The sequence below is a fragment of the Streptomyces sp. NPDC037288 genome, from assembly GCF_055603265.1.
On record NZ_JBVJVY010000027.1, the window covers coordinates 47,125 to 104,795 of the forward strand.

The window sequence follows — 57,671 nt, forward strand, 5'->3', positions numbered from 1 at the left end:
CGGGTGTGGGGGGAGAGATGACAAAAACGGGAAAAAAAAGCGACCCACCCGGAATCGGGGCGGATGCCGGGCTGGGCACTAAGGGGGCCCGCATCCCCGGTACCGGGGATGCGGCCCTCGACTGTCCTGCGCCGGCGCTTACTTGCGGATCAGGTTGCGCAGTACGTACTGCATGATGCCGCCGTTGCGGTAGTAGTCGGCCTCACCGGGGGTGTCGATGCGGACGACCGCGTCGAACTGGACACCGGTGTCGGTGGTGACCTTGACCGTGCGCGGCGTGGTGCCGTCGTTCAGCTCGGTGACGCCGGAGATGGAGAAGGTCTCCTCGCCGGTCAGGCCGAGGGAGGAGGCGGAGGCGCCCTCCGGGAACTGCAGCGGCAGGACGCCCATGCCGATGAGGTTCGAGCGGTGGATGCGCTCGTAGGACTCGGCGATGACGGCCTTGACGCCGAGGAGGGCGGTGCCCTTGGCGGCCCAGTCGCGGGACGAGCCGGAGCCGTACTCCTTGCCGGCCAGGACGACCAGCGGGATGCCGGCGGCCTGGTAGTTCTGCGAGGCGTCGTAGATGAACGACACCGGGCCGCCGTCCTGGGTGAAGTCGCGGGTGTAGCCGCCCTCGGTGCCCGGCGCGATCTGGTTGCGCAGGCGGATGTTGGCGAACGTGCCGCGGATCATGACCTCGTGGTTGCCTCGGCGGGAGCCGTAGGAGTTGAAGTCACGACGCTCCACACCGTGCTCGGTGAGGTACTGGCCGGCCGGGGTGTCGGCCTTGATGGCACCGGCCGGGGAGATGTGGTCGGTGGTGACCGAGTCGCCGAGCTTGGCGAGGACCCGGGCGCCGGCGATGTCCTCGACCGGGGCCGGCTCCATGCCCATGCCCTCGAAGTACGGGGGCTTGCGGACGTAGGTGGACTCGGTGTCCCACTCGAAGGTGTTGCCGGTCGGGACCGGGAGGGACTGCCACTGGGCGTCGCCCGCGAAGACGTCCTGGTAGGACTTCGAGAACATGTCCTCGCCGATGGCGTTGGCGACGACGTCGTTGACCTCGGCCTCGGAGGGCCAGATGTCCTTCAGGTAGACCGGGTTGCCGTCCTGGTCGGTGCCCAGGGCGTCGCGGGTGATGTCCACCTTCATGGAGCCCGCGATGGCGTACGCGACGACCAGCGGCGGGGACGCCAGGTAGTTCATCTTGACGTCCGGGTTGATCCGGCCCTCGAAGTTCCGGTTGCCGGACAGGACCGAGGTGACCGCGAGGTCGTGGTCGTTGACGGCCTTGGAGACCTCCTCCGGCAGCGGGCCGGAGTTGCCGATGCAGGTGGTGCAGCCGTAGCCGACGAGGTTGAAGCCGACCTTGTCCAGGTACGGGGTGAGGTTGGCCTTGTCGAAGTAGTCGGTGACGACCTTCGAGCCCGGGGCGAGGGTGGTCTTGACCCACGGCTTGCGGGTCAGGCCCTTCTCCACCGCCTTCTTGGCCACCAGGGCGGCGGCGACCATGACGTACGGGTTGGAGGTGTTGGTGCAGGAGGTGATGGCCGCGACCGTCACCGCACCGTGGTCCAGCTCGTAGGTCGTGCCGTCGGGGGCGGTGACCTGGCACGGGTTGGACGGGAAGCCGTTGGGGTGGACGGCCGGGGCGTCGGAGGCCGGGAAGGACTCCTTGCCCGCCTCGTCGACGTCGTCGACGTAGTTGCGGACGTCCTGCTTGAACTGCTCGGCGGCGTTGGCGAGGACGATGCGGTCCTGCGGGCGCTTCGGGCCGGCGATGGACGGGACGACCGTGGACAGGTCCAGTTCGAGCTTCTCGGAGAAGTCCGGCTCGGCCTTCGGGTCCAGCCAGAGGCCCTGCTGCTTGGCGTAGGCCTCGACGAGGGCGACCTGCTGGTCGCTGCGGCCGGTCAGGCGCAGGTAGTTCAGGGTCTCGTCGTCGATCGGGAAGATCGCGGCGGTGGAGCCGAACTCCGGGGACATGTTGCCGATGGTGGCGCGGTTGGCGAGGCTCGTGGCCGCCACACCCTCGCCGTAGAACTCGACGAACTTGCCGACCACGCCGTGCTTGCGGAGCATCTCGGTGATGGTGAGCACGAGGTCGGTGGCGGTGGTGCCGGTGGGCAGCTGGCCGGTGAGCTTGAAGCCGACGACGCGCGGGATGAGCATGGAGACCGGCTGGCCGAGCATGGCGGCCTCGGCCTCGATGCCGCCGACGCCCCAGCCGAGGACGCCGAGGCCGTTGACCATCGTGGTGTGGGAGTCGGTGCCGACCAGGGTGTCCGGGTAGGCCTTGCCGTCGCGGACCATGACCACGCGGGCGAGGTGCTCGATGTTCACCTGGTGGACGATGCCGGTGCCCGGCGGGACGACCTTGAACTCGTCGAAGGCGGTCTGGCCCCAGCGCAGGAACTGGTAACGCTCCTTGTTGCGGCCGTACTCCAGCTCGACGTTCTGCTTGAAGGCGTCGCTGGTGCCGAACTTGTCGGCGATGACCGAGTGGTCGATGACCAGCTCGGCCGGGGCCAGGGGGTTGATCTTGGCGGGGTCGCCGCCGAGCTCCTTGACGGCCTCACGCATGGTCGCGAGGTCCACGACGCAGGGCACGCCGGTGAAGTCCTGCATGATCACGCGGGCCGGCGTGAACTGGATCTCCTGGCTGGGCTGGGCCTGCGAGTCCCAGGTGCCGAGCGCGCGGATGTGGTCGGCGGTGATATTCGCGCCGTCCTCCGTGCGGAGCAGGTTCTCCAGCAGGACCTTGAGGCTGTACGGCAGGCGGGCCGAGCCCTCCACCTTGTCCAGCCGGAAGATCTCGTACGACTCGTCGCCCACCTGCAGCGTGCTGCGGGCGTCGAAGCTGTTCGCCGACACGACAGTCTCCTTCATTGATGTGCGCGTACCACCGTCAATCGTGCCGCCACGCCAGGTTGGCCGATCCGGTAAGGTCAGGCTAAGTTAGGCAAGCCTTACTGGAGTGGCGGCTACGGTGCGCCTCGGCAGATATCTCGATGTCGAGATAACTCTAGTACATGGGCGCTGGATGGTCATGCCCAACCCGGCTGTCCGCTCTCATCCCATCGAGGACCCCGGCGCAGCGTGAGCGAGCCAAGGCCGCCGAGCTGACGGCGGCGGGACACCGGGTGACGGCCAGCGGCATCAGGCGGAGGCATCCGCGGCCTTCGTGGCGGGCCGCAGCACCGCTGCGGTGATCGGCCTCGTCCCCGCAGCGTCACCCCAGAGGCAATGCGTCCAGGCTGGTCGGATGCCCTCCGGATGTCCCGATCGGTACTGCCGCACCGGCGGCTGCTGAGCATCTACGAACGCCTGGAGCACGCAGCCGCCCACCTGGTGATCGTTCCGGAGACGATCGTCTGCGACCACGGCAAAGTGTTCGTCTCACACAGCTTCCGGGCGTCCTGCCGCTACCTGGGCATCAAGAGGCGCCTGCCTGACCGCCGGTCAGTCGGTGCCTTCGATGATGCGGAAGTCGCGCTCGACGCCGTCGGGGAGGGCCACCAGCGCCTTCCGGTATGCCTCGCTCTCGTATGCCGCGACGGCCTGTTCAAAGCTGTCGAACTCGATCAGAACGACGCGTTGCGTGATTCCGGCCTCATGGGCGACGACTCGACCGCCACGGGACAGGACGCGCCCGCCCCCAGCCTGGACAGCCGGACGGGCCAGATCGCCGTAGGCAGTCAGCCTCTCAGGGTCGGAAATGTCGGGGTAGACACTGACCCAGTAGCCCTTAGCCATGGAAACCTCCCGCGTTCGGCCGGACACGTCCGACTTCGAATTGACCCTCAGATCGATCGATCCCGGCGACGGGTACTGCGGTCAGTTGAATCGTCATATCCGCAGGTTAGGGCTTGATGTGCGGGCGAGGGAAAGACCGGTACGGGATAGACTCAGAACGGATCGTTATCAGTCGGCGGGGAGGGCACGTGGCGCCGGATACGGTGAGCCTGCGGTACTTCCTGGTGCTGGCGCAGGAGTTGAACTTCACCCGCGCGGCCGCACGGATCGGTATCGCACAGCCCGCACTCAGCGCCCGGATGCGCCGATTGGAGGCGGAACTCGGTACGGCCCTGCTGGTCCGCAACACGCGTAGCGTCGTATTGACCACGGCCGGTGCGGCTTTGGCGGAGTCCGCGCCGCCCGCGCTGGCGGCGCTGGACCGGGCATGGGACACCGCCCGGAGCGCGGCGGCCGGTGAACTGGGCACGGTGCGCATCGGATACAGCCTCAGCGCCGGGGCCGAGACGGCACCGGCCCTGGTGGACAGGCTGATTCGCGGCAACAGCGGACTCGAGGTCGGCGCGGTCCCGATGGCGACACCGGAGATCTCCCCCGCGGTCGCCGACGGCCGCATCGATGCCGGGATCACCCGCGGTGAACAGCCGGGCCGTGGCGTGCGCCGGTTCCTGCTGCGGCGTGCGCGCATCGGGGTCCAGCTGGCGCAGCACCATCCGCTGGCCGAACACCCGGAGATCGAGATCGCCGACGCGGCCGCGTATCCGCTGCGACTCCCGGACCGTGCGGCCAACCCCGTGGTCCACGATCAGCTGTCCGCACTGTTCCGAGACACCCGACCACACCCCCGATTCCACACGCCCGCAGTCTCTTTCGACATGTCTCAGCGCGACCTGCGCGACGGGGTCACCCTCGCCCCGGCCGGAGAAGCCGCGGTCACGGCACAACCGGCCGGTCTCACCTGGCGACCGCTGCGGGGCGCGCCCAGCCTGACGATCCACCTGGTCCTCCCACGCGAGCAGTCGCCGCTACACCGCCGCATCCGTGCCGTCGCCAAAACCCTGGCGCACGAGCTGCACTGGCTGCCGGACTGACGCGCAAGAGGTCAAGCGAGACGGACGCCTGCGGTGGCGAGGCCGAAGACCCTGCGCCCGGCGGACTTCGCGGTGATGACGACGGCGGTCTTGCCGAACGTCCGACACGACCTCGCTACGCCGGCGGATCAGCATCCGATGATGGCCCCGGGTCCGTTCCGAGTCGTACACCGCGGCGACGTCCTCGCCCAGCCCGAGATCTCGGCGGATACCGCGCCTTCGCCGACGCCGAACCGGACAAGCACGGGTAACCGGCGGGAACGCCCGCCGTCAACGGCGTCCATGACGTCGGTCCATGCTCAACGCCAACCACTGTTCCATCGCTCCCCGAGGCCGCATTCGGCCGGAAGGGCCTGGCGCCGAGGGCAGAGCGATTCCAAGCCGGCGGTCGGGCCCAGCTGGACCCCTCCAAACACCATGACGGCCGTCTCACCCCATCCAGTCCACGCAGGTCAACGCGATCGGGTCGACTAGCTTCGTTGAGACCGGACACCGGCCCGGCACGCACTCCGGACCGGCCCGAACGGCGGCTACCAGCTCAGATCGGCGTCCATCTTGGCGGGGGCCAGGACGGTCACGTGGCCGTGGTCGCCGTACACGGACCGCCGCCAGTGGGCGAACGCCGTGGCGGCGCGGTGCAGCTCGTCGTCCTGCCACACGCCGTAGTCGACCCACACCTTCGCCTCCGTGCGACCGCTGTCATCGGGCGTGCGGACGCAGACCCTTGTGACATGGGCGGCGACGGCGGCGTCCCCCTTCGGCGCGCTCGCCGTCAGGTACGCGCGGAATTCGCGGGCCATCGAGAACCAGCGGTGCGGACCGTCCCCCGGCACGCCCGCGCCGTCCTCCGTGGTGTCGCCCACGGACGGCCCCTGGTCGTCGGTGGTGGTGTCGGGGAGCTCCTGGCCGCCCTGATCGTCGGTGGTGGTGTCCGGGAGCTCCTGATCGTCGGACGTCGTGTCCGGAAGCTCCTGGTCGTCGTCCGTGGTGTCCGGGAGCCCCTGGTCGTCGGTGGTGGTGTCCGGGAGCTCCTGATCGTCGGACGTCGTGTCCGGAAGCTCCTGGTCGTCGTCCGTGGTGTCCGGAACCCCCCGCTCGATGTCGCAAATGCCGTCGGTCACGGTCGCTCGCGGCGCCGGCGAGCCGTCCCGCGCCGCGTCCGCGTGCCGCGTACCGCAGGAGACGAGCGCGCAACAGCCGACGAGCAGCACGGCGACGAGGTGGCGGCGCATCCCGGTCCTCATGTGGATCCCCATGTGTATCCCCCTTCGGGGACTGAGAGGGGCACGCGTGGACCGGGGTTGCCCGGGTAACCGAGTGTCATGCGACATCGGCTGATTTGCCCGGATCTTTCCGGGTCGCGGGCTGCCGCCGCACCAGGCGGCACTGACGGTCCGTCACCCGTGTCACCCGAATGGACCCCCCAACAGGCGCCATCTCATATCTGAGATAACCTGAACCTCATGGCAGACGACTACCTCGTACGCATCGGCAAGCTCATCCGTGACGCCCGGCAACACCGAGGCTGGACACAGACGCAGCTGGCGGAGGCGCTCGGCACCAGCCAGAGCGCGGTCAACCGCATCGAGCGCGGGAACCAGAACATCAGCCTTGAGATGATCGCCCGAATCGGTGAAGCCCTGGACAGCGAGATCGTGTCGCTGGGATACGCGGGTCCGATGCATCTGCGCGTCGTCGGCGGCCGCCGGCTGTCCGGTGCCATCGACGTGAAGACCAGCAAGAACGCCTGTGTGGCGCTGCTGTGCGCCTCGCTGCTCAACAAGGGGCGCACGGTGCTGCGCCGGGTCGCGCGGATCGAGGAGGTGTACCGCCTTCTGGAGGTCCTGAACTCCATCGGTGTGCGCACCCGCTGGATCAACGACGGCGTCGACCTGGAGCTGGTGCCGCCCGCCGAGCTGGAGATGGCGGCGATCGACGCGGACGCCGCCGTGCGCACCCGCTCCATCATCATGTTCCTCGGCCCGCTGCTGCACCGCATGGACCACTTCAAACTGCCCTACGCCGGCGGCTGCGACCTGGGCACGCGGACCATCGAACCGCACATGATCGCGCTGCGCCGGTTCGGTCTGGACATCGCCGCCACCGAGGGCCAGTACCACGCGCGGGTCGACCGCACGGTCCGCCCCGACCGCCCGATCGTGCTGACCGAGCGCGGCGACACCGTGACCGAGAACGCGCTGCTGGCCGCCGCCCGGCACGACGGCGTGACGGTCATCCGCAACGCCTCCTCCAACTACATGGTCCAGGACCTCTGCTTCTTCCTGGAGGCCCTCGGTGTCAAGGTCGAAGGCATCGGCACCACCACGCTCACCGTGCACGGCGTGCCGAACATCGACGTCGACGTCGACTACTCCCCATCCGAGGACCCGGTCGAGGCGATGAGCCTGCTGGCCGCCGCCGTGGTGACCGAGTCCGAGCTGACGGTGCGCCGGGTGCCGATCGAGTTCCTGGAGATCGAGCTGGCGGTCCTGGAGGAGATGGGCCTCGACCACGACCGCAGCCCCGAGTACTTCGCGGACAACGGCCGTACGCGGCTGGTGGACCTGACCGTCCGGCCCTCCAAGCTGGAGGCGCCGATCGACAAGATCCACCCGATGCCGTTCCCGGGCCTGAACATCGACAACGTCCCGTTCTTCGCGGCCATCGCGGCGGTCGCCCAGGGCCAGACCCTCATCCACGACTGGGTCTACGACAACCGGGCGATCTACCTCACCGACCTCAACCGCCTCGGCGGCCGGCTGCAACTCCTCGACCCGCACCGGGTGCTGGTCGAGGGGCCGACCCGCTGGCGCGCCGCCGAGATGATGTGCCCGCCCGCCCTGCGCCCCGCCGTGGTCGTCCTGCTGGCGATGATGGCGGCGGAGGGCACCTCGGTCCTGCGCAACGTGTACGTCATCAACCGGGGTTACGAGGATCTCGCCGAGCGGCTGAACTCGGTCGGGGCGCAGATCGAGATCTTCCGGGACATCTGACCACCGGATGCCGCCGCCCCCTGCCCGGCCTGAGTGGATGCGGGTCGGAACGGGGGTGCGGCGGCATCCGGTCCGGTGCGGGAGTGCAGACGACTGATGATGTGGTGCATGTCCAGCAGCAGGACGTGCTCCCGCTCGGACAGGCGCACCAGCACCACCCGCAGCAGCGGCCCGCGCCGCAGGTCGAAGGGACGGGCCGCGTACTCGCGCAGCAGCCGGTCCAGATCCCGGTCGCGCTCGGACACCGGGCGCGCGGAGAGGTTCAGGCACCGCACCGGCACCGGGGCGGCGTCGTGCACCCGTTGCCTTCCCTGGCCGTCGGCGACGTCGAAGGTGGTGCGCAGCACCTCATGGCGGGCGACCAGCGCCCGCAGCGCGTCCTCGGCGGTCCCGGGGTCCAGTGCGCCCGTCAGCCGCAGCGCGAGCGGCGAGTTGTACTCGATGCCCCCGGGCTCGTACTCGTGCAGGAACCACAGCCGTTGCTGTCCGTACGACAGCGGCAGCGGCCCGCCGCGTCCGGTCCGCCGCGGGCCGGGTCCGGCGTGGGAGCCGCCGAGGCGCTGAGCGAGCGCGGCCACCGTCGGGGCCTCGAACAGGGTGCGGACGGATACCTCGCTGTCCAGCTCGGCCCGGATACGGCTGACCAACCGGGTGGCGAGCAGGGAGTGCCCGCCCAGGTCGAAGAAGCCGTCGTCGATGCCGATCGCGTCGACGCCCAGCACCTCGCAGAACAGGGTGTGCAGCTGTTCCTCGCGGGCGACGCGGGGCGCGCGCCGGGTGGCGGCCGGTTCCAGGACGGGCGCCGGGAGTGCGGCGCGGTCGGCTTTGCCGTTGGGGGTCAGCGGCAGCTCTGCCAGGGGTATGACCGCGGCCGGTGTCATGTAGTCGGGCAGCGCCGACGCTACGTGCTCCCGCAGCCGGGCGGGATCCGGGTGACGGCCGGAACGGTGTAGGCCAGCAGCCGCACGTCGCCCGGACGCAGTTCCCTGACGACGACGACCGCCTTGGACACGTCGGCGTGCCGCTCCAGTACCGCTTTGATCTCGCCGAGTTCGATACGGAAAGCCGCGGACCTTGACCTGGTGGTCGCTGCGGCCGAGGAACTCCAGGTTGCCGTCGGCGGCCCAGCGGGCCGCGTCGCCCGTGCGGTACAGCCGCGCGCCCGGCTCATCGCAGAAGGGGTCGGCCACGAAGCGCTCCGCGGTGAGGCCGGGCCGCCCCTGGTAGCCGTGGGCGACGCCGGTCCCGCCGATGTACAGGTCGCCGGCCACTCTGGTGGGCACCGGCCGCAGCGTGGCGTCCAGAACGTAGACGCGGGTGTTGGCGATGGGCCGGCCGATGGCCGGGGCGCCGGGGCGGTCGTCGAGCCGGGCGGCGGTGGACCAGATCGTGGTCTCCGTCGGACCGTAGAGGTTGACGGCCTCGGCACCGCATGGTCCGCGTGAGGTCGGCGGGCAGCGCCTCGCCGCCGACGGCCATCCGAAGCCCCCGCACGGCCTGGGGCTGCTGCTCGCACAGCGCCTGCCACAGACTGGGGGTGGCCTGCATGACCGTGGTGCCGGTGGCGGTGATCAGGCCCGCCAGGGCCTGCGGGTCGAGGACGGCCTCGCGGTCGGCCAGCACCAGCGTGGCCCCGCTGGTCAGCGGCAGGTACAGCTCCAGGGCCGCGATGTCGAAGGCGACGGTGGTGACCGCCGTCCACACGTCGGCGGGGGTCAGGGGCAGCAGTTCGGCCATCGAGGACAGGAAGTTGGCCAGCGCCCGCCGACCGACGACCACGCCCTTGGGCCTGCCGGTCGAGCCGGAGGTGTAGATGACGTACGCGGCCGCGGGAACAGCAGGTCCGGCTTGCCGGCGGCGGCCACGAAACCGCGCGTGGTCCGGTCATCGCCGTCCAGGTCGCAGACCAGGCCGCTGGTGTGGCTCAGCAGGTGCCGCAGGGTCACCGTCGCCCCCAGGCCGTTGGGGGCGGTCGCGAACTCGTCGCCGTACTGCCCCACAGCCGTGTCCAGTGCGAGGTCACCGTCGCGGACGAGTTGCAGCGCCACCGTGGCGGTGAACAGCTTGGTGACGGAGGCGAAGGGAAAGCGCAGTGCCGCCGCCTCCGGCCCGCCGGCGTGGGCCACCTCCACCGCGGTGCCGTCGAGCAGTGCGAGCTGGGCGCGTGGAACCCCGAACTCCGCAGTCATTCGGCGGAATTGGGCCACAAGTTCTTGTGACACCAGTGAACCCCCCTCTACTCTGCTTTCTGTGACGGGCAGCAGACAGCCTGGAACGGCCGCGAATTCCTTACGTACTGTGGACCGCGGCTCGGGAAGATCGACTTGTTTCCTGAAGGCTAACACCGACGTTTTCCGCCGGTCAGCGTCCTTAAGTCAACTGTGAAAAACGCTGGTTGACATCCGCCTGCGCCGGGAAGAGGAGATTCACCGTGGGCTGCGCGGCCGGCGCACGCGAAAAGCCCGTGGTGCGTCCGGGAGACGCACCACGGGCCCGCGCCGTGCCGGCGGGCGGCTATTCGCGCAAACCGATGCCCTCCACCGGGCGGGTGCGCAGAGCGAGCCGGGTGGGCAGGAGGATCGCGGTCAGCCCGATGAGGGCGGTCACGGCGACGATGCCCAGATACATCAGCACAGGGATGCGGGGCAGCGGCGACCCCGTGAGCCCCAGGCTCACCGTGACCAGCGGCAGCAACGGCACCACCGTTCCCACCACCACCGCGATGGCCACCACCATCCCCGCTTCCACCCGCATCATCCGCACCACTTGACTCGTCGGCGCCCCCACCAGCCGCAGCAGGGAGAACTCCCGTACGCGGCCCAGAGTCGCCAGCACCAGGGTGTTGGCCACCGAGATGGCGAGGTAGCCGAAGACCAGCGCCAGCGGGAGAGCACTGGTCAGCACCGACGAGGTGGCCTGTTCCTGCTGCGCCGCCGACAGGCCGCCCTTGTCCAGCACCTCCAGGCCCGGGTACCGATCGGCCAGGCCGCGCAGCGCCTTGGCCACTTTCCCCTTGTCGGCGCCCGCGACGGTCCTGACGAACACCGCGTCCTCCACCTGGCGGACGCTGTGGGCCAGCAACGTGTCCTGGGGCAGGGTCACATCGCCGAAGCCCAGGCCCCGTTCGTAGACCGCGACGACCACGGGCCTGGCCTCGGAACCGTCCGGGAGGTTCAACCGGACGCGGTCGCCCACGTGCGCGCCGAGGGTGCTGGCCGCGCCGCCGCTGACGGCCACCACGTCACCGCGCAGCTTCGTCAGGCTGCCCTCGGTGACGCCCAGGTCCATGGTCTTGTCCACTCCGCCGGGAGTGACACCCTGGGCCTGGTACTTGAAGATCTCCGGTGAGCCCAGCACCTTCCGGGAGGCGTGCAGTTCGACCCGTACGACACCCGTGGTCGCGGCGACCCCCGGCACCGACGCGGCGTCCTGGACCACGCCCAGTGGCGGCCCGCCGGGCCCGCCCTGCAGCGTGAAGTCGGCCACGATGCCCGCCTTGGCCTGGTCCTGGGCCGCTGCCGCGGTCGTCGTCGGAATGCACAGCTGGACCAGCGCGAAGCCGATCGCCAGGGTCAGCGGCCCGATACCGGCCGCCAGCCGCCGAGCGTTGGCCCGGGTGTTGGCCACCGCCAGATAGCCGTGCGGCCCCGTGCGCCTGCGGACCGGACCGGCCATCAGCCGGCTCGCCAGGCTCACCACCGGCGGGGCCAGCAGCAGAAGGGCGATGATCATGACGAGCCCGCCGGTGCCCGCGCCGGCCACCGCGAAGACGCTGCCGAAGAACAGGGGCAGCAGCGACGCCGCGACACCGAGCAGGAACAGCAGCACACCGAAGAAGGCGCGGCCGCGCCCCAGCTTCGCCTGTTCGATCTGGGCCTCGCCCATGGCCTCCACCGGCCGGATCGCCACCGCCTTGCGGGCGACCCCGACCGCGGCCACCTCGGCGGCGAGCACGGACGCGAAGACGGCGACCAGCATAGGAAGCGGACCGTAGGAGAACGCGAAGTCCTTCGGCACCATGCCGATCAGACTGAGCGCGCTCCGCATGATCTTGGCCACCACGATGCCCGGCAGACACCCGATCACCGACGCCACGAGGGACACCAGCAGGACCTCGGCCGCCATCATCTTGTACACCTGACGCGGGGTGGCCGCGACGGCCCGCAACAGGGCCAGCTCACGGCGTCGCTGGTGCACGTTGAGGGCGAGGGTGCTGGCCACCACGATCATCGCGATCAGTACGACCGTCGCGCCGAGCGAGGCCGCCAGCTCCGTCAGGTCGGAGCGGGCCGAGGCCACGTCGTGGAACTCCACCTGACTGCGGTCGTCGCCCAGGTACAACTGGGCGCCGGAATCGGCCAGCCGGTCGTCGAGCCGGTCCGCCAGCTCATCCGGGTCGGTACCCGGCGCGGCCAGCACCCCGACCGCGTCGATCCGGCCGGGGTGGCCGTAGAGAGCCGTGGCCTCGGCGTCGCTGAAGAACACCGCCGCCGAGCGCAACGGCCCGTCCGCGCCCGGCAGCGACGCCACACCGGTGACCAGGAACTCCCGCGCGTTCTGGGTGGTCGCCAGCTTCACCCGCTGTCCCGGGGACACCTTCACACGCTCGGCCAGCCCCGCGTCCAGCACCACTTCGCCGGCCTGCCGCGGCGCCCGCCCCCGCTCCAGCGTGAAGGGGCCCAGCACGGCGCTGGACCAGCTGTGGCCGGCCGACGGCTGCTCACCGCCACCGGAGTCCAGCCCGCCGTCCTCGTTCACCACCCGGGCGGGGAAGCTGACGTCCGGCACCGCCCGCCTGACGCCCTTGACCGCGGCCACCTCGTCGGCCACCTTGCTGTTCAGCGGCGCGGGCTGGGACAGCGGCTTCTTCTTGGTCTTGCCCTCGGTGACCTTGAACGACTGCTTGCCGCCGACCACCACCTGGGCCCCGGCGTAGCGCTGGGTGGGGACCCCCGAGCCGAGGCCCGACTGCAGCAGGATGCCGAACGCGGTGATCAGCATCGATGCCCCGACCAGAGCCACGAACGCCCCGACGAGTCCCGCCTTGCGTTCCCGCAAGGTCATGCGGACGAGCTTGAACACCATCGGTTCACCACTCCTCGAGGCGAGTCATCCGCGCGGCCACCCGCTCGGGGGTCGGGGACTCCATCACCTCGGCGAAGGCGCCGTCCGCCAGGAACACCACGCGCTGCGCGAAGGAGGCGGCGACCGGGTCGTGGGTCACCATGACCACGGTGTTGCCCTCCCGGTCCACGATCTCCCGCAACAGGGCGAGCACCTGCCGCCCGGTGCGGCTGTCGAGCGCACCGGTCGGCTCGTCGGCGAAGATCACCTCGGGCCGGGTGACCAGCGCCCGGGCGATGGCCACCCGCTGCTGCTGACCGCCGGAGAGCTGTGCCGGCCTGTGCCGCATCCGGTCGGACAGCCCGACACGACGTGCCACGTGCTCCAGCCAGGCCGGCTCGACCGAGCGCCCGGCGAGCAGCAGGGGCAGCGTGATGTTCTCCGCCACGGTCAGGGAGCCCAGCAGGTTGTACGCCTGGAAGATGAAGCCGACCCGCTCGCGGCGCAGCATGGTCAGCTGCGCCTCGTCCAGTGCCGCCAGGTCGTTGCCGCCCAGCCGCACCGAGCCGGACGTCGGCCGGTCCAGTCCCGCCGCACAGTGCAGAAAGGTGCTCTTGCCGGCGCCCGACGGGCCCATGACCGCGGTGAACGACCCCCGTTCGAAGGTGATGCTGAGTTCGCGCAGCGCAGCGACTTCCCCCGCTCCCCGGCCGTAGGTCTTGCTGACCGACCGTAACTCCACCGCCCAGCGGCTCTGGGAGCCCGGCCCTGCGGCCCCGTCTGCGGCCGCAGTCCCCGGTGTCCCGCCATCGAACTGCCGCCTGGTGGCCTCGCCGTGCGCCACAGCGCGTCTCCCTTCCCCACCTCATATGACATGCGGGACCCACGCTAGGCGTCCCGATCCGGCAGGACCATGATGTTTGCTGCAGTTCAAAAGGTGCAGCTGACTGCCCCCCTGTCCGTGGGGTGGCGACGCCTGGTGATCACCGGGATCCGCAGTGGTAGCGTGGCGAAGCACAGGGAGTGTGGGAGGCCGGGCGGAGATGGATGGCGTTCCCCAGCGGCCGGTTCGCCGCGGGTTGACCCGAGCGACCACACGGCAGGACTTCGTCCAGCGTTTCGTCATGGCCGTGAGATACCTCGTGGCCATCGGCGGCACCGCGGTAGTGGCCTTCGTCAGCTTATACGCCCTGATCGCCGTGTTCGTCCTGAGCCTGGTGGGCCCCGGGCTGCGCCTGCTGCCGTTCTCACTGGCCCGGTTACGGCGGGGGGCCGACGCCCACCGTCGGCGCGCGGGGCACTGGCTGGGCTGCGACATCCCGTCGTCCTACCGTGAGGCCGAGGGCAAGGTACTGGTCCGCGCCCAGGTGATGCTCACCGACAAGGCCACCTACACCGACTTGCTGTGGCTGCTGTCGCACGCCCTGCTGGGCACGCTCGGCGGCACCATGGCCATCGGACTGTGCCTGGGGTCCATCAGCTGGCTGACCATCCCCCTGTGGTGGCAGGTGGTTCCCCAGCCCGCGCAGCTGATGATCTGGAACATCGACTCGTGGGGGGCCGCGCTGGGGGCCTCCTTCGCCGGCCTGGCCTACGGCCTGCTCGCCGGTTATCTGCTGCCCTGGTGCGCCCAGTTGCACGCCCTGATGACCTGGGCACTGCTCAAACCGCGCAAGCGCAGGGCCTCTCTCGCCAAGCGCGTCGAGGAGCTGACCATCTCCCGCGCCGAGGCACTGGAGGCACATGCGGCGGAACTGCGCCGCATCGAACGGGACTTGCACGACGGGGCACAGGCCGGACTGGTGTCGGTCTCGCTGCGGCTGGCGCTGATGAAGCAGGCTCTCAAGGACAGCCCGGAACGGCTGCCCGAGATGATCGACCAGGCACGCGACCTGACCGACCAGGCCGTGCAGTCGCTGCGCGTCGCGGTCCGCTCCATCTATCCGCCGGTGCTCGTCGACCACGGCCTGGCCGAGGCGGCCCGCGCGCTGGTGGCGTCCTGCCAGATCCCCACCGAGCTGGACCTCGAGTACGAGACCAGGGGGGCACGGGCGCCCGCCGCGGTGGAGGCCGCGGCGTACTTCGTCATCTCCGAGGCGCTGACGAACGTGGCCAAGCACAGCGGGGCCGAGAGCAGTCAGGTGCGGCTGCGCACCACCGAGAGCAGGATTCATATCTCCGTTTGGGACAACGGGCGGGGTGGAGCGACGACCGGCTCCGGCAGCGGGATCCGTGGCATCAAGCGCCGCGTCGCGGCCTTCGACGGCATCACCGAGCTGCACAGCCCTCCCGGAGGACCGACAGTACTTCGAGTGGAGCTGCCGTGCGGATCGTGATCGCCGAGGACAACGCCTTGCTGCGGGAGGGCTTGTCGCTGTTGCTGACGGGTGTGGGCCATGAGATCTGCGCGGCGGTGGAGGACGGCGACAGTCTGCTGCCCACGCTCCTGCAGCACCGGCCGGACATCGCCGTCCTGGATGTACGGCTGCCCCCGACCTACCGGGACGAGGGACTGCGCGCGGCGGTCACGGCCCGGGAGAAGCTGCCGGATCTGCCGGTCCTGGTGCTGTCCCAGTACGTCGAGCACGCCTACGCCGCGCAGCTGCTGGCCCACGTCGCCTCCGGTGTGGGGTATCTCCTCAAGGACCGTGTGGGGCGGGTGGAGGAGTTCCTGCAGGCGCTGGAGCGGGTCGCGGGCGGAGGGGTCGCCATGGACCCCGAGGTGATCTCCCAGCTGATGGTGCGCAGGGTGCGCAACGACCCGCTGGACGCGCTCAGTTCACGCGAGCGCGAGGTGCTCTCCCTGATGGCGGAGGGCCACGGCAACACCACCATCGCCAAGCTGCTGTTCATCGCGGAGACCTCGGTGAACAAACACATCGGGAACATCTTCAGCAAGCTCGGGCTGCCGGCCACGGACGGCGGCCACCGGCGGGTACGCGCCGTGCTCGCCTACCTCAACTCCATCGACTCCCGGGACAACTGAGCCAAGGCCGCGTCGCGGGGCAGACGGGAATGTGACGACCGGGCCCAGGACCGGGAGGACGGGCGAGGGCCGGGCACCGTGAGCACGGGCCCGGCCGCTCATTCCGTTGCCGGTTCGGGTGTGCCACGCGGGGCGAGATCACGGATGGCGCTGCTGACCGTGGCCAGGAGGGCCAGCAGCACCAGGGCCGCCGTGGCCCCGAGCACCGTGACCACCGTTCCGGAGAACTCCAGCAGCGCCCCGCCGGCGAGCGAGCCCAGGGCGGAGGCCGCTCCCAGGCTCACCCCGATCGCACCGGCCAGCCTGCCGCGCATCGAGTCCGGCGTGATCTGCATCTGGTGCGTGGCGATGATCGCGGTCGCGGTCGGCGCGAGGAAGGCAACACAGCCGAGCACCGCCCCGTAGCCGTACCCGGCGGGCAGCACCGTCAGCAGCGGCACCAGTGCGCTCGCCCCCCACGTCAGCAGCATCACCGCGGCGTACGGCGTCAGCCGCGGCCGCAGCCGGGGCGCGGCCAGGGCGCCCAGGACGCCCCCGGCACCCATCAGCGTCCCGATCGCCCCGACCTGGGCCTCGGCCCCCGCCTGCTGCGCCATGCCGATGACCACCAGCAGCAGCCCGCTGAAGACCGCGTTGAAGCCCATGGTGAGAGCCACGGTGACCCGCAGCAGGCGGTGACGGCACAGCCAGCGCAGACCCGTCATCGTGTGGTGCAGCAGGCCCCCTGGCTCGGCGGCTGCGACCCGCTCCCTCTCCTGGGGGGCCCGCAGGAACAGCAGGGTGCAGAACGCGGCCAGGGAGGCCCCGGCTTGGCCGGCGAACGGCAGCACGTGCATCGCGTTGTAGAGCACCCCGCCGATACCGGGTCCCGTGATCGTGGCGACGTAGTAGCGCGCGGTGTTGCGCGCCACCGCGGACGACCACTGGGACCGGGGCACGACCTGCGGCAACAACGCCTGGTCGGCGGCGCTGAACAGTGCGGTACTCACCCCCTCGACCACGGCCACGCCCAGGATCAGGGCGAGCGGCGCCCACCCGGCGGCGATGGCGGCGGCCAGCGCCCCCAGTGCCAGGGCCCGCACGGCCTCGGACGCCAGCAGCACGTGCTTGCGTGGCATCCGGTCCGCCACCGTGCCGGCGGGCAGCCCCGCCACCATGCGGGAGACGGCGACGGCGAACTCCACCAGCGACGCCTGGAACACCGACCCCGTCATGGCCAGTACCAGCAGCGGATAGGCGAACAGGGTGGCCTGGGAGCCCAGTTGGGAGAGTACGTTGCTGCTCCACAGCAGGTTGTACTCGCGGTTGCGGCTCAGCGGGCGCGGCGAAGCCGCCGCCGTCCGGCCGCCGTCCGGCGTCGTGGCGGACTCGGTCCGCTCCCTCACCCCGTGTGTCCCGCCGGGCCGCCACCGGGCAGCGCGGTCCGCTCCACCGGGCGCAGCCGCGCCCAGGACAGCGCGTCGGCCATGCTCACGAACAGCTTGCGGGGCGGCACGAACGGAGCCCTGCCGTGCGCCACGCTCAGGTTGTCCACGATCAGCACGTCGCCGGTGCCGCAGTACACCTCGAGCTGGTGCCCGCGGTAGCCGGCGTGCAGTGCCTCGACGATGTCCTGGGAGATCTCCGACCCGTCGGCGTGAAACGTGTTGGTCGGGATGCCCCAGGGCCCGTACTCCTCCAGCAGCAGATCGGCCAGGTCCTTCTTCAGCGAGCTGGAGTGGAAGAACGTCATGTGGTTGAACCAGGTCTTCACGCCGGTCTCCGGGTGGGTGGCCACCGCCCAGCGCACCTGCCGGGTCTGGACGTGGTCCTCGGCCAGCCACTCGACCTCGATGCCGTTGTCGGCGCAGTAGCGGCGCACCTGGTCCGGGTCCTCGGTGCCGAACGCCTGCTGCCAGGTCAGGCCCAGACCCGGCAGGAAGTTGCGCACCGAGCGCTGCGGCCCGGTGAGACGGTCGGTGTTCATGCCCAGGCACATCGAGCAGCCGGGCAGCCGCCATTCGGCACCCGCGTCCAGGAACACGCTGTCCAGGCCTTCCTGTTCGGCCTGTTCACGCACCTGCATGGAGCCGGGGACCACGAGCAGCCGGGTGGAGCCGGCCACCTTGCGTCCGCGCAGCACTTCGGCGGCGGCCCGCAGGTCCTCGATACGGCCGTTCGTGCACGACCCGAGGAAGACCACGTCGATGGGGACGTCGCGCAGCGGGGTGCCCGGCTTGAGATCCATGTAGGCCAGGGCCCGCTCGGCCGCCGCCCGCTCGAGGTGATCGGTGAAGGTCTCGGGGGCCGGCACCCGCTCGCTCAGCGGCACCGCCTGGCTCGGGTTGGTGCCCCAGGTCACCAGCGGGCTCAGACCCGACACGTCCAGTTCGACGGTCTGGTCGAAGACGGCGCCCTCGTCGGTGCGCAGCGTGCGCCAGTGGGCCACGGCCGCGTCCCAGTCGCCACCGCGCGGCGCGTGCGCCCGCCCTTCGAGGTAGGCGAAGGTGGTCTCGTCGGGGGCGATCAGGCCGGCTCGGGCGCCCGCCTCGATGCTCATGTTGCACAGCGTCATGCGGGCTTCCATGGACAGTGCCCGGACCGCGGCGCCGCGGTACTCGATGACGTGCCCCTGAGCACCGTTGGCACCGATCTTTGCGATCAGGGCGAGGATCAGGTCCTTGGCGCCCACACCCGGGGGCAGGTCACCGGTGAACTCCACCGCCATGGTCCTGGGCCGGCTGATGGCCAGGCACTGGGTGGCCAGTACGTGCTCGACGTCGCTCGTGCCGATACCGAAGGCGAGCGCCCCGAAGGCGCCGTGCGTGGAGGTGTGGCTGTCGCCGCAGACGATCGCCATGCCGGGCTGCACGAGTCCCAGCTGCGGGCCGACCACGTGCACGATGCCCTGTCGGCGGTGGCCGAGCTGGTAGAGCTCCACGCCGTAGGTCTCGCAGTTGCGCCGCAGGGTGTCGATCTGGGCGCGGCTGACCGGGTCCTCGATGACCGTCGAGTTCGTGGGGACGTTGTGGTCCTCCAGCGCGACTGTCAGCTCCGGGCGCCGCACGGTGCGCTCCGCCAGCCGGAGGCCGTCGAACGCCTGCGGTGAGGTGGCCTCGTGGGTCAGGTGCAGGTCGATGTAGAGCAGGTCGGGCTCGCCGTCGGCACGGTGCACGACGTGGCTGTCCCACAGCTTCTCGGCGAGCGTGGCAAGGGTGGCGGTCATCGCGTGGCGGCCCCGGTCGGCTGGGCGAACCGCTCGGCCAGGCTCGCGCGGACGACGTGCAGCTCGTCGCACTCGCCGCCGGTGCGGCTGGCGATGTAGTCGTGGTACAGCTCGTCCAGCAGCTCGGGGGTGGCGGGCACGTCGAGCTGCTCGAGCAGGTGTGCCAGGATGCCGCGGCCGGAGTGGCGGCCGACGAGCAGGGAACGCTCACGACCCACCCGGGAGGGCTCGAGGTATTCGTAGGTCTCCGGGCGCGCCAGCATCCCGGCCTGGTGGATGCCGGCCTGGGTGGCGAAGGAGTACTGGCCGAAGATGGCCTTGTTGCGCGGCGTCTCCATCGAGATGGCCCGGGTCAGCACCCGGTAGGCCGCGTGCAGCCGCTCGGTCTTGATCGTGGTGGTGAAGCCGTAGTGCTCCGCCTTGTACAGCAGGACGGCGGCGAGCTCCTCCAGGGCGGCGTTGCCCGCGCGCTCGCCGATCCCACCGAGCGTCACCTGCATCTCGTCGGCACCGGCCGAGAGGCCCGCGAGGGTGTTGGCCACGGCGAGGCCGAAGTCGTCGTGGCAGTGAACGGACAGCACGGTGCCGGCGGGAAGCCACTGGCGTACGGCATGCGTGAGGTGGGCGAATTCGGCAGGGACCAGACAGCCGGAGGTCTCGCCGAGCACGACCGTCGTGGCACCGGCCTCCGTGACGATCTCGCAGTAGCCGCGCAGCAGGTCGTGTTCGCCCCGGCTGGCGTCCTCGACTCCGATGGAGATGTCGGTGACGCCGAGTTCCCTGGCGGCCTTGATGGCGGCGCGGACCTCGGCGTACGCCTGCTCGCGGGTGATGCCACGCTTGTGCTCCAGGTGCAGGTCGCTGCCGGTGACCAGGAGCTGGATCTGATGCCGCTCGGTGCCACCGGCCTCTACCGCTGTCTCCACGTCCTTGGGCACCGCCCGGCAGAACGAGGCGAGCCGGACGTCGTTCAGTTGCTCGGACATCAGGCGGGTCGCCTTGAAGTCCGTCGGCGAGGATGCCGGGAATCCCGTCTCGATGACGTCGACACCCAGGCTCTGAATCGCCAGTGCCACGTCGAGTTTCTGCTCCGCCGTCATGGCGTTTCCGGGTGCCTGCTCGCCGTCGCGGAGCGTGGTGTCGAACACGGATATCCGGCGGGGCTCTGCAGTTTTGGTGACCACCTGTTAGACCTTCCCCCATTACCGCCAGCGCGGCTCTTCGTTTTCGCCTCGGCGACAACGGTGATCTCAGGAAATGCCGGATCCGCAATGCGGGAACCGGCATGCCGACTTGTCCGGGAATACTCAGGGGAACTCCCCGTCACCCTGAGCACGGCTTGATTTAAGATCACCCCGCCGGACCTCGCCAGGTCTTTTCACAGTGACCAAATAGCGCTGGTCGAATGATGTTCGAGGAGTCGGGTGAGGCCGTCGGACCGCCGGCCGGCCGGACGCCCGCTTCGGCCCCGGCGCCGCAGGCCGCACAGCCCGGTGCGCAGGGGCGGGTCGGGCGCAAGGTGCAGAGAACTGCACCCACGGACTGCAGGGAGCCCGACTACCGGCCCCGCTCCCCGACGGTTAGCCTCGCTGTGCGGCGGGCAGCCAACCGCTGGACCCGCCGGCCCTTCACTCCTCACGCGAACAGGAAACGCGATGTCTGCATGGCAGCCCCAGAAGGAACGTCCGCTGTGGCCATGGGTGTTGCTGGTCATCCTGGCCGTGGGCGTCTGCGTCAACGTGACGCTCAGCCTGGCGTAGCTCCGCACGGCAGCCCGGGCCGGCCGACTCCCCAGCCGGCCCAGGACCTCGCCCGCGGCGGCATGCCGCACCCGAAGCGACGGCACTCCCCCAGCCGTCACCTCGGGCTGCGCGCGACCGCCTGCGAGGACCCTGCAGGCGCGCCGGCGGACCGCTCAGGCGGTGAGTTCCTCGTAGAGGAGGGCGTTGCCGAGCGGGGTGAGGGTGTGCGTCACGGTGTTGAACGATCTGACGGTGGTGACCAGGCCGGCACTGCGCAGTATGCCCGCATGCTGACTGGCCGCCGCCACGGAGATGCCGACCCGGGCCCCCAGTTCCGTGGTGCTGCAACTGTCGGTGAGGGCCCGCAGTACCGCGGCCCGGGTACGGCCCAGCAGTGCGCCGAGCGCGTTGTCCCCGGCCGGGCCGTCGTTCCACATGGCCGCCATCCACTTCCACTTCACTGGAATCGGATAGATGAGCACCGGCGCGCCGAGTCCCGGCACTTCGTTCAGGAGGATGGGGGGCCGCGAATGGAGGAAGAGTGAGGGCGCCAGCAGCAGCCCGTCGTCGCCGACCTTCAGCTCGGCGTCCGCACCGGGCACGTCGAGGACCGGCGATTCCCAGTGAACGGCGGAGTGCAGCGTGCTGAGCACTTTCTCCATACCGCCGCTGAGCATGATCTGGCCACGTGCCGCCCGGTCGATGGCGAGCCTGCCGGCGATGCGCTGCCAGTACGGGGCGATCGCGTGCCGGTGGAATTCCCTGACTTCCTTGACGAGGCGCGAACCGGAATCTTTCGACTGGCCGTCTGCGGCGCCTGCCGGTCCGTTCACGCGGCGGACGACGTCATAGAGTTCTAAGAGAGGGCGTACCGTCGGTGCCAACTTGAACAGAGACCGGGCGCTGGGTGCGGCGATGGCCTGCGCCCGCCACGGGGCGAATTCCGGACTACCCCGGCCGGCACTCAGCAAATTCCAGTGCGAGAAGTGTCTCCACAAGCTCTTCCGGCTCGTCCAGTATTCGGGTCTTCGCGAGACTTCTCACGGGCCAGCGTGATCTGTGTGCCCCTCGGGGCGGCGGCGGCGCTGACGCTCCGGCGCTTGCACACCGTGCGGAAGCTCTGGCCGCTCTGGCGTGTCCTGGTCGACGCGGTGCCCGGCGTCCGACTGGCGCAGACCCACGAAAGCAGACTCTGTTCTCTCCGGTACCTCAACTCGCTCGACCTGGTGCTCTACCGGACACTGATCGAGATCCGTGACGCAATCCTCGACCTGCGGGCCTACGTCCCCCAAGCGGTGGTCGACCAGATCCGGGCCCGGCTCGAACACGAGGATTCACTCCCCACCGAGGTGGACGCCCGCCTCACCGCCTGCTGGTTGCGCATGGCGCGACAGGCCAAGGCAAGCGGTGCACCGCCGCTGCACGGCGATCCGACCGTCCCGGTCCTCGGAGGCACGGATCTGCCCGGCGAGATCGAATTCCTGTGCGAAGTCGCCAAGGCGGACGCCTCACCTCGGATCCGCGAACTCACCGCCCGCCTGGACCACCGGATGGCAGCACGGTGAGATCGGAAGCGGACGGATGAGCATTCCGTCCGGCTTCGCCGTACCCTCCGGTCCGCACATGTACGGTCCGGGGGTGCGGCGTCTTCCGGGACCGCCGTTCGGGTGATTCGCGGTGTGCCCCATTCGTGCGCGGCACCAAGGAATACGCACCCCTCGAGCATTCTTCACACGCAGGGCGATCGACCCGGAGTGGCAGCCTCCCGTCTGCCTGGCCACACTGAATCTGCCGGTTCGTGATCAGGAAAGAACCAGCCACTGGCGTTTCACACGTTCTCCGGGAGATGGCATGGTGGAGCAGTCCTCCGAGGTCCATATAGCGGAGACCGAGCGCAGGCTCGCGGAGGCACTGGCCGACGTCACGGGCGCCGAGCGGGTTCCGGTCGACAGTCATTTCTTCACCGACCTCGGGGCAAATTCCCTGGTCATGGCCCAATTCTGCGCGCGTCTACGGAAAAGAGCCGATCTGCCGTCCCCGTCCATGAAGGACATCTACCGGCATCCGACCATCCGCAGCCTGACGGCGGCTCTCGGGGAGGCCGTTCCCGCGGCGCCCGGCGAAGCGGCGACCGCCCCGGCGGCCCCGGCGCCCCTGACGTCCTCTGCGTCCAGGACATCGCCGGTCCTGACGGAGCGCGGAAAGCGGCTGGGTCATCTTGTCTGCGGCACCTTCCAGTTGCTGGTCTTCCTCGGATACTCCCTTGTCTCCGGGTTCGCCACCGCCGCGGGATACGAGTGGATAGCCAGCGGTACGGGCCTGGCCGACATCTATCTGCGGTCACTTGTCTTCGGAGGCATCGGGTTCCTCGCTCTGTGCGCCTTCCCGGTCGCCGCGAAATGGCTTCTCGTCGGCCGCTGGAAACCGAGTGAGTTCTCCGTCTGGGGCCTGACATATCTGCGTTTCTGGCTCGTCAAGGTACTGCTGCACGCGAATCCGATGATCTTCCTCACCGGAACACCGCTGTACGTGCTGTACCTGCGGGCCCTCGGCGCACACATCGGCAAGGGAGTCACGATCCTCTCGCACTCCGTCCCGGTCTGCACCGACCTGCTGACCATCGGCGCCGGCACGGTGATCCGCAAGGATTCGTTCCTCCTCGGCTACCGGGCCCACGCGGGACGCATCCAGACCGGCCGGATCACCCTCGGCCGGGACGTGTACATCGGCGAGAAGACGGTCCTGGACATCGACACCGCGATGGGCGACGGCGCACAGCTCGGTCACGCCTCCGCCCTGCACCGCGGCCAGTCGGTTCCGGACGGTGAGCACTGGCACGGCTCGCCTGCGGAGCCCACGCAGACCGACTACCTGCGGGTCGCGCCGGCCAGGTGCGGGACGGCCCGCCGGGCCTGGTTCGGCTTCGGAACGCTGGTGCAGCTGTTCCTCGTGTACATACCGCTGACCGTCGGCGGGGCGTACATGCTGTTCACCGAGGTACCGGCGATCGGCAACCGCCTCGATCCGCAGATGGCCCCGCTGAAGCGGTCCGAGCTCATCCCGGACGCGCTGGAACTCTCCCTCGTTCTGTTCTCCGGCTTCGTCGTCCTGGGCCTGGCCGCCCTGTGCACCGTTCCGCGGCTGCTGGCTCTGGTCGTCAAGCCGGACCGGGTCTATCCGCTCTACGGATTCCACTACGCGGTCCACCGGGCGACGGCTCGCATGACGAACATCAGGTTCTTCGCCTGGCTGTTCGGCGACAGCTCCTACATCGTCCACTATCTCCAGGGAATCGGATACGACCTGTCGCGGGTCGAGCAGACCGGGTCGAACTTCGGCACCGAGGTGCAGCACGAGACCCCGTTCCTCGTCTCGGTCGGCAGCGGAACGATGGTCGCCGACGGACTGTCCGTCCTCAACGCCGACTACTCCGGTACGTCCTTCCGGCTGGCCTCCGCGTCGATCGGGCCGCGCAACTTCCTCGGCAACAACATCGCCTATCCCGCGGGCGGCAGAACGGGCGCCAACTGTCTGCTCGCGACGAAGGTGATGGTCCCCCTCGACGGCGAGGTCCGGGAGAACGTGGGGCTCCTCGGCTCGCCCTGCTTCGAGATACCCCGGTCGGTGGAACGTGACGCGCGGTTCGACGACCTGCGGACCGGCGACGCACTGCGCCGCAGCCTCGCCGCGAAGAACCGCTACAACCTCCGCTCGATGGCCGTCATGCTGGGGGCGCGGTGGCTGCACACCTTCGCCCTCACGCTGTTCGGGCTCGCGTCCGTGGATCTGTACGGAGTGCTCGGACACGTGGTGATCGCCGGATACCTGGCCGTCACGCTGGCGTTCAGCACCCTCTACTTCGTCCTGGTGGAGCGGTGCATCGCGTCGTTCCGCGCGCTGCGGCCCCGGTTGTGCTCCATCTACGACCCCTACTTCTGGTGGCACGAGCGCCTGTGGAAGGTGCCGGACCACTACCTCAACATCTTCAACGGCACCCCCTTCAAGGCCCTGGTCTGGCGGCTGCTGGGCGTGCGCATCGGCCGCAGGGTGTTCGACGACGGCTGCTACCTGACCGAGCGGACCCTCACCACCATCGGCGACGAGTGCACCCTCAACGCCGGAAGCAAGATCCAGTGCCACTCGCAGGAGGACGGCACCTTCAAGTCCGACCGCTCCACGCTCGGCGCCGGCTGCACGCTGGGCGTCGGCGCCCATGTGCACTACGGCGTGACCATGGGCGACGGTGCGGTGCTGGCACCCGACTCCTTCCTCATGAAGGGCGAGGAAGTCCCGCCGAACGCCCAGTGGGGTGGCAATCCCGCCGTGGACATGCCGGAGGCCGGCAGTCGGCCACGCGGCACCGGCCGGACCACGCCGACAGCCAACGCCCGTGCAGCGACCACGAGTTGAGGAAGGACGTGCGATGGGAACGCGCGTGCAGACGGACCGGCCGGACCGGGAGTTCTGGAGCCGTGTGCTGACCGCCGGCGGTGCCACCGCCGTGCCCCGCTGGGCACAGGAGCGGACTGCCGGAACAGCCGAGCTGGAGACGGCCGTCCCGGACGACCTGGCGGACGCGGTGCGCCAACTGGTGCGCCGGTCGGGCGTGCCGATCAGCGCGCTGCTGCTGGCGGCACACGCCAAGGTGCTGGCCGCGCTGTCCGGCGAGCAGGAGGTGGTGACCGGGTACACCGCCGGAGTGCACGGCGAACCACTGCCCTGCCGCCTGACCGTCTCCCCCGGGTCCTGGCGGGACCTGGTGGCGGCCACCGAGCACACCGAGGCGGAGGTCCTGGCGGCCCGTGAGTTCCCCGTGGCGGAGCTGCGCCGGGAACTGGGGCTGACGGAGCCGTCGTACGAGGTCGTGTTCGGTCCCATGGGAGACGACGAGGCCCATGTCGACGACGGTGTGCTGCAAGTGCGCTGGTCCGACCGGGGCGGACGGCTGATGCTGCGCCTGAGGTACCGCACGGACGTGCTGGACGCCACGGCCGCGGCTCGTGTCGGCGGCTACCATCTGGCGGCGCTGCGGTCGATGGCGGCGGACGTGCACGCCGACCACACGCGGCAGAGCCTGCTGTCCGCGGACGAGGTGCGCGAGCAGCTGGAGGGCCTGGCCGGTCCCCGCCGGCCGCTGCCGGACGCGCGGGCCCACGAACTGTTCGAGGAGCGGGTACGGGCCCATCCGCAGGCGGTGGCGGCCGTGCACGGCGGGCGGGAGTGGACGTACGGGGAACTCAACCGGCGCGCGAACAGGCTGGCGCGCGCGCTCAGGGCGAGGGGGCTCGGCGCGGAGGACGTGGTCGCCGTCGTCACCGAGCGCAACCTCGACTGGCTGGCGGCGACGCTGGCGGTGTTCAAGGCGGGCGGCACGTACCTGCCGATCGAGCCGCACTTCCCGGCCGGCCGGATCACGGCAACGTTGTCGCGCGCGGGGTGCCGGCTGGTCCTGGCCGAGGCCGGCAGCACCCACACCCTCGACCAGGCGCTGGCCGCCCTGCCCGGATGCGAGAAGCTGCTGCTCGACGCGGCGTACGCGGAACCGCACGACGACGGCGACCTCGGCCTCCCCATCGACGCCGGCCGGCTGGCCTACATCTACTTCACCTCCGGTTCCACCGGCGAGCCGAAGGGGGCGATGTGCGAGCACGCGGGCATGCTCAACCATCTCCACGCCAAGATCGACGACCTGGGCATCGGCGAGGGGAGCGTCGTGGCGCAGACGGCGCCGCAGTGCTTCGACATCTCCCTGTGGCAGCTGATCTCGGCGCTGCTGGTCGGCGGCCGGACCCTGCTGGTCGAGCAGGACGTGATCACGGACGTGGAGCGGTTCCTCGACACCCTCGAGCGCGGCCGGGTCGGTGTGGCGCAGGTCGTGCCCTCCTACCTGGAGGTCGTGGTCTCGTACCTGGAGCAGCACCCCCGCGCACTGCCGGACCTGCGGTGCGTGTCGGTGACCGGGGAGGCGCTGAAGCGGGAGCTGGTGCAGCGCTGGTTCGCGGTCCAGCCGGGGATCAGGCTGCTCAACGCCTATGGGCTGACGGAGACTTCGGACGACACCAACCACGAGGTCCTGGACGCCGTACCGGACCGGGTGCTGCTGGGGCGTGCGGTGGGCAACGTGCGCGTCTACGTCGTCGACGAACATCTGTCGCTGGTGCCGCTGGGCGCCCCGGGCCTGATCGCCTTCTCCGGTGTCTGCGTGGGCCGGGGGTACGTCAACGATCCCGAGCGGACGCGTGAGGCGTACCGGGCGGACCCGTACCGGCCCGGTGAGCGGCTCTACCTGGGCGGTGACTGGGGGCGCTGGCACCCCGGCGGCAAGCTGGAGTTCCTCGGCCGGCGGGACAACCAGGTCAAGATCCGGGGCTTCCGCATCGAGATCGGCGAGATCGAGAACTGTCTGCTGCGGGTGGACGGCGTCCGGGACGGCGCGGTGGTCGTCGCCGAGCGGGCCGGCGGGAGCAAGCAGCTGATCGCCTTCTACACCGGCGCGCAGCACGAGCCGGAGGTGCTGCGCGAGGCACTCGGCGCGGCGCTGCCCGCCTACATGGTCCCCGCGGCGTTTCACTGGCGGGACAGCCTGCCACTGACCGCCAACGGCAAGACCGACCGCAAGGCCCTGACCGGGTCGGCGGAACGGGCGGCACCGGCCCCCGAAGCGGACGCAGCGGGAAAGGGCGTGCTCAGCCCGGCCGAACGGAGGCTGGCGGCGGCCTGGGCGGAGCTGCTGGGGGTGCCCGAGCGGCAGATCGGCCGGACGGACCACTTCTTCGACTCCGGGGGCACCTCCCTGACCGCGGTCAAGCTCAGCATCGCGCTCGACCGCGCGGTGTCCCTGAAGGACATCACCCGGCACCCCGTGCTCGCCGACCTGGCCGCCCTCCTGGACGGCACGGCCCGGCGGCGCCCGGAGCTGCTGCAGCCGCTGACCACGGCGGGCGGTGCGCCGGAGTGTGCCCTGGTGTGCTTTCCCTACGCGGGCGGCAACGCGGTCAACTACCAGCCGATGGCGAGCGCGTTGGCGGGCACCGGCATCGCGGTCCTCGCGGTCGAGCTGCCCGGTCACCACCTGGCCGCGCCCCCCGAGCCGTTCGCGTCGACCGAGCAGGTGGCCGAGCAGGTCGCCGCCGAGATCACGGCGCGCGGCCTGAACCGGGTCATGCTGTGGGGCCACTCCTCGGGCACCGCGCCGGCCGTCGAGACGGCCAGGCGGCTCCAGGAGCGCGGTGTCCGGGTGACGCGGGTGTTCCTCGGGGCGCACCTGCTCGGCACGGCCGCCGACCGGAACACCGCCATCGCCGAACTGGCGGGGCGGAGCGACGCCGGGATCGCGGCACAGCTGACCGCGGACGGCGGCTACGCCGAACTCGCGGAACTGAACGAGCAGCACGCCCGGCACATCGGTGCCGCCTACCGGCACGACTGTGTGTCCGCGCACACCTATTTCCGCGCCGCCCTGGAAAACCCCCCGCCGGTGAAGCTGACCGCCCCGGTCCTGGCGGTCGTCGCCGCCGACGACCCGTACACGCCCGGTTACGCCCGGCACCACCGCGACTGGCTGCTCCTGGCCGAACACGTCGACCTGTACGAACTGACCGACGGGGGCCACTACTTCCTCCGCACCCGTCCGGCCGAGGCGGCGCAGGCCGTCCTGAGCGCCGCCGTCCCCCTCGCCTCCTCCTGAACCTCCAGGCGGTCGACCGAAAGGAAATCCGAGATGCCGTCCTCATCCCTGGCATCCGCCCTCGACGCGGAGCTGCGGCCGGACCGGCCCGCGCTGCTGCGCGTGGACCCCCCGGGCGATGCCCCGCGCTGGGCAGCCGAGCACCGCGAGGCGCTGCGCGCGCAGGTCACCGAGCACGGGGCACTCGTCGTCCGCGGCCTCGGGCTCCGGGACACGGACACCGCCGGTGCCGTCTTCGCGTCCGTGGCCGGTGACCTCGTCACGGAGCGGGAGGCTTTCGCCCCCCGTGAGGCCCACCGGCCGGGGCTGTACTCCTCGACCCCCTGGCCGGCCAACCAGCCGATGTGCATGCACCACGAGCTCAGTTACCGGCTCGAGGTGCCCGCGCTGATGCTGTTCGCGTGCCTGACCGCGCCCGAGCGGGGCGGGGCGACCGCGGTGGCCGACGCCGAACAGGTCCTCGCGGCGCTGCCCACCGGACTGACCGAACGGTTCGAGCGTGAGGGCTGGCTGCTGACCCGCTCCTACAACGACGAGATCGGGGCGTCGCTCGCGGAGTCGTTCGGCACCACCGACCGCTCCGGGATCGAGCGCTACTGCCGGGCCAACGCCATCGACTTCACCTGGCTGGCGGACGGGTCGCTGCACACCGAGCAGCGCCGCGCGGCCGTCGTACGGCACCCGGTCACGGGCCGGCGCTGCTGGTTCAACCAGATCGCCTTCCTCAACGAGTGGACGCTGGCCCCGGAGGTGCGCGAGTACCTGGTGGACGTCTACGGCCCGGACGGCCTGCCGTTCAACACCCGCTACGGCGACGGCAGTCCGATCGGCGAGGACGTCGTCCAACTGCTCAACAGCACCTACGAGGCCCACACCCGGCGTGAGCCCTGGCAGGCCGGTGACCTGCTGCTCGTGGACAACATCCGTACCGCGCACAGCCGAGAGCCGTTCACCGGGGAACGCCAGGTCCTGGTCGGTATGGGCGCCCCCCTCCACCTGGCCGACGGCTGCCCGACCCCGGAGGCGAGTGAGCGATGACCGATGTACTGTCGAGCACTGCCCAGCGGCCCGTGCCGGGCCGGCCTTCGGTGCCGTCCTTCGCGGTGGTCTCCGGTGAGCAGGTGCAGGGAGCGCTGAGCGGGCGCGAGAAACAGCTCGTACAGCTGGTCGAGACCGCCTACCGGCTGCACGGCGCCGGGGACTCGGTGAACCCGCCGTCGTACTTCCTGCGTTTCCCCGACCGTCCCACCGCGCGGATCATCGCGCTGCCGGCCTCCGTCGGCGGGCCGGTCCGGGTGGACGGCCTGAAGTGGATCTCCAGCTTCCCGGAGAACGTGAGCGCCGGGCTGCCGCGGGCCTCGGCGGTGCTCATCCTCAACGACCACGACACGGGCTACCCGTTCGCCTGTCTGGAGAGCTCGATCATCAGCGCCACCCGTACGGCGGCGTCCGCGGCGCTGGCGGCCGACTGGCTCAGCCGCGGCCGGCCACGCCCCGCCCGGGTCGGCTTCTTCGGCACCGGCCTGATCGCCCGTTACATCCACACCTTCCTGGACGGCACGGGCTGGGACTTCGACACCGTCGGCGTGCACGACCTGTCCCGCGACAGCGCCGACGGCTTCTGCGGCTACCTGCGGCAGGCCGGCACCGGCGCGCGGATCACCGTCCACGACAGCGCCGAGGACCTCGTCCGCGCCAGCGACCTCGTGGTCTTCGCCACCGTCGCGGGCGAGCCGCACGTCACCGACCCGGCCTGGTTCACCCACAACCCGCTGGTCCTGCACGTGTCCCTGCGCGATCTCGCCCCCGAGATCCTGCTCGGCTCGGCCAACTTCGTGGACGACGTCGAGCACTGCCTGAAGGCCGACACGTCCCCCCATCTGGCCGAACAGCGCACCGGGAACCGGGACTTCCTGAACGGAACCCTCAACGACGTGATGCTCGGACGGGCCGCACCGCCGACCGACCGGCCGGTGGTCTTCTCGCCCTTCGGGCTCGGCGTCCTCGACCTCGTCGTCGGCAAGTACGTCTACGACGAAGTAGCCCGGGCGGGAAACCTCCGCCTCATCGACGACTTCTTCCACGACCTGCGCCGACACGGCTGAGGCCACTGTCCTCGGCCTGGCACCAGGAGGCCCGCCGTGCCTGTCATATCCGCTCCCTACGCCTTCAACGAGGGCCATCTCTTCGTCGACCTGAAGTCGGTCTGCGGATACCCCCTCTACCTGAAGTGCGAGGGTTTCAACTTCGCCGGCTCCATCAAGCTGAAGGCCGCGAACGAGATGGTGGAGAGCGCCGAGCGTGACGGACTCCTGACGCCGGATTCCATCCTCGTCGAGTCCTCGTCCGGGAACCTCGGCGTCGCGCTCAGCATGATCGCCGCCAGCAAGGGCTACCGGTTTCTGTGTGTGACGGACTCCCGGTGCAACCTGTCGACCAGACTGCTGATGGAGGCGCTCGGCAGCGAGGTGCACATCGTGTCCGACAAGGACGCCAACGGTGGCTTCCTGGGCATGCGCATCGAATACGTCCGTGCGCTGTGCGCGTCCGACGACCGGTACGTCTGGCTCAGCCAGTACACCAACGCGGGCAACTGGCTGGCGCACTACCGCACCACCGCCCCGGAGATCGCCTCCCAGTTCCCGGAACTGGACGTCCTCTTCGTCGGGGCGGGCACCACCGGAACCCTGATGGGCTGCGCCCGCTGGTTCCGGCAGTGGCACCGGCCGGTGCGGATCGTCGCCGTGGACGCCGTGGGCTCGGTGGCGTTCGGCGGCGAGCCGGGCCGCCGGATGATCCCGGGCCTCGGCATGAGCATGCGTCCGCCGCTGCTCGACGAGTCCTACGTGGACGAGGTACTCCGCGTCGAGGAGACCGACACCATCCGGACGTGTCACCGCATGGCCAGACGCGGCTTCCTGTTCGGCGGCTCCACCGGGACGGTCGTCAGCGGCGCGACGGACTGGCTGGCCCGGCACGACACCCGTGGCCTCACCGCGGTGGCCGTCGCCCCGGACCTCGGCGAGCGCTACCTCGACACCGTCTACCAGAGCAACTGGCTGCAGGACCTGTACGGCGACCACGTGCTCGACGGCGATCTCGGCACCGGGGAGGTGCGCGGGGCGCCCCGGGAGCCCAAGTCCGCGTCACGGGCGACGGGCCGCCGGCGCAGACCGTAGCCACGACGGGCGGGCGGCCGGGGCGGGTCTCGGGGTCAGCCCGCGACGACGGCCTCCGCCGCCGCCGCACCGCACACCCGGGCGGCGCCGTACGTGGCGATGTGCAGGGCGCCGCGGGGGGCGGCCTGCGGCAGGCCCATCTCCACGACGACGGTGTCGGGGCGGGCGGCCAGCAGGGTGCCGAGGGCGGAGCGCATCCAGTCGTGCCGGTGTTCGTCGCGGACCACGGCGACGATCCGGCGTCCGTCGGCGGCGGCGAGGGCCGCGCTGCCCGCGCCGTCGCCGGTGAAGGAGCCGGAGCCGGTGCCGGGCAGCAGCCGCTCCAGCTCGGCGGCCACGCCCCAGGGGGTCTGGTCGCCTACGGCGATGTTGGGTACGGGGTCGAACCGGGCGACGTACACCGGCTCGGTGACCGGTGCGGCGGCGCCGGTACGGGTCACGGTCAGGGCGCGGCGGGCCGCGACCAGGCCGATCCCGGGGTCGGGCGCGGTCCCGGTCGCGTCACCGCGGGCCGCGGCCGTCCATGCGGCGAGGTCACGGACGCGGGCTGCCGCGTCCGCGAGCCGTTCCTCGGGCAGTTCACCGGAGCGTACGGCGGTCACGAGCGCGTCCCGCAGCTTCAGCACGGTGCCCTCGTCGCACAGCCCGCCGCCGACGCAGATGGCGTCGGCACCGGCCGCGATCGCGAGGACCACACCCTGTTCCAGGCCGTAGGTGCCGGATATCGCCCGCATCTCCATGCCGTCGGTGACGATCAGCCCCTGGTAGCCGAGTTCCTCACGCAGCAGCTCGGTGAGGATGCGGCGGGAGAGGGTGCCGGGGCGGCCGGGGTCGAGGGCGGGCACGAGGATGTGGGCGCTCATGACGGCGCGGGTGCCGGCGGCGATCGCCGCGCGGAACGGGGGAAGTTCGCGTGCGTAGAGGGTGTCGGTGTCGACGCCGATGCGGGGCAGGGCGTGGTGGGAGTCGACGTTGGTGTCGCCGTGGCCCGGGAAGTGCTTGGTGCAGGCGGCGACTCCGGTGGACTGCAGGCCCTCGACCCAGGCGGCCGTGTGCCGGGCGACCAGGTCGGTGCTCGCGCCGAAGGAGCGGACGCCGATGACGGGGTTGTCGGGGTTGGCGTTGACGTCGGCGGAGGGCGCCCAGTCGAAGGTGACGCCGCAGGCGGAAAGGCGCCGGCCCAGCTCGCGGGAGACGGCCCGGGTGAGGGCGGGGTCGTCGACGGTGCCGAGGGCGAGGTTGCCGGGGAAGGCGGAGCCGGTGCGTACGTCGAGGCGGGTGACGTCGCCGCTCTCCTCGTCGATGGCGACCAGCAGGTCGTCGCGTTCGGCCCGCAACTGGGCGGTGAGCGCGGCGACCTGGTCCTCGCTGACGACGTTGCGGCCGAACAGGGCGACGGAGGCGAGGCCCTCACCGAGGCGGCGGCGCACCCAGTCGGGCGCGGTGGTGCCGTCGAACCCCGGCTGCAGCACGGCGAGGGCGTCGCGGGTCAGGGTGTCGCCCGCGGTGGAGCCGCTGTCGGACGCGGTGGTGGCGAGTGTGGTCATCGGCCGGTTCATCCCTTCACGGCGCCGTCGGTCAGACCGCTGACAGCCTTGCGTTGCAGGAAGATGAAGAGGATCAGGATGGGCAGCGCGAACAGGGACGAGGCGGCCATCGTGGCGCCCCAGTCGTCACCGAAGGCGGTCTGGAACTGCGAGAGCCACAGCGGCAGCGTCTGCTTCTCGACGTCCTTGTTGAGGATCAGGACGAGCGGGAACTCGTTCCAGGCGGTGATGAACCCGAACAGCGAGGTCGCCATGAGACCGGGGGCCAGCAGCGGGAAGATGACCCGGACGAAGGCCTGCAGGCGGGTGCAGCCGTCGACCATCGCCGCCTCCTCCAGGTCCTTCGGCACGGCGGCCACATAGCCGCGCAGCGTCAGGATGGTCAGCGGGAGCACCATCATCGTGTAGAAGACGGTGAGCGGGACCAGGCTGTCCAGCATGTCGTTGTCGCGGACGATCATGTAGATGGCGATGATCATGACCTCCCAGGGGGCCATCTGCGCCAGCATGAACGTCACGATGAGCCCGCGCCGCCCCCTGAACCGCATCCGGGCGAGCGCGAAGGCCGCGACCAGGGCGATGACGAGCGAGAAGACCACCGACAGGACCGTCACGGTGACGGAGTTGGCGACCAGGGTCCAGAAGTGGTCGGCGTCGATCGCCTTCTCGAAGTGGCCGAGGGTGACGTGCGTCGGGAACCACACCGGGTTGTCGGCGATGATGTCGCCGGTCGGTTTGAAGGCCGTCGCGAACATCCAGTAGACGGGGAACACGAAGCCGGCGAAGAGGACGACGGCGGTCGCGTTGGGCCAGATACGGCCGAAGAGCGAGCGCTTCACAGCTCCTCCTCCTCTTGCTTGAGCACCATGCGCAGGTAGTACGAGGTGATGACGAGCAGGGCCAGGATGGTCAGGAAGGAGATCGCCGCACCGACTCCGAAGTGCTGGTTGCCGACGCCCTCGACGTAGGCGTAGATCGGCAGGGTCTCGGTGAGGTGGTCCGGGCCGCCCGCGTTCATCGCGAAGAGCTGCGTGAACGACTTGAAGACCCAGATGACCTCCAGGAAGGTCGTGGAGTACAGGAACGGCCGCAGGAAGGGCAGGGTGACCGAGGTGAAACTCTGCCAGGCGCCGGCGCCGTCCAGGGACGCGGCCTCGTACAGCTCCTTGGGGATCGTGGTGGTGGCGGCGTACAGGTTGATCGCCACGAACGGGACCGACTGCCACACGATCAGCAGGATGACCACGGAGAACGTGGAGAACTGGCTGCCCATCCAGTTGTAGTCGGCCATGGAGTGCCAGCCGAGCTTGTCCAGGACCCAGTTGACGACGCCGAAGCGCTGGGCGAACAGCCACTGGTAGACGGTGGTGGCGGCGACGTAGGGCATGGCCCAGGCCAGCACGAGGCCGATCATGAGGAGCAGCCGCATCTTCCTGCCGAGCCGGGCCAGCAGCAGGCCGATCAGGGTGCCGAGCCCCATGACGAGGACGACGTTGGCGGCGGTGAAGAAGACGGAGCGCTCGGCGACGTGCCAGAACTCCGGCTCGGACAGCACCTGCCGGTAGTTCTCGACGCCGTTCCACTCGGTGAGGTGCTGGATGAGCTGCCGCGGGTTGAGGTTCTGGAACGACAGCATGCCGTTCTTGACCAGGGGCCAGCCGAGCAGGACGACTGTGGCCAGCAGCGCGGGCAGCAGCAGGAGGTAGGGGGCGGCGGCGCCGCGGGCCGGAGACCGGGAGCCGCGGTCCTCACCCCTCGGCGGCCCGGGTGTCCGGGCCGTGCGGACAGCGGGCTGACCGGCCGTGTCCGTGCCTTCGGTCTGCACTGACATGAATTGCCATCTCTTCCGTGGCCGTACGAACTCCATGGCCGTGGGTGCGTACGGCGCATGGAGCCGGGGGCGCCTGCCGCGGCGCCCCCGGCAGGGTCATCAGTTCTTCTGGGCCAGGCGCTTGTTGATCTCGGCCTCGACCTGCGCCGCGGCATCCGCCGGGGACTTACCGTTCAGCACGGAGGTCATGTAGGACTTGATCGGGTTCGGGGTGTTCTCCACCGCGGCCCACTCCGGGATCAGCGGGGTGGTGCCACCACCCGCTGCGGCGGGCGCGGCGGCCTCGGCGGCGGGGTTGCCCTTGACGTTGCTCTCCAGGGAGGCCTTGTTCGGGACGATGCCGCTGAGCTTGGCCAGTTCGCCCTCGTACTGGTCGGACAGGGCGGTCTTCAGGAACTCCTCGGCCAGCGACTGCTTCTTGCTGTTCTGAGCGACCGCGAAGTTGGAGCCGCCGAGGAAGACGCCCTCGGGCTTGTCGGCGCTCGCGCCGGGGATGGTGAAGTAGCCGAGGTCCTTCTCGATGGCCTTGTTGGCCTGGACGGCGGTGGCGGCCTCCCAGCCCATCCCGATGAACGCGCCGGTCTTGCCCTTGGCGAAGACGGTGGCCTGTTGCGGGGTGGCCTCGTCCTTGTCCTTGGGGGCCTTGGAGTAGGAGGCGTACTTCTTGTAGAGCTCCATGGCGGCGGAGACCTTGGGGTCGCCGAGGTTGGACACGTACGTGCCGCCCTGCTTCTTCACCAGGTCGGCGCCCTGGCCGATGGTCAGGCCGTCGAAGAAGTACCAGTTCTGGCCGGGCAGGTAGAGCGGCTCGGCGTCGGTCTTCTTGCCGATGGTGTCCAGGTCCTTGAAGAACTCGTCCCGGGTCTTCGGGGTGTCCTTGATACCGGCCTTGGCCCAGATCTTCTTGTTGTAGATGACGACGCGGTTGGCGAAGTACCAGGGGGCGGCGTACTGCTTGCCCTCGTAGACGGAGGACTGGGAGACCGACGGCGTCCAGTCGGCGCCGATCTCCTTCTTGAGGTCACCGAGGTCGGCGAGACCACCGGTGGCCGCGTAGGCGGGGGTCTGGGTGTTGCCGACCTCCAGGACGTCCGGCGGGTTGTCCTCGGAGAGCGCGGTGGTGATCTTCTGCTGGATCCCGTCCCACTTCTGGATCTCGAACTTCAGCTTCGCGCCGGTCTTCTTCTCGAACGCGGCCTGGACGTCCTTGGTCCACTGCGGCGGGGCGGAGCCGTCCATGGTCCAGACCGTCAGGGTCTGGCCCTTCCAGCTGTCCGGGCCCGCGTCCTTGCCGCTGTCCTTGCCGTCGTTTCCGCCACACGCCGCAACGGAGACCATCATGCCCGCGATCACGATCGCGGCAGCGAGCTTGCGCTTCACGCCACCCTCCTCAGGGATGCCACTAACCCCCCACGCCCTCGGCGGTGACCTGCGTACGACGCTGTTGCACGTAGGGCTCGGGACCTGGCCACTAATGGTGTAGACCAGTACGGTGGAGCTTGGCCTAGACCTTTCGGGGTGTCAAGGGTGGTCAGGGCAGCCGATTCGGGCCGTTACGAGAACGTCACCGGAGGATGTCCGTCCACATCCGCCCCTTTCGCCCGGCGTCCGGAGGACCGGGCCCGCCGGGGGCGGGTTGGACTAGACCATAAGGGAGTTGGTCGCTATAACGGGAGACCGTCGACACAGCCGGAAAGGCAGGCATGACCAGCGACGTCAGCAGCGCCCAGCCGCACGCGGGGGCGTCCGGCCGCACCGCGCGCGTGCCGAAGTACTACCGGGTCAAACAGCGGCTGCTCGCCATGGCCGAGGAGTTGCAGCCCGGCTCGGCGATGCCGGCCGAGCGCCTGCTCGCCGTCCGGTTCGACACGTCCCGGACCACGATCCGGCAGGCGCTCACCGAACTCGTGGGCGAAGGCCGTCTGGACCGGATCCAGGGGAAGGGCACCTTCGTCGCCCAGCCCAAGCTGTACCGCACGCTCCAGCTCACCTCGCACACCGAGGACATGCGCGCGCAGGGGCTGACGCCCGCCTCGCAGATGCTGGACGTCGGGGAGGTGCCGGCGGACGAGAGACTCTCCGGCCTGCTCGGCATCGGGGTCGGCGAGCGGGTGCTGCGCATCGAACGGCTGCGGCTGGCCGGCGGCGACCCCATGGCGATCGAGACGACCCACCTGTCCGCGCGCCGCTTCCCCGGCCTGCGCGCGTCCCTGACCACGTACCCCTCTCTGTACACGGCGCTCGCCGAGGTGTACGGCGTCCGTCTCGCGGAGGCCGACGAGACCATCGAGACCTCCCTGTCGACCCCCCGCGAGGCGCTGTTGCTCGCCACCGACGTGGGCCTGCCGATGCTGCTGCTGTCCCGCCACTCACGGGACGCGGAGGGCGGACCGGTGGAATGGGTGCGCTCGGTGTACCGCGGTTCCCGCTACAAGTTCGTGGCCGCCCTCCGCAGACCCGGCCCCACCGTCCGGTGACCCCGGCAGCCGGGCGTGATCCGGGCGGCGGTCCGGCCCGGTGCGGAGGGCGGCTTGGCGGTGTTCGCAGGCCGTCCCCGGCCACGCCGCCAGGGCGACCACACCGCCGGCGTGGTCCGCGGCCGGCGCGGCGGCCGGGCGGCGGCGTGCGGGATCTCCGTCAGGACCCGGTCAGTGTCACGTCCTTCTCCTGGACGGCGTGGAAGGACGGCAGCAACAGGAGGAAGCCGTCGGAGCGCAGTTCCGTCACCCTGGCCTGGACATGGGCCTTGCCGGCCTTGAGGGAGCCCGGCGAGACCTTGCCGGTGTTCTCCCACCGGTGCTTGGCCCCGTCGCACTCGGCGGCGCTGCCACCGATGCCGTACACGACCTTGCGGTTCTTGTCGCCCTGGCTGATCGAGGAGCTGACGAAGGCGACGCCCTTCGCCCCCGTGCACCGGTAGGTGCCGGACAGAGTGACGGTGCCGTCCTCGGCGACCCGGCCGGTCTTGTCGACGGTCACGGTCTCGGACGTGTCGGCGGTGGCCGGGGCGACGGCGGCGCACAGCAGGGCCGCGGTGCCGAGTGCCGCGGCGAGGGCGGGGCGTGCCGGCATGGGATACCTCCCGGTGTTCGTGGGCTCGGGGCTCCACTCGTACCGGGCGGCCGGGCCGCGCGGCGTGACCGTCACTCCTTCGGTGGCGCGTCATGGAACCGTCCGGGAGTTGTCCGCATGTTGTCACGCTTCACGGCGGGCGGTTCCGGTGCGTTCACGGCGGGAGCATGGTCTGTGTGTGCGGGCGGTGGCCGAACCCGCCGCCCGCCTCACCACCGATGTGGAGGTGCGCCATGTGCTCCTGTCCGTCCTCCCTCTCCGGGTGCCCCGCGTCCCGCACCGACACGCCGCACCTGGTGGCCGCCCACCCCGAACAGGGCTGGTCCCTGCTGTGCGACGGCTCCATCGTCTTCGACGACAGCGGAGAACTGCACCCCGACGGCAGCGTGGTCGCGCCCCGCCGGGTCCCCGCCGAGCGGCTCGCGGTGGCCGCCTGAACCGCTGACGGGGGCCTCCCGGCCGGTCTGCTCCGAGGGGCCCTACGGCAGTACGGCGAACCCGTCCAGCTCCACCAGCGCCTGCTCGTCCCACAGCCGTACGACCTCCACGACGGCCATCGCGGGATAGTCCCGGCCCGCCGACTCCCGCCAGATCCGGCCCAGTTGCCGGGCCTGGGCGCGGTAGGCGGCCACGTCCGTGGCGTAGACGGTGACGCGGGCGAGGTCGGCGGGGGTGCCGCCGGCGGCCCGCAGTGCGGTGAGGAGATTGGTGAGGGCCCGCTCGAACTGCTCGGCGAGCGTCCCGCCGGTGATCTTTCCGTCGGAGTCGAGGGCGGTCTGGCCGGCGAGGAACACCAGGCGGGAGCCGGTCGCGACGACGGCGTGTGAGAAGCCCGCGGGCGGGGACAGCTCGGGCGGGTTGACGCGCTCGGTCGTCACCGGGCCTCCTCCTGTGCCTTGGCATACAACTCCCTGGCGATGATGCCCCGTTGGACCTCGCTCGCCCCCTCGTAGATGCGCGGGGCGCGCACCTCGCGGTAGAGGTGTTCGAGGAGGTGGCCGCAGCGCAGGGCGCGGGCGCCGTGCAGCTGGACGGCGGTGTCGACCACGAACTGCGCGGTCTCGGTGGCGAGCAGTTTGGCCATCGCGGCACGACCCGGGACGTCGGCGGCGCCCTCGTCGTACGCGGTCGCCGCCGCGTACACCATCAGCCGGGCCGCCTCGGTGCGCAGCGCCATCTCGGCCACCTGGTGGGACACCGCCTGCAGGTCCTTCAGCGTTCCCTGGAAGGCCTGCCGTCGGCGGGTGTGCGCGAGGGTCGCGTCCAGGGCCGCCTGGGCCATGCCGACCGCGAACGCGCCGACGCTGGGCCGGAAGAGGTTGAGGGTGCCCATGGCGACGGCGAAGCCGCGGTCGGCCTCGCCGAGCACGTCGTCGGCGCCGACGGGCACGGCATCGAAGTCCAGGGTGCCGATGGGGTGCGGTGAGAGCATCTCCAGCGCGCTGCCGGTGAGCCCGGGACGGTCGGCCGGGACGAGGAACGCCGTCACACCGCGGGCTCCGGCGCCGGGTGTGGTGCGGGCGAAGACGGTGTAGAAGTCGGCTTCGGGGGCGTTGGAGATCCAGCACTTGGCGCCGGTGAGCCGCCAGCCGTCGCCGCCGTCGGGCTCGGCCGCGAGGGACAGCGCGGCGGCGTCCGAACCGGCCCCCGGCTCGCTCAGCGCGAAGGCGGCGACCGCGCTGCCGTCGGCGACCCGCGGCAGCCAGCGCTCGCGCTGGGCGGGGCTGCCGTGGGCGTGCACCGGATGGGCGCCGAGGCCCTGCAGGGCGAGGGCGGTCTCGGCCTCGGTGCAGGCCTGGGCGAGGGACTCGCGCATCAGGCACAGGTCGAGCGCGCCGGAGGTGAACAGGCGGGCCAGCAGCCCGAGTCGGCCGAGGTGCGCGAGGAGCGGCCGGTTGACGTGTCCTGGTTCGCCCTTGTCGGCGAGCGGGCGCAGCCGTTCGGCGGCCAGCGTGCGCAGCTCGGCACACCAGGCGATCTGCTCCGGTTCGAGCGAGAATGCGGGCACTCGGGTCCTCCCTCCGGGACGGGCCGCCAGGACCGTACCCCGTCTGCCTTCCTCTCACCCCCCACGTTATCGCGCAAGCTTGACTGCCGTCACCAACACGATACGCTCGAATCGCGAGCCCACCAGGACGCCGGTGCCCACCACGACGCCCGTCTCGACGCCAGCCACGGCAAGGGGGCGAACCGCCATGCATCGCTCGGCCCACGTCGACACCTTCGCGCGCGACCATCTGCCGCCGCCGGACGAGTGGCCCGAACTGCGGTTCGACCTGCCGGAGCTGCACTACCCCGATCGGCTGAACTGCGCCGCCGCGCTCCTGGAGCACACCGACGCGGCCCGCCCGGTCTTCCACACCCCGGACGGCCCCAGCTGGACGTACGGCGACCTGCGCGGGCACGTCGACCGGATCGCGCACGTGCTCACCGGCGACCTGGGCGTGGTCCCCGGCAACCGGGTCCTGCTGCGCGGCCCCACCACGCCCTGGCTCGCCGCCTGCTGGCTCGCCGTACTGAAGGCGGGCGCGATAGCGGTCACCGTCCTGGCCCAGCAGCGCCCGCACGAGCTGGCCACCCTGTGCGACATCGCCCTGGTGCGGCACGCGCTGTGCGACATCCGCTCGGTGGACGACCTGGCGAAGGCCGACATACCCGGGCTGCGGATCACGACGTACGGCGGCGACGGCCCCGACGACCTGCTCCGGCGCCCCGGCCCCGGCACGCCGTACCCGGCCGTCGACACGGCGGCCGACGACGTCGCCCTGATCGCGTTCACCTCGGGCACCACCGGCCGCCCGAAAGGGTGCATGCACTTCCACCGGGACGTGCTGGCGATCGCGGACACCTTCTCGAAGCATGTGCTGCGCCCCCGGGCGGACGACGTCTTCGCAGGCAGCCCCCCGCTCGGTTTCACCTTCGGCCTGGGCGGGCTGGTGGTCTTCCCGATGCGGGCCGGCGCCAGCTCCCTGCTCCTGGAGGAGGCGGGCCCACGCCGGCTGCTGCCGGCGATCGCCGAGCACCGCGTCTCGGTCCTCCTCACCGCCCCGACCGCCTACCGCGCCATGCTGGAGCTGCTGGACGGGTACGACCTGACGTCGCTGCGGCGCTGCGTGTCGGCCGGCGAGAACCTGCCCGCGGCCACCTGGCGGGCCTGGCACGAGCGCACCGGCCTGCGCGTCATCAACGGCATCGGCGCGACCGAGCTGCTGCACATCTTCGTCTCCGCCGCGGACGAGCACATCCGGCCGGGCACCACGGGCGTTCCGGTGCCGGGCTGGCGGGCGCGGGTGCAGGACGCGCAGGGCACCGCGGTGCCCGACGGCGAGCCCGGCCTGCTCGCCGTGCGCGGCCCGGTCGGCTGCCGCTACCTCGCCGACCCGCGGCAACGGGAGTACGTGCGCGGCGGCTGGAACGTCACCGGCGACACCTATGTGCGGGAGCCCGACGGCTACTTCCGTTACGTGGCCCGCGCCGACGACATGATCGTCTCCGCCGGGTACAACATCGCCGGACCGGAGGTGGAGGAGGCGCTGCTGCGGCACCCCGACGTGGTGGAGACGGCGGTCGTGGGCCGGCCCGACGAGGCCCGCGGGGAGGTGGTGGTGGCCTACACGGTGCTGCGCGACGGGGCCGCACGCGACCCGGAGGCCCTGCGCGCCTTCCTCAGGTCGGAGCTGGCACCCTACAAATGCCCACGCCAGTTCGTCTTTCTCGATGCCCTGCCCCGCACGGCCACCGGAAAGCTGCAGCGGTTCCGGCTGCGCACCGAAGGTGACCGGCACTGATGCCGACGACCTAAAATGATCAACGTGACCGAGCAGCACGCCCCCAGGTCCCTCATCGTCACGCTCTACGGCGCGTACGGCCGCTTCATGCCCGGTCCGGTGCCCGTCGCCGAGCTGATCCGGCTCCTGGCCGCGGTCGGCGTGGACGCGCCCTCCGTCCGTTCCTCGGTGTCCCGGCTCAAACGGCGCGGCCTGCTGCTGCCGGCCCGCACGGAAGCGGGCGCGGCCGGCTACGAACTCTCCGCGGCGGCCCGCCAGTTGCTGGAGGACGGCGACCGGCGCATCTACGCGACCACACCGGTCGAGGACGCGGACTGGGTGCTCGCGGTGTTCTCCGTACCCGAGTCGGAGCGGCAGAAGCGGCATGTGCTGCGCTCCCGGCTGGCGGGCCTGGGTTTCGGCACGGCGGCGCCGGGGGTGTGGATCGCCCCGGCCCGGCTGTACGAGGAGACCCGGCACACCCTGCGCCGGCTGCAGCTGGACCCGTACGTGGACTTCTTCCGCGGCGAGCACCTGGGCTTCGCGCCCACGGCCGAGGCGGTCGCCCGCTGGTGGGACCTGGCTGCGATCGCCAAGGAGCACGAACGCTTCCTGGACGCGCACGCCCCGGTCCTGCGCGCCTGGGAGCGCCGGCCGGACACCCCGCCCGAGGAGGCCTACCGCGACTACCTCCTCGCCCTCGACTCCTGGCGCCACCTCCCGTACACCGACCCCGGCCTGCCCACCCGGCTGCTGCCGACGGGCTGGCCGGGCGTGCGCTCGGCGGAGGTCTTCCGGGGACTGCACGCCCGGCTGCGGGACGCGGGGGCCGCGTTCGCGGGGGTGTGAGCGGCCCCCGTACACCCGCTCCCCGGTCGTCAGGTCAGCGACAGCCGCGGTTTCGGGGCGTCCGTGCGGCCGGTCTGGGGGCGTCTGCTGCCGGCGCGGTACGGCGCGGGCCAGCCGGCGCCGGGACCGTCGTAGCCCTGCTCGGCCGCCGCGTGCAGGGTCCAGTGCGGGTCGTAGAGGTGCGGACGGCCCAGCGCGCACAGGTCCGTACGCCCGGCCAGAATGAGGGAGTTGACGTCGTCCCAGGACGAGATCGCGCCGACCGCGATCACCGGGACCCTTGCCGTGTTCCGGATCCGGTCGGCGAACGGCGTCTGGTACGACCGCCCGAACTCCGGCCGCTCCTCGGCCACCACCTGCCCGGTGGACACGTCGATCGCGTCGGCGCCGTGCGCGGCGAAGGCGCGTGCGATCTCCACGGCGTCCTCGGCCGTCGTGCCGCCCTCGGCCCAGTCCGTGGCCGAGATGCGGACCGTCATGGGCCGCTCCGCCGGCCACACCGCGCGGACGGCGTCGAAGACCTCCAGCGGGAACCTCAGCCGCCGCTCCGGCGAGCCGCCGTAGGCGTCGGTGCGGTGGTTGGTGAGCGGGGAGAGGAAGCCGGAGAGCAGATAGCCGTGGGCGCAGTGCAGTTCCAGCAGGTCGAAGCCGGCCCGGGCGGCTCGCCAGGCGGCGGCGGTGAACTGCTCGCGCAGGTCGGTCAGCTGGGCCCGGGAGAGCTGCCGGGGGGTCTGGCTGTCCGGCTTGTAGGGCAGCGGGGAGGCGGCGACGAGCGGCCAGTTGCCGCGCGGCAGCGGCTCGTCCATGCCCTCCCACATCAGTTTCGTGGAGCCCTTGCGGCCGGAGTGGCCGAGCTGGACGCCGATCGCGGTGCCGGGTGCCTGGGTGTGCACGAAGTCGGTGACGCGCCGCCATGCCTCGGCCTGCCGGCCGGTGTAGAGGCCGGTGCAGCCCGGCGTGATCCGGCCCTCCTCGCTGACGCACACCATCTCGGTCATGACCAGCCCGGCCCCGCCGAGGGCGCGGGCGCCGAGATGGACGAGGTGGAAGTCGCCGGGGACTCCGTCGGTGGCGGAGTACATGTCCATCGGCGACACGACGACCCGGTTGCGCAGGGTCAGACCGCGCAGCCGGAACGGGGTGAACATCGGGGGCGTTCCGGGCGGGCAGCCGAACTCGCGCTCGACGGCCTCGGTGAAGCGGGCGTCGCGCAGCCGGAGGTTGTCGTGGGTGACGCGGCGGCTGCGGGTGAGCAGGTTGAAGGCGAACTGGCGGGGCCGCTGGCCGAGGTACAGGCCCAGGTTCTCGAACCACTCCAGGCTCGCCCGGGCGGCCCGCTGGGTGGAGGCGACGACGGGTTTGCGCTCCTGCTCGTACGCCGCCGGCGCACGCGCTACATCGGGGTGTTCCTCCAGGCACGCGGCCAGGGCCAGCGCGTCCTCCACGGCGAGCTTGGTGCCGGAGCCGATCGAGAAGTGCGCGGTGTGCGCGGCGTCGCCGAGGAGGACGACGTTGCCGTGCGACCAGCGGTCGTTGACCACCGTGCGGAAGGTGGTCCAGGCGGAGTTGTTGGAGTGCAGGGGCCGGCCGCGGAGCGCGTCGGTGAAGATCTTGGCGCAGCGCTCGATGGATTCCTGCGGGGGGACCTCGTCGAATCCCGCCGCCTTCCAGACCTCCTCGCGCATCTCGATGATCACGGTGGAGGCGTCGGCCGCGTACGGGTAGCCGTGCAGCTGCATCACGCCGTGTTCGGTCTCGGCGATCTCGAACCGGAAGGCGTCGAAGGGGAAGTCGGCGGCGAGCCAGATGTAGCGGCAGCGGTGTTCGGTCAGCTGCGGGCGGAACACGCCGGCGTACGCGGCGCGGGTGGTGCTGTGGACTCCGTCCGCGGCGATGACCAGGTCGTACTCGGCGCAGAGGGCGTCCGGGTGCGGAGCCTCGGTGGAGAACCTCAGGTCCACGCCGAGGGACCGGCAGCGGTCGCGCAGGACCCCGAGGAGACGGCGGCGGCCGAGCGCGGCGAATCCGTGGCCGCCCGAGCGGTGCGTGACACCCCGGTGCACGATGTCGATGTCGTCCCAGCGGACGAAGTGGCGTTGCAGGGCCTCGTAGACCACGGGGTCGGCGTGTTCGATGCCGCCGAGGGTCTCGTCCGAGAGGACCACGCCGAAGCCGAAGGTCCTGTCCGGGGCGTTGCGCTCCCAGACCGTTATCTCACGACTCGGGTCGAGCCGTTTGAGCAGCGCCGCCGCGTACAGGCCGCCGGGGCCGCCGCCGATGACCGCCACACGCATGCAAGGTCACCTCCCCCGCCACTTCGGCGGGCGCTTCTCCGTGAAGGCCGCGTGGAACTCGGCGTAGTCCTCGCCGTTCATCAGCAGGGCCTGGGTCGAGGCGTCCAGTTCGATGGATGCCGCCAGGGGCATGTCCAGCTCGGCCGTGAGCAGGGCCTTCGTCTGGGCGTGGGCCAACGCCGGGCCGTCGGCCAGGCGGCGGGCCAGTTCCTGTGCCGCCTCGTCGGCCCGGCCCTCCTGCGTCAGTTCACTGATCAGGCCGATGCGCTCGGCCTCGGGCGCCCGGACGGGTTCGCCCAGCATGAGCAGGCGGGTGGCGTGGCCGAGGCCGACGACCCGGGGCAGCAGATAGGCCGCGCCCATGTCGCCGCCGGACAGGCCGACGCGGGTGAAGAGGAAGGCGAACCGGGCGGAGGGATCGGCCACCCGGAAGTCGGCCGCCAGCGCCAGGACCGCGCCCGCGCCCGCTGCGACCCCGTGCACCGCGGCGATCACCGGGAACGGGCACTCGCGGATCGCCCGCACCACCTGGCCGGTCATCCGGTTGAAGTCGAGCAGCTGGGCGGTGTCCATGGCGAGGGTGGCGCCGATGATCTCGTCGACGTCGCCGCCGGAGCAGAAGCCCCGTCCCTCGCCGGCCAGCACCAGGGCGCGTACGGCGCGCTCCCGGGACAGCTCGGCCAGCAGGTCGCGCAGGTCGGCGTAGGCGCCGAAGGTGAGGGCGTTGAGTTTCTCGGGGCGGCTGAGGGTGACGGTGGCGACCCCGTCGGCGAGCCGGAGCCGCAGGTGCTCCCAGTCGGCGGTCCGGGCGGCGGAGCCGGTGAAGGGACTCATGACGTGCGGCCTCCTAGGGGGGCGGTGCCGTACGTTGCGCTGTCCCTCGAAGCTATCACTTGTTTGTGACTGTCGTCACGAGGGCGCGACAGATGCCCGGCCGATCGACCGGGTCCGGTCACGTGTGTCACCGGTCCTCGACAGCGCCGTAACAGAGGGCACCGGCGTGCGAGGCGGGACGTTCGCCGGGGTAGGCCGCCGGTACCGGGGCCGACGGTCCCGGGCGAGGCCCGACGACGGTCTGCGGTGGCCGGGCCCGTACCATTCCTACAGTTGAAAGCAGGACAGCCTGCTCCATGAACGGACTCGCCTTGCACGAACGCCCCACCGAACCGGCCTCCTGGCGCATCGCGCTGCCGCACACCGCCGCGGCGGTGCCCGTGGCCCGTGCCCTGGTGCGTACGGCCCTCGCCGAGGTGGAGCACCCGGCCGACTGCGACACCGCGGAACTGCTCACGGCGGAGCTGGTGGCCAACGCGGTGGAGCACACCGCCGGGCGCGGCCCGATCGAGCTGGTGGTGGAGCTGTTGCCGACCGGCTGCCAGGTCGAGGTGCACGACCCGGACCCGGCGCCGCCCGGCCATCTGACCCGGCCGGTGATCGAGGAGCCCGACGTCTGGCAGGAGGGCGGGCGCGGGCTGCTGCTGATCCGCGCCCTCAGCTCGTCCTGCGGTCACCGCCCCACCCCGTCGGGCAAGGCGGTGTGGTTCAGACTGCCTGCGGTTCCCGCTCAGCGGCGGCGCTCGGCGTGACCTCGGGGGCGGCCGTCCGCGCCAGCGTGGAGTGCCGGCGGCCGTAGAGGGCGTAGATCGCCAGGCCCACCGCGAGGAACACGGCGAACTGGATCCAGGTCCGCCAGCCGGTCTCGTACATCAGGTACAGGCAGAAGGCGACGCCGAGCAGCGGGCCCACGGGGTAGAGCGGGACGCGGAAGCTGCGGGTCAGGCCCGGTTCGCGGCGGCGCAGCGCGATCACCACGATGTTGACGACGGCCATGATGGCGAGCGTGCCGATGGTGCACAGGTTCATCACGGCGTCGAGGGAGGCGAAGGCCGCGGGGAGCGCGAAGACGACCGCGACGATCAGCGTGCCCGCGACCGGAGTGGAGGTCTTCGGGTTCACCTTCTCGAAGACGCGCGGAATCAGGCCGTCGCGGGACATCGACATCAGGATGCGGGTCTGGCCGTACATCACCGCGAGGACGACCGAGGCGATGGCGACGACCGCGCCGAAGGCGATCACACCGCCGCCGACGGCCGAGCCGGTGACCTCGTTGACGACGTACGACAGCGCGGCGGGGCGGCCGGCGACCTGCTTGCCGCCGATGGCGCCGATCGCGGCGACCGCGACGGCGCAGTACAGCAGGGTGACGATGCCCATGCAGACCATGATCGCGACCGGGATGTCCCGGCGCGGGTTCTTGGCCTCCTCACCGGCCGTGGTGATCGCGTCGAAGCCGATGTAGGAGAAGAACGCGGCCGTGGTGCCCGCGCCGATGCCGCCGAGGCCGGCCGGGGAGAACGGGGTGAGGTTGCCGTGCTTGAAGGCGCTGTAGCCGATGGCGCAGAAGGCCAGCAGGATGACGAGCTTCACGGCGGCCATGGCGGCGGTCGCCCGGGCGCTCTCGCGCACCCCGCGCACCAGCAGCACGGAGGCCATGGCGATGACGATCACGGCCGGGAGGTTGACGACCCCGCCGTCGCCGGGTCCGGCGGACAGGGCGGCCGGGAGCTGGACGCCGGTGAGGCTGTGCAGCAGTTCGTTGACGTACTGGCTCCAGCCGACGGCGACGGCCGAGATCGAGATGCCGTACTCCAGCAGCAGGCACCAGCCGACCAGGAAGGCGGTGGACTCGCCGAGAGCGGCGTAGGCGAAGGAGTACGAGGAGCCGGAGACCGGGATCGCGCCGCCCAGCTCCGCGAAGGAGAAGGCGGTGAAGACGCAGGTGATCGCGGCGAGGAGGAAGGAGACGACGACGGCCGGGCCGGCCTGGGCGACGGAGTCGGACAGACCGACGAAGATGCCGGTGCCGACGATGGCGCCGACGCCGAAGCAGATGAGCTGGAAGAGGCCCATCGTGCGCTTCAGGCCGTGTCCCTCGCGGTCGGCGCCGGACTCGGCGACCAGCAGGTGCGGGGACTTGATGCGGGGAGCGGGCATACGGGTGGTGCTCGTTTCTGGGTGGTGCGGGCGACCGGGGTGAGGTCGCGGCGGCGACACCGGAGCGGGTGATTCCGGGCCGTCGGTCAGGATAGGGCCTGGTCGGGACGGTGGACCAGGGGTTACCGGGCGAGTGTGGCGACCAGCACCGCCTTGATGGTGTGCAGCCGGTTCTCGGCCTCGTCGAAGACGATCGAGTGCGCGGACTCGAAGACCTCGTCGGTGACCTCCAGCGAGTCCAGTCCGTAGGTCTCGTGGATCTCGCGGCCGACCTTCGTGCCGAGGTCGTGGAAGGCCGGCAGGCAGTGCAGGAACTTCACGTCCGGATTGCCGGTGGCGCGCAGGACGTCCATGGTCACGGCGTACGGCGCGAGAGCCTTGATCCGCTCGGCCCAGACCTCCTTGGGCTCGCCCATGGAGACCCAGACGTCGGTGACGACGAAGTCGGCGCCCGTGACGCCGTCCACGACCTCCTCGGTGAGGGTGATCCGGGCGCCGCTGGAGGCGGCCAGTTGCTGGGCGCGGTCGACGATCTCCCGGTCGGGCCAGTAGCTCCTGGGCGCGACGATCCGCACGTCCATGCCGAGCAGCGCGCCGGTGACCAGGTAGGAGTTGCCCATGTTGAAGCGGGCGTCCCCGAGGTAGGCGAAGGCGATCTGCCGGAGCGGCTTGGCGCTGTGCTCGGTCATGGTGAGCACGTCGGCGAGCATCTGGGTGGGGTGCCAGTCGTCGGTGAGGCCGTTGTAGACGGGCACGCCGGCGTGGGCGGCCAGCTCCTCGACCTTGGCCTGACTGTCCCCGCGGTACTCGATGGCGTCGAACATCCGGCCGAGCACCCGGGCGGTGTCCTTCACGGACTCCTTGTGCCCGATCTGCGAGCCGGACGGGTCGAGGTAGGTGGTGTGGGCGCCCTGGTCGGCGGCGGCGACCTCGAACGCGCAGCGGGTGCGCGTCGAGGTCTTCTCGAAGACCAGGGCGATGTTCCGGCCGCGCAGGTACGGCGTCTCGGTCCCGGCCTTCTTGGCGGCCTTCAGTTCGGCCGCCAGCTCGACCAGGCCCCGGAACTCGCCTTCGGTGAAGTCGAGCTCCTTGAGGAAGTGGCGGCCTCCAAGGGCGGTCGGGACTGTCGCCATGGGGGCGCTCCAGGGGTACGACTACAGGGGACTCTGGAAGTCTATACGATGTTCCACATTTCTATACAGCGTCCCGCTCCACGGGACAGCTCATGCACCGGGGCCCGCCCCTCCCCCGGCCCAGCTCGCTGCCCGGGATCTCTATCACCTCGATGCCCTGCTTGCGCAGATGCGTGTTGGTGGTCGAGTTGCGCTCGTAGGCGACGACGACCCCGGGTTCGACGGCGAGCACGTTGCAGCCGTCGTCCCACTGCTCGCGTTCGGCGGCGTGCACGTCCTGGGTGGCGGTCAGCACCCGGACCTCGCCGAGGCCGAGGGCGGCGGCGATCGCGCGGTGCATGTGCTCCGGCGGATGGTCGGTGACCTTCAGCTCCTTCTCGCTGACCCCCGGCTCGATGGTGTACGAGCGCAGCATGCCGAGCCCGGCGTACTGGGTGAAGGTGTCGCCGTCGACCATGGTCATCACGGTGTCGAGGTGCATGAAGGCGCGCCGCTTGGGCATGTCGAGCGCGACGATCGTGCGTGCCGAGCCGGCCGCGAACAGCTTGTGGGCCAGCATCTCCACGGCCTGCGGGGTGGTGCGCTCGCTCATGCCGACCAGGACGGCGCCGTTGCCGATCACCAGGACGTCGCCGCCCTCGATGGTGGAGGGGTAGTCCGCCTGCCCCTCGGACCAGACGCGGAACGTCGTGTCACGGAACAGCGGATGGTGCCGGTAGATCGCCTCGAAGTGGACGGTCTCCCGCTGCCGCGCGGGCAGCCGCATGGCGTTGATGGCGACCCCGTCGTAGATCCAGGCGGAGGTGTCGCGGGTGAAGAGGTGGTTGGGCAGGGGGTCGAGGAGGAAGTCGTCGAGGTCCATCACATGGAAGCGGACGGAGGTCGGCTCCGCGTGCGCGTGCAGGAACTCCCGCTTGGTCATGCCGCCCACGAGCGCCTCGGCCAGCTCGCGTGCGGGCAGGGCCGCGAAGGCGGCGCGCAGATGGTCGGTGGCCAGGGGGCCGTACTCCTTCTCGTGGAAGACCCGGTCGAGGACGAGGGTGCGGGCCTCGGGGATCTCCAGGGTCTCGGTGAGCAGGTCGCCGAAGAGGTGGACGGCGACCCCCCGGTCACGCAGGACGTCGGCGAACCCGTCGTGCTCGGCGCGCGCCCGGCGCACCCACAGCACGTCGTCGAAGAGGAGGGCGTCCTTGTTGCTGGGGGTGAGCCTTTTGAGCTCCAGATCGGGCCGGTGAAGGATCACGCGGCGCAGCCGCCCGGCCTCGGAGTCGACGTGGTATGCCATGCCTCCATCCTGGCCGCCGCCGCCCGTCTTCACGCCCTTCTCGACCGTTTCCGCCGCTTCCTGTTTTTTCGGTGCCGCCCGCGCCGAGGAGGAGGTGACGGGCTACAGACGGGGATCCACCGGCTCCGACTCCAGGGCCAGCACCCCGAACACCGCCTCGTGCACCCGCCACAGCGGCTCCGCGTCCGCGAGCCGGTCCAGGGCCTCCAGGCCGAGGGCGTACTCGCGCAGGGCGAGGGACCGCTTGTGGTTCAGGAACCGCCGCCGGAGCCCCGTGAGGTTCTCCGGCCGGGTGTACTCGGGGCCGTAGATGATCCGCAGGTACTCACGGCCACGGCACTTGATGCCCGGCTGCACCAGCCGCCCGTCCTGGTTCCGGACCAGCGCGCCGACCGGTTTGACGACCATGCCCTCGCCGCCGCGGCCGGTCATCTCCAGCCACCAGTCGACACCCGCGCGCACCGACTCCGCCTCGCCGGTGTCGACGTACAGGCGCCGGGTGGTCTGCAGCAGTCCGGTGCCGTCGTGCTCCACCAGCCGGTCGAGCAGGGCCAGCTGCTCGTCGTGCGGCAGCGCGGCGAGGCTGCGGCCCTGGACGGCCAGCAGCTGGAAGGGCGCGAGGCGTACGCCGTCCAGGCCGTCCGTGGTCCAGCAGTAACGGCGGTAGGCGGCGGTGAAGGCGGCGGCGTCCGCGGCGCGTTCCCGCTGCCGGTCCAGCAGGCCGCTCACATCCGTGCCCCGGGCGACGGCGGCCTCCAGGGCGGCCAGCGCCCCCGGGAACACCGCGCCGGACGCGGCGCCCACGGCCGCGTACTGGCTGCGCAGCAGCCCCGAGGCCTTCAGCGACCACGGCATCAGCTCGGCGTCCAGCAGCAGCCAGTCGGTGGCCAGTTCGTCCCAGAGTCCGGCGCTGTCGATCGCCGAACGGAGTCGGCCGAGGATCTCCTCGGTCACCTTCTCGTCGTCGAAGAACGGCCGCCCGGTACGGGTGTAGAGCGACCCCGTCGGGCCGTCGGCCCCGAAGCGCTTCGTGGCCGCGTCCGCGTCCCGGCACACCAGGGCCACGGCTCGCGAGCCCATGTGCTTCTCCTCGCACACGACCCGCTCGACACCGTCCGCGGCGTACTGCGCGAAGGCCTCCGTCGGGTGCTCCAAGTAGCCCTCGACCTGCGAGGCAGCCGTCGGTGCCATGGTCGGCGGCAGGTACGGCAGCAGCCGCGGGTCGGTAGCGAAGCGGCTCATGACCTCCAGGGCCGCCGCCGCGTTCTCCTCGCGGACCGCCACCATGCCCGCGTGCCGGGTCTCCACGGCCCTGCGGCCGTACACGTCCGCCAGGGCCAGCGGCCGGCCGTCCCGTCCGCCGGGTGCCTCGGCGCGCAGCGGACGCGCCGGCTCGTACCACACCCGCTCGGCGGGTACGTCGACCAGCTCGCGCTCCGGCCAGCGCAGCGCCGTCAGCTTGCCGCCGAAGACGGCACCGGTGTCCAGGCAGATGGTGTTGTTCAGCCAGGTCGCCTCGGGGACCGGGGTGTGGCCGTAGACCACGGCCGCGCGGCCCCGGTAGTCCTCCGCCCACGGATAGCGCACCGGCAGCCCGAACTCGTCGGTCTCGCCGGTCGTCTCGCCGTACAGAGCGTGCGAGCGGACCCGGCCGGAGGTGCGGCCGTGGTACTTCTCGGGCAGACCGGCGTGGCAGACGACCAGCCGGCCGCCGTCGAGGACGTAGTGGCTGACCAGGCCCGCCAGGAACTCCCGTACCTCGGCCCTGAACTCCTCGCTCTCGCCCTCCATCTGCGCGATGGTCTCGGCGAGCCCGTGGGTGTGCTGGACGTTGCGGCCCTTGAGGTAGCGGCCGTACTTGTTCTCGTGATTGCCGGGCACACACAGGGCGTTGCCCGACTTCACCATCGCCATCACCCGGCGCAGCACGCCCGGGGTGTCCGGGCCGCGGTCGACCAGGTCCCCGACGAAGACGGCGGTACGGCCCTCGGGGTGCGCGCCGTCGGCGTAGCCCAGCTCGGCGAGGAGCGCCTCCAGTTCGGCCGAGCAGCCGTGGATGTCACCGATGATGTCGAAGGGGCCGGTGAGGTGGGTGAGGTCGTTGAACCGCTTCTCGGTGACGACCGTGGCGTGCTCGGCCTCCTCGACGCCGCGCAGGACGTGCACCTTGCGGAAGCCCTCGCGCTCCAGGTGGCGCAGGGAGCGGCGCAGTTCGCGGACGTGCCGCTGGATGACCCGGCGGGGCATGTCGGCGCGGTCGGTGCGGGCCGCGTTGCGCTCGGCGCACACCTCCTCGGGCATGTCCAGCACGATGGCGATGGGCAGCACGTCGTACTTCCTGGCCAGCTCGATCAGCTGACGGCGGGCGTCCTGCTGCACGCTGGTGGCGTCCACGACGGTGCGGCGGCCGGCGGCCAGTCGCTTGCCGGCGATGTAGTGCAGGACGTCGAAGGCGTCCCGGGTCGCGCTCTGGTCGTTCTCGTCGTCGGAGACCAGACCGCGGCAGAAGTCCGACGAGATCACCTCGGTCGGCTGGAAGTGCCGTCGCGCGAACGTGGACTTGCCGGAGCCGGAGGCACCGACGAGGACGACGAGGGAGAGGTCGGTGACGGGCAGGACCCGCCCCTTGTGTTCTGTTGTCCCGGTCATGCCGCCTTCGCCTCCTTCTCGGTCTTGATCATGAACAGTGCCATCTGGGTGGGCGGCCCGACCTCGGGGTCGTCCGGTCCGACGGGGGCGAACTCCACGTCGTACCCGTGCCGTTCGGCCACCGCACCGGCCCAGGTGCGGAACTCCTGCCGCGTCCACTCGAAGCGGTGGTCGCCGTGCCGGGCGTGCCCGGCGGGCAGGGTCTCCCAGCGGACGTTGTACTCGACGTTCGGTGTGGTCACGAGGACCGTGCGGGGGCGGGCGTGCCCGAACACGGCGTACTCCAGGGCGGGCAGCCGGGGCAGGTCGAGATGTTCGATCACCTCGCTGAGCACGGCGGCGTCATAGCCCTTGAGCCGGCCGTCGGTGTAGGCGAGCGAGCCCTGCACGAGCCTGACGCGGGACGCCTGCCGCTCCCCCATGCGGTCCAGCTTCAGCCGCCGGGAGGCGATGGTGAGCGCCCGCACGGACACGTCGACTCCGAGGATCTCGGTGAACCGCACGTCCTTCAGCAGCTCCCGCACCAGCTCGCCCTGTCCGCAGCCCAGATCGAGGACCCGGGCGGCACCGCGGTCACGCAGGGCGGCGAGGATCGCCTCCCGGCGCTGGACGGCCAGCGGCGTCGGCTTCTCCTCGGCCTCCGTGTCCTCGGCGACCGCGTTGTCGATCTCCTCGACCTCGCTGTCGTCGGCCTCGGCGAGGCGCACCAGCTCCAGCCGCTCCCTCGCCTGCCGGGTCAGCGACCAGCGGCGGGACAGATACCGGCTGGTGATCAGCCTCTGCTCCGGGTGGCCGGGCAGCCAGCCCTCGCCGGCCCGCAGCAGCTTGTCGACCTCGTCGGCGGAGACCCAGTAGTGCTTGGCGTCGTCGAGGACCGGCAGCAGGACGTACAGGTGGCGCAGCGCCTCGGCGAGCGTCAGCGTGTCCGCCTCGAGGACGAGGCGGACGTACCGGGACTCGCCCCACTGCGGGAACTCGGTGTCGAGCGGGACCGGGTCGGCGGTCACCGTCCAGCCGAGCGGCTCGAACAGCCGTCGTACGAGGTCGGGGCCGCCGCGTGCGGGCAGGGCCGGGACCTCGATGCACAGCGGCAGTGGCGCGGCGGCCCGCTCGGGGCGGGCGGTGCACACCCCGCGCAGGGCGCTGGAGAAGACGCCGCTCAGCGCGACCGCGAGCAGCGAGGAGGCCGCGTACGGGCGGTCGTTGACGTACTGCGCGAGCGCCGCGTCGGGCGCACCCCCACGTCCCTTGCCCCTGCCCCGGCGGACCAGCGCGAGCGTGTCGATCTCCAGGAGCAGTGCGGCCGTGCAGCGCCGGTCGTCCGCCTCGGGGTAGAAGACGTGGGCCGTGCCATGGGACGTGGAGAACTTCTGCGCCTTGTCGGGGTGCTTGTGCAGCAGGTACCCGAGGTCGGTGGCCGGGTGGGCGGCGTCGCCGCGAGTGGAGATCGTCAGGAACACGCGTCCCAGTCTTCCGGTCGCAAGGCGACGCTGACCACCGGTTTTCTCGCAGTGTCCGCTATCTCTCGTGGTCGATGACCGTCCGGGCGTTGCGCACGGCCCGTCCGGCCGCCGCCCGCACGGCCTCCAGCTTCTCCTTGTTGTCGCCGATCGAGGCCTTCTGCGTGCGCGTCTCGATGGACTGCACGGCCGGGACATACCCGGTGTCGAGCTTGCACCGGGCGTCGGCGGTCGCCGTCTTCTTCTCCGTTCCCGACGGCTTGCCGTGCCCCAACCAGTGCGAGTCGGTGGAGGCCTTGTCCGGGTCGGAGTAGGAGAGGCCCTTCTTCTTCATGCAGGCCGACCACGCGCGGTCGGCCTTCTTCCAGGCCGGGTCCTCGGTCGCCTTCTTGTGGGACTCGTACCACAGTTGGAAGACCAGCGGGTAATAACCGGTGAGTTTCACGCCGTTGACCTTCGTCGCCTTGGGGGCCGGGCCGTCGATCCTCCGCATCGCCTGCCCCAGGCACCCGCCCTCGGGAATGCGGTGGCCGTGGGTGAAGCGACTCTCGCCGGATGCGAAGCTGCCGGTCAGCGCGGTGTACTGGTCGGCGGGCCACTCCTGGGGCTGGGTGGAGGCGTCCGGTGTGCGGTTGTGGTAGCCGTGCTCGGACGCCAGACCGGGGTCGACGACGCCGTAGAGGCTGTCGTCACCGGACGTGCCCTCGACCGCGAGTGCCCCCTGCCGGACCGGGTAGGTCGACTCGACCGCCTCGGTGCGGAGCGTCGCGAAGCCGGCGAACCCCAGGCGGACCATGCACTGCTTCCCCAGGACCCACTGCGCCCTGTTGATGGCCCGTACGCCGTCCGACGCGGGATCCGGCATGTAGGCGTGCAGCGGGAGCGCCGCCATGGTGTTGAGGCGGCGAGCCTCGCCGACGGGGTCGTCGTGACCGGCCGACTGGCAGGCCGACAGGGTGAGCAGGCCGGCGAGGGCGAGAGGAAGGACTTTTCGCACCAGGCCATCCGACCAGGCCCGGGTCGCGGGCGCCGTGACGGAGCCCACAGTTCCCACACAGAACGTCCACCGTTACGGCATAGTGATCAACCGTCAACTGACCACTGACGCAAGGGGTGACCATGACCTACGGCCACGAAGCCGGCGCCCGTAGACGAACCGTCGTCGCGGCACTGGCGGGAGCGGTCCTGACCACGGGGGTCCTCGCGGCCGCTCCCGCCCAGGCGGCCCCGGCACCGCAGGTGTCGGCCGAGGGCGCGTACGCCTTCGACCCGGCCACGGGCAAGACGCTGTTCGGCCAGGCGCCGGACGCGCAGCTGCGGACCGGGTCCACGACGAAGATCATGACGGCTCTGGTGGTGCTGTCGCAGCCCCATCTGGACCTGAGCCGCAAGGTGAAGATCAAGAAGGAGTACACGGACTACGTCATCGACCCCACCACGAAGAACCTGCGTTATTCGAGCGCCCGCCTGATCCTCGGCGACTCGATGAGCGTCGGCGACCTGCTGTACGGGCTGCTGCTGCCCTCGGGCTGCGACGCGGCCTACGCCCTCGCGGACACCTACGGCACCGGATCGACGACGGCCCAGCGGACCAGGTCGTTCATCGCCAAGATGAACAGCAAGGCACGTGAACTGGGCCTGACCCGCACCCACTTCGACGGGTTCGACGGGGTGTCCAACGGCAACAACCACGCCTCGTCGCGTGACCTGACGAAGCTGGCCGCGACCGCGCTGAAGAACAGGACGTTCAGGAAGGTCGTCGGCACCCCGGTGTACAAGGACATGAAGTCCTACCGGCCGGGCGGCGGCACGCACGCGATGGAGGCGTGGAACAACAGCAACACGCTGCTCGGCACCTACCGGGGCGCGATCGGCGTGAAGACCGGCTCCGGGCCGGAGGCGAAGTTCTGCCTGGTGTTCGCGGCGACCCGCGGGGGCCGGACGATCGTGGGCACGGTCCTCGCCGACACCTCGCCGGACCAGCGCTTCACGGACGCCGCGAAGATCCTCGACTACGGCTTCGCACAGCGCGGCTGACGCAGGCGGTGGCCGCCGCCGGGTACGGCGGCGGCCACTCGCCCGAGCGCCGTCAGGGCAGCTGGGACTGGACCTGAGCCGAGATCAGTTCCAGGTGGTCCAGGTCGTCGAGGTCCAGCATCTGCAGATAGATCCGCCGGGAGCCGATCTCGGCGTACCGGCCGATCTTGTCGACGACCTCGGCCGGCGAGCCGGCCAGGCCGTTGGCCTTCAGCTCGTCCACCTCACGGCCGATCGCGGCGGCGCGCCGGGCGACCTCCCGGTCGTCCCGGCCGACGCACACCACGAGCGCGTTGGAGTACGTCAGCGCGTCCGCGCTCCGGCCCGCCTCCCGGGCGGCGGCCCGCACCCGGCCGAACTGCCGCTCGCTGTCGTCGACGGAGGCGAACGGGATGTTGAACTCGTCGGCGTACCGGGCGGCCAGCCGCGGCGTACGGGTCGCGCCGTGGCCGCCGATGAGCACCGGGACCTTCCGCTGGGCGGGCTTGGGCAGCGCGGGCGAGTCGGTCAGGTCGTAGTACGCGCCGTGGAAGTCGAAGGTCTTGCCGGCCTCGGTCGCCCACAGCCCCGTGACGATCGCGAGCTGCTCCTCCAGCCGCGCGAACTTCTCCTTCGGGAACGGGATGCCGTACGCCTTGTGCTCCTCCTCGAACCAGCCCGCGCCGAGGCCCAGCTCCACCCGGCCGCCGGACATCTGGTCGACCTGGGCGACCTGGATGGCGAGCACACCGGGCAGCCGGAAGGTTCCTGCAGTCATCAGGGTGCCGAGGCGGATGCGCTTGGTCTCGCGGGCCAGGCCGGCCAGCGTGATCCAGGCGTCCGTGGGGCCGGGCAGGCCGTCGGTGCCGCCCATGCGGAGGTAGTGATCGCTGCGGAAGAACGCGTCGAAGCCCAGGTCCTCGGTGGCCTTCGCCACGGTGAGCAAGGTGTCGTAGGTGGCCCCCTGCTGGGGCTCGGTGAAGATTCGAAGGTCCATACATCTATCCTGCACGCCGCACACCGCGTCCACCGTGCCGGTACCGCCGGGCACGGCCGTCCACGGTCGGGTGAAATTCACCGGCCGAAACG

General features: G+C 71.0%; 43 protein-coding genes and 3 pseudogenes. 17 read left to right on the top strand and 29 right to left on the bottom strand.

What is annotated here, in order from left to right:
* Positions 1 to 138: 138 nt before the first annotated feature.
* Positions 139 to 2,856 carry an aconitate hydratase AcnA gene (acnA, locus tag ACZ7GZ_RS27090; protein WP_471028012.1) on the bottom strand — a complete coding sequence of 906 codons (2,718 nt, stop codon included), beginning with the start codon at positions 2,854 to 2,856 and terminating at the stop codon, positions 139 to 141.
* Between the two features lie 351 nt (positions 2,857 to 3,207).
* Here acnA and ACZ7GZ_RS27095 point away from each other — a divergent pair.
* A pseudogene (locus tag ACZ7GZ_RS27095) lies at positions 3,208 to 3,420 on the top strand (integrase); the annotation flags it as partial.
* Positions 3,421 to 3,444: 24 nt separating this feature from the next.
* On the opposite strand, the gene ACZ7GZ_RS27100 reads toward ACZ7GZ_RS27095, so the two are convergent.
* Positions 3,445 to 3,738: a DUF1330 domain-containing protein gene (locus ACZ7GZ_RS27100; RefSeq protein WP_471028014.1), complete on the bottom strand. Its 294-nt coding sequence runs from the start codon at positions 3,736 to 3,738 to the stop codon at positions 3,445 to 3,447.
* Positions 3,739 to 3,926: 188 nt separating this feature from the next.
* Between ACZ7GZ_RS27100 and ACZ7GZ_RS27105 the strand changes: the two genes are divergently transcribed.
* Complete coding sequence (locus tag ACZ7GZ_RS27105; protein ID WP_471028016.1) at positions 3,927 to 4,829, top strand: LysR family transcriptional regulator; 903 nt, start codon at positions 3,927 to 3,929, stop codon at positions 4,827 to 4,829.
* Between the two features lie 530 nt (positions 4,830 to 5,359).
* Here the strand turns inward: ACZ7GZ_RS27105 and ACZ7GZ_RS27110 are convergent.
* Entirely contained in the window at positions 5,360 to 6,085 is a 726-nt protein-coding gene (locus ACZ7GZ_RS27110) for a hypothetical protein (RefSeq protein ID WP_471028017.1), read from the bottom strand.
* 207 nt (positions 6,086 to 6,292) lie between these two features.
* Here ACZ7GZ_RS27110 and ACZ7GZ_RS27115 point away from each other — a divergent pair, with 207 nt between their 5' ends.
* Positions 6,293 to 7,822, top strand: a complete 1,530-nt coding sequence (locus ACZ7GZ_RS27115) for a helix-turn-helix domain-containing protein (protein ID WP_471028019.1) — start codon at positions 6,293 to 6,295, stop codon at positions 7,820 to 7,822.
* Here the strand turns inward: ACZ7GZ_RS27115 and ACZ7GZ_RS27120 are convergent.
* From ACZ7GZ_RS27120 to ACZ7GZ_RS27140, 5 genes and pseudogenes are all read right to left on the bottom strand, one after another.
* Positions 7,756 to 9,105: a condensation domain-containing protein gene (locus ACZ7GZ_RS27120; protein ID WP_471028117.1), complete on the bottom strand. Its 1,350-nt coding sequence runs from the start codon at positions 9,103 to 9,105 to the stop codon at positions 7,756 to 7,758. The two genes, ACZ7GZ_RS27115 and ACZ7GZ_RS27120, sit on opposite strands and share 67 nt — an antisense overlap.
* Positions 9,106 to 9,601 (bottom strand): annotated as a pseudogene (locus ACZ7GZ_RS27125) (AMP-binding protein); the annotation flags it as partial.
* Positions 9,538 to 10,011 carry a serine hydrolase domain-containing protein gene (locus ACZ7GZ_RS27130; RefSeq protein WP_471028020.1) on the bottom strand — a complete coding sequence of 158 codons (474 nt, stop codon included), beginning with the start codon at positions 10,009 to 10,011 and terminating at the stop codon, positions 9,538 to 9,540. The gene ACZ7GZ_RS27130 and the pseudogene ACZ7GZ_RS27125, both read right to left, overlap by 64 nt.
* 325 nt (positions 10,012 to 10,336) lie before the next feature.
* Positions 10,337 to 12,907, bottom strand: a complete 2,571-nt coding sequence (locus ACZ7GZ_RS27135) for an FtsX-like permease family protein (RefSeq protein WP_471028021.1) — start codon at positions 12,905 to 12,907, stop codon at positions 10,337 to 10,339.
* 4 nt (positions 12,908 to 12,911) lie between these two features.
* The gene (locus ACZ7GZ_RS27140; protein WP_471028023.1) at positions 12,912 to 13,730 is read right to left on the bottom strand and encodes an ABC transporter ATP-binding protein; all 819 of its coding nucleotides are present in this window, start codon (positions 13,728 to 13,730) and stop codon (positions 12,912 to 12,914) included.
* Positions 13,731 to 14,010: 280 nt separating this feature from the next.
* On the opposite strand from ACZ7GZ_RS27140, the gene ACZ7GZ_RS27145 reads away from it, so the two are divergent.
* Both ACZ7GZ_RS27145 and ACZ7GZ_RS27150 read left to right on the top strand, forming a co-directional pair.
* A complete protein-coding gene (locus ACZ7GZ_RS27145; RefSeq protein ID WP_471028025.1) occupies positions 14,011 to 15,222 on the top strand; it encodes a sensor histidine kinase in 1,212 nt (403 codons plus the stop codon).
* Complete coding sequence (locus ACZ7GZ_RS27150; protein WP_471028027.1) at positions 15,210 to 15,872, top strand: LuxR C-terminal-related transcriptional regulator; 663 nt, start codon at positions 15,210 to 15,212, stop codon at positions 15,870 to 15,872. Before ACZ7GZ_RS27145 ends, ACZ7GZ_RS27150 begins: the two co-directional genes overlap by 13 nt.
* Positions 15,873 to 15,970: 98 nt before the next feature.
* Here ACZ7GZ_RS27150 and ACZ7GZ_RS27155 read toward each other — a convergent pair whose 3' ends face one another.
* The 5 genes and pseudogenes from ACZ7GZ_RS27155 to ACZ7GZ_RS27175 all read right to left on the bottom strand — a co-directional run bounded on the left by ACZ7GZ_RS27155 (position 15,971) and on the right by ACZ7GZ_RS27175 (position 21,652).
* Positions 15,971 to 17,257 (bottom strand): MFS transporter, encoded by a 1,287-nt coding sequence (locus ACZ7GZ_RS27155; protein WP_471028028.1) that lies wholly within the window; start codon positions 17,255 to 17,257, stop codon positions 15,971 to 15,973.
* Positions 17,254 to 17,802 carry a TauD/TfdA family dioxygenase gene (locus ACZ7GZ_RS27160; RefSeq protein WP_471028119.1) on the bottom strand — a complete coding sequence of 183 codons (549 nt, stop codon included), beginning with the start codon at positions 17,800 to 17,802 and terminating at the stop codon, positions 17,254 to 17,256. Before ACZ7GZ_RS27160 ends, ACZ7GZ_RS27155 begins: the two co-directional genes overlap by 4 nt.
* Positions 17,791 to 19,077, bottom strand: a pseudogene (gene leuC, locus ACZ7GZ_RS27165) (3-isopropylmalate dehydratase large subunit); the annotation flags it as partial. The gene ACZ7GZ_RS27160 and the pseudogene leuC, both read right to left, overlap by 12 nt.
* Positions 19,074 to 20,261: a LeuA family protein gene (locus tag ACZ7GZ_RS27170; RefSeq protein ID WP_471028029.1), complete on the bottom strand. Its 1,188-nt coding sequence runs from the start codon at positions 20,259 to 20,261 to the stop codon at positions 19,074 to 19,076. The pseudogene leuC and the gene ACZ7GZ_RS27170, both read right to left, overlap by 4 nt.
* Before the next feature lie 731 nt (positions 20,262 to 20,992).
* Entirely contained in the window at positions 20,993 to 21,652 is a 660-nt protein-coding gene (locus tag ACZ7GZ_RS27175; protein WP_471028030.1) for an ArsR/SmtB family transcription factor, read from the bottom strand.
* Positions 21,653 to 21,919: 267 nt separating this feature from the next.
* Here ACZ7GZ_RS27175 and ACZ7GZ_RS27180 point away from each other — a divergent pair, with 267 nt between their 5' ends.
* From ACZ7GZ_RS27180 to sbnA, 6 genes are all read left to right on the top strand, one after another.
* Complete coding sequence (locus tag ACZ7GZ_RS27180; protein WP_471028031.1) at positions 21,920 to 22,384, top strand: DUF6545 domain-containing protein; 465 nt, start codon at positions 21,920 to 21,922, stop codon at positions 22,382 to 22,384.
* 286 nt (positions 22,385 to 22,670) lie between these two features.
* Complete coding sequence (locus ACZ7GZ_RS27185; protein ID WP_471028033.1) at positions 22,671 to 25,229, top strand: Pls/PosA family non-ribosomal peptide synthetase; 2,559 nt, start codon at positions 22,671 to 22,673, stop codon at positions 25,227 to 25,229.
* Positions 25,230 to 25,242: 13 nt separating this feature from the next.
* The gene (locus ACZ7GZ_RS27190; RefSeq protein WP_471028035.1) at positions 25,243 to 28,506 is read left to right on the top strand and encodes a non-ribosomal peptide synthetase; all 3,264 of its coding nucleotides are present in this window, start codon (positions 25,243 to 25,245) and stop codon (positions 28,504 to 28,506) included.
* Positions 28,507 to 28,539: 33 nt separating this feature from the next.
* Positions 28,540 to 29,544 carry a TauD/TfdA family dioxygenase gene (locus tag ACZ7GZ_RS27195; RefSeq protein WP_471028037.1) on the top strand — a complete coding sequence of 335 codons (1,005 nt, stop codon included), beginning with the start codon at positions 28,540 to 28,542 and terminating at the stop codon, positions 29,542 to 29,544.
* Positions 29,541 to 30,611 (top strand): 2,3-diaminopropionate biosynthesis protein SbnB, encoded by a 1,071-nt coding sequence (gene sbnB, locus ACZ7GZ_RS27200; RefSeq protein WP_471028038.1) that lies wholly within the window; start codon positions 29,541 to 29,543, stop codon positions 30,609 to 30,611. The genes ACZ7GZ_RS27195 and sbnB overlap by 4 nt, the downstream gene beginning before the upstream one ends.
* Before the next feature lie 36 nt (positions 30,612 to 30,647).
* On the top strand, positions 30,648 to 31,685 hold the full coding sequence (gene sbnA / locus ACZ7GZ_RS27205; protein WP_471028040.1) for a 2,3-diaminopropionate biosynthesis protein SbnA: 1,038 nt from the start codon (positions 30,648 to 30,650) through the stop codon (positions 31,683 to 31,685).
* Between the two features lie 35 nt (positions 31,686 to 31,720).
* On the opposite strand, the gene ACZ7GZ_RS27210 is transcribed toward sbnA, so the two are convergent.
* The 4 genes from ACZ7GZ_RS27210 to ACZ7GZ_RS27225 all read right to left on the bottom strand — a co-directional run bounded on the left by ACZ7GZ_RS27210 (position 31,721) and on the right by ACZ7GZ_RS27225 (position 36,443).
* Positions 31,721 to 33,232 (bottom strand): glycoside hydrolase family 3 protein, encoded by a 1,512-nt coding sequence (locus ACZ7GZ_RS27210; RefSeq protein WP_471028042.1) that lies wholly within the window; start codon positions 33,230 to 33,232, stop codon positions 31,721 to 31,723.
* 8 nt (positions 33,233 to 33,240) lie between these two features.
* On the bottom strand, positions 33,241 to 34,071 hold the full coding sequence (locus tag ACZ7GZ_RS27215; protein WP_471028044.1) for a carbohydrate ABC transporter permease: 831 nt from the start codon (positions 34,069 to 34,071) through the stop codon (positions 33,241 to 33,243).
* Entirely contained in the window at positions 34,068 to 35,063 is a 996-nt protein-coding gene (locus tag ACZ7GZ_RS27220; protein WP_471028045.1) for a carbohydrate ABC transporter permease, read from the bottom strand. The genes ACZ7GZ_RS27215 and ACZ7GZ_RS27220 overlap by 4 nt, the downstream gene beginning before the upstream one ends.
* A 99-nt stretch (positions 35,064 to 35,162) precedes the next feature.
* Positions 35,163 to 36,443: an extracellular solute-binding protein gene (locus tag ACZ7GZ_RS27225; RefSeq protein WP_471028046.1), complete on the bottom strand. Its 1,281-nt coding sequence runs from the start codon at positions 36,441 to 36,443 to the stop codon at positions 35,163 to 35,165.
* A 323-nt stretch (positions 36,444 to 36,766) separates the two neighbouring features.
* On the opposite strand from ACZ7GZ_RS27225, the gene ACZ7GZ_RS27230 reads away from it, so the two are divergent.
* A complete protein-coding gene (locus ACZ7GZ_RS27230; protein WP_471028048.1) occupies positions 36,767 to 37,540 on the top strand; it encodes a GntR family transcriptional regulator in 774 nt (257 codons plus the stop codon).
* Positions 37,541 to 37,700: 160 nt separating this feature from the next.
* Here the strand turns inward: ACZ7GZ_RS27230 and ACZ7GZ_RS27235 are convergent, their stop codons facing one another.
* A complete protein-coding gene (locus ACZ7GZ_RS27235; RefSeq protein WP_471028050.1) occupies positions 37,701 to 38,135 on the bottom strand; it encodes a DUF6299 family protein in 435 nt (144 codons plus the stop codon).
* Positions 38,136 to 38,368: 233 nt separating this feature from the next.
* On the opposite strand from ACZ7GZ_RS27235, the gene ACZ7GZ_RS27240 reads away from it, so the two are divergent.
* A complete protein-coding gene (locus ACZ7GZ_RS27240) occupies positions 38,369 to 38,572 on the top strand; it encodes a DUF5999 family protein (protein ID WP_471028052.1) in 204 nt (67 codons plus the stop codon).
* A 42-nt stretch (positions 38,573 to 38,614) separates the two neighbouring features.
* Here ACZ7GZ_RS27240 and ACZ7GZ_RS27245 read toward each other — a convergent pair whose 3' ends face one another.
* Both ACZ7GZ_RS27245 and ACZ7GZ_RS27250 read right to left on the bottom strand, forming a co-directional pair.
* Positions 38,615 to 39,013 carry a RidA family protein gene (locus ACZ7GZ_RS27245; protein ID WP_471028054.1) on the bottom strand — a complete coding sequence of 133 codons (399 nt, stop codon included), beginning with the start codon at positions 39,011 to 39,013 and terminating at the stop codon, positions 38,615 to 38,617.
* Positions 39,010 to 40,143 carry an acyl-CoA dehydrogenase family protein gene (locus ACZ7GZ_RS27250; RefSeq protein WP_471028056.1) on the bottom strand — a complete coding sequence of 378 codons (1,134 nt, stop codon included), beginning with the start codon at positions 40,141 to 40,143 and terminating at the stop codon, positions 39,010 to 39,012. The genes ACZ7GZ_RS27245 and ACZ7GZ_RS27250 overlap by 4 nt, the downstream gene beginning before the upstream one ends.
* A 187-nt stretch (positions 40,144 to 40,330) precedes the next feature.
* Here ACZ7GZ_RS27250 and ACZ7GZ_RS27255 point away from each other — a divergent pair, with 187 nt between their 5' ends.
* Both ACZ7GZ_RS27255 and ACZ7GZ_RS27260 read left to right on the top strand, forming a co-directional pair.
* A complete protein-coding gene (locus ACZ7GZ_RS27255) occupies positions 40,331 to 41,923 on the top strand; it encodes an AMP-binding protein (RefSeq protein WP_471028057.1) in 1,593 nt (530 codons plus the stop codon).
* A gap of 15 nt (positions 41,924 to 41,938) precedes the next feature.
* Positions 41,939 to 42,751 carry a PaaX family transcriptional regulator gene (locus ACZ7GZ_RS27260; RefSeq protein WP_471028059.1) on the top strand — a complete coding sequence of 271 codons (813 nt, stop codon included), beginning with the start codon at positions 41,939 to 41,941 and terminating at the stop codon, positions 42,749 to 42,751.
* Positions 42,752 to 42,780: 29 nt separating this feature from the next.
* Here the strand turns inward: ACZ7GZ_RS27260 and ACZ7GZ_RS27265 are convergent, their stop codons facing one another.
* Both ACZ7GZ_RS27265 and ACZ7GZ_RS27270 read right to left on the bottom strand, forming a co-directional pair.
* On the bottom strand, positions 42,781 to 45,045 hold the full coding sequence (locus tag ACZ7GZ_RS27265; protein ID WP_471028060.1) for a bifunctional salicylyl-CoA 5-hydroxylase/oxidoreductase: 2,265 nt from the start codon (positions 45,043 to 45,045) through the stop codon (positions 42,781 to 42,783).
* A 6-nt stretch (positions 45,046 to 45,051) separates the two neighbouring features.
* Entirely contained in the window at positions 45,052 to 45,879 is an 828-nt protein-coding gene (locus tag ACZ7GZ_RS27270; RefSeq protein ID WP_471028062.1) for an enoyl-CoA hydratase family protein, read from the bottom strand.
* 296 nt (positions 45,880 to 46,175) lie between these two features.
* Between ACZ7GZ_RS27270 and ACZ7GZ_RS27275 the strand changes: the two genes are divergently transcribed.
* Complete coding sequence (locus ACZ7GZ_RS27275) at positions 46,176 to 46,631, top strand: ATP-binding protein (protein ID WP_471028064.1); 456 nt, start codon at positions 46,176 to 46,178, stop codon at positions 46,629 to 46,631.
* Here the strand turns inward: ACZ7GZ_RS27275 and ACZ7GZ_RS27280 are convergent.
* The 6 genes from ACZ7GZ_RS27280 to ACZ7GZ_RS27305 all read right to left on the bottom strand — a co-directional run bounded on the left by ACZ7GZ_RS27280 (position 46,588) and on the right by ACZ7GZ_RS27305 (position 55,563).
* Entirely contained in the window at positions 46,588 to 48,039 is a 1,452-nt protein-coding gene (locus ACZ7GZ_RS27280) for an amino acid permease (RefSeq protein WP_471028066.1), read from the bottom strand. The two genes, ACZ7GZ_RS27275 and ACZ7GZ_RS27280, sit on opposite strands and share 44 nt — an antisense overlap.
* A 122-nt stretch (positions 48,040 to 48,161) precedes the next feature.
* Complete coding sequence (gene argF / locus ACZ7GZ_RS27285) at positions 48,162 to 49,172, bottom strand: ornithine carbamoyltransferase (RefSeq protein WP_471028068.1); 1,011 nt, start codon at positions 49,170 to 49,172, stop codon at positions 48,162 to 48,164.
* Positions 49,173 to 49,233: 61 nt separating this feature from the next.
* Positions 49,234 to 50,457, bottom strand: a complete 1,224-nt coding sequence (locus tag ACZ7GZ_RS27290; RefSeq protein WP_471028069.1) for an arginine deiminase — start codon at positions 50,455 to 50,457, stop codon at positions 49,234 to 49,236.
* Positions 50,458 to 50,559: 102 nt separating this feature from the next.
* Positions 50,560 to 53,106, bottom strand: a complete 2,547-nt coding sequence (locus ACZ7GZ_RS27295) for a polynucleotide kinase-phosphatase (protein ID WP_471028071.1) — start codon at positions 53,104 to 53,106, stop codon at positions 50,560 to 50,562.
* Positions 53,103 to 54,566 (bottom strand): 3' terminal RNA ribose 2'-O-methyltransferase Hen1, encoded by a 1,464-nt coding sequence (locus ACZ7GZ_RS27300; RefSeq protein WP_471028072.1) that lies wholly within the window; start codon positions 54,564 to 54,566, stop codon positions 53,103 to 53,105. The genes ACZ7GZ_RS27295 and ACZ7GZ_RS27300 overlap by 4 nt, the downstream gene beginning before the upstream one ends.
* Before the next feature lie 58 nt (positions 54,567 to 54,624).
* Positions 54,625 to 55,563, bottom strand: coding sequence for a hypothetical protein (locus ACZ7GZ_RS27305; protein WP_471028074.1), 939 nt, complete (start codon positions 55,561 to 55,563; stop codon positions 54,625 to 54,627).
* 122 nt (positions 55,564 to 55,685) lie between these two features.
* On the opposite strand from ACZ7GZ_RS27305, the gene ACZ7GZ_RS27310 reads away from it, so the two are divergent.
* Entirely contained in the window at positions 55,686 to 56,603 is a 918-nt protein-coding gene (locus ACZ7GZ_RS27310; protein WP_471028076.1) for a D-alanyl-D-alanine carboxypeptidase family protein, read from the top strand.
* A gap of 52 nt (positions 56,604 to 56,655) precedes the next feature.
* Here ACZ7GZ_RS27310 and ACZ7GZ_RS27315 read toward each other — a convergent pair whose 3' ends face one another.
* On the bottom strand, positions 56,656 to 57,579 hold the full coding sequence (locus ACZ7GZ_RS27315) for an LLM class F420-dependent oxidoreductase (RefSeq protein WP_471028077.1): 924 nt from the start codon (positions 57,577 to 57,579) through the stop codon (positions 56,656 to 56,658).
* Positions 57,580 to 57,671 lie beyond the last annotated feature (92 nt).

Coding starts and splice junctions, on each gene's coding strand:
- ACZ7GZ_RS27100 (WP_471028014.1), bottom strand. CDS start 3,738: ATGGCTAAGGGCTACTGGGTCAGTGTCTACCCCGACATTTCCGACCCT.
- ACZ7GZ_RS27110 (WP_471028017.1), bottom strand. CDS start 6,085: ATGGGGATCCACATGAGGACCGGGATGCGCCGCCACCTCGTCGCCGTG.
- ACZ7GZ_RS27115 (WP_471028019.1), top strand. CDS start 6,293: ATGGCAGACGACTACCTCGTACGCATCGGCAAGCTCATCCGTGACGCC.
- ACZ7GZ_RS27130 (WP_471028020.1), bottom strand. CDS start 10,011: ATGACTGCGGAGTTCGGGGTTCCACGCGCCCAGCTCGCACTGCTCGAC.
- ACZ7GZ_RS27135 (WP_471028021.1), bottom strand. CDS start 12,907: ATGGTGTTCAAGCTCGTCCGCATGACCTTGCGGGAACGCAAGGCGGGA.
- ACZ7GZ_RS27145 (WP_471028025.1), top strand. CDS start 14,011: ATGGCCGTGAGATACCTCGTGGCCATCGGCGGCACCGCGGTAGTGGCC.
- ACZ7GZ_RS27185 (WP_471028033.1), top strand. CDS start 22,671: ATGGTGGAGCAGTCCTCCGAGGTCCATATAGCGGAGACCGAGCGCAGG.
- ACZ7GZ_RS27190 (WP_471028035.1), top strand. CDS start 25,243: ATGGGAACGCGCGTGCAGACGGACCGGCCGGACCGGGAGTTCTGGAGC.
- ACZ7GZ_RS27195 (WP_471028037.1), top strand. CDS start 28,540: ATGCCGTCCTCATCCCTGGCATCCGCCCTCGACGCGGAGCTGCGGCCG.
- sbnB (WP_471028038.1), top strand. CDS start 29,541: ATGACCGATGTACTGTCGAGCACTGCCCAGCGGCCCGTGCCGGGCCGG.
- ACZ7GZ_RS27210 (WP_471028042.1), bottom strand. CDS start 33,232: ATGACCACACTCGCCACCACCGCGTCCGACAGCGGCTCCACCGCGGGC.
- ACZ7GZ_RS27220 (WP_471028045.1), bottom strand. CDS start 35,063: ATGTCAGTGCAGACCGAAGGCACGGACACGGCCGGTCAGCCCGCTGTC.
- ACZ7GZ_RS27230 (WP_471028048.1), top strand. CDS start 36,767: ATGACCAGCGACGTCAGCAGCGCCCAGCCGCACGCGGGGGCGTCCGGC.
- ACZ7GZ_RS27235 (WP_471028050.1), bottom strand. CDS start 38,135: ATGCCGGCACGCCCCGCCCTCGCCGCGGCACTCGGCACCGCGGCCCTG.
- ACZ7GZ_RS27240 (WP_471028052.1), top strand. CDS start 38,369: ATGTGCTCCTGTCCGTCCTCCCTCTCCGGGTGCCCCGCGTCCCGCACC.
- ACZ7GZ_RS27255 (WP_471028057.1), top strand. CDS start 40,331: ATGCATCGCTCGGCCCACGTCGACACCTTCGCGCGCGACCATCTGCCG.
- ACZ7GZ_RS27260 (WP_471028059.1), top strand. CDS start 41,939: ATGATCAACGTGACCGAGCAGCACGCCCCCAGGTCCCTCATCGTCACG.
- ACZ7GZ_RS27265 (WP_471028060.1), bottom strand. CDS start 45,045: ATGCGTGTGGCGGTCATCGGCGGCGGCCCCGGCGGCCTGTACGCGGCG.
- ACZ7GZ_RS27270 (WP_471028062.1), bottom strand. CDS start 45,879: ATGAGTCCCTTCACCGGCTCCGCCGCCCGGACCGCCGACTGGGAGCAC.
- ACZ7GZ_RS27275 (WP_471028064.1), top strand. CDS start 46,176: ATGAACGGACTCGCCTTGCACGAACGCCCCACCGAACCGGCCTCCTGG.
- ACZ7GZ_RS27280 (WP_471028066.1), bottom strand. CDS start 48,039: ATGCCCGCTCCCCGCATCAAGTCCCCGCACCTGCTGGTCGCCGAGTCC.
- argF (WP_471028068.1), bottom strand. CDS start 49,172: ATGGCGACAGTCCCGACCGCCCTTGGAGGCCGCCACTTCCTCAAGGAG.
- ACZ7GZ_RS27290 (WP_471028069.1), bottom strand. CDS start 50,457: ATGGCATACCACGTCGACTCCGAGGCCGGGCGGCTGCGCCGCGTGATC.
- ACZ7GZ_RS27295 (WP_471028071.1), bottom strand. CDS start 53,106: ATGACCGGGACAACAGAACACAAGGGGCGGGTCCTGCCCGTCACCGAC.
- ACZ7GZ_RS27310 (WP_471028076.1), top strand. CDS start 55,686: ATGACCTACGGCCACGAAGCCGGCGCCCGTAGACGAACCGTCGTCGCG.
- ACZ7GZ_RS27315 (WP_471028077.1), bottom strand. CDS start 57,579: ATGGACCTTCGAATCTTCACCGAGCCCCAGCAGGGGGCCACCTACGAC.